General features: G+C 70.5%; 51 protein-coding genes and 2 pseudogenes (1 of these 53 cut by a window edge). 20 read left to right on the top strand and 33 right to left on the bottom strand.

Annotation, left to right across the window (positions count from 1 at the left end):
- From ACIOHC_RS33420 to ACIOHC_RS33340, 17 genes are all read right to left on the bottom strand, one after another.
- A protein-coding gene (locus ACIOHC_RS33420) for a lytic murein transglycosylase (protein ID WP_351072754.1) crosses the window boundary here: on the bottom strand, positions 1-78 show its 5' end (the start). It extends 1149 nt beyond the left edge of the window; 78 of the gene's 1227 nt are visible here — the first part of the coding sequence; the start codon lies at positions 76-78; the stop codon falls past the left edge of the window.
- Between the two features lie 22 nt (positions 79-100).
- Positions 101-865, bottom strand: a complete 765-nt coding sequence (locus ACIOHC_RS33415; RefSeq protein ID WP_365689818.1) for a hypothetical protein — start codon at positions 863-865, stop codon at positions 101-103.
- A gap of 38 nt (positions 866-903) precedes the next feature.
- Positions 904-1434: a nuclear transport factor 2 family protein gene (locus tag ACIOHC_RS33410; protein ID WP_365689820.1), complete on the bottom strand. Its 531-nt coding sequence runs from the start codon at positions 1432-1434 to the stop codon at positions 904-906.
- 53 nt (positions 1435-1487) lie between these two features.
- Positions 1488-2111 (bottom strand): hypothetical protein, encoded by a 624-nt coding sequence (locus ACIOHC_RS33405; protein ID WP_401845292.1) that lies wholly within the window; start codon positions 2109-2111, stop codon positions 1488-1490.
- Between the two features lie 35 nt (positions 2112-2146).
- The gene (locus ACIOHC_RS33400) at positions 2147-2668 is read right to left on the bottom strand and encodes a hypothetical protein (RefSeq protein WP_351072759.1); all 522 of its coding nucleotides are present in this window, start codon (positions 2666-2668) and stop codon (positions 2147-2149) included.
- Positions 2665-3927 carry an MlaD family protein gene (locus tag ACIOHC_RS33395; protein ID WP_351072760.1) on the bottom strand — a complete coding sequence of 421 codons (1263 nt, stop codon included), beginning with the start codon at positions 3925-3927 and terminating at the stop codon, positions 2665-2667. Before ACIOHC_RS33395 ends, ACIOHC_RS33400 begins: the two co-directional genes overlap by 4 nt.
- Positions 3927-5072, bottom strand: coding sequence for an MCE family protein (locus ACIOHC_RS33390; RefSeq protein ID WP_401845230.1), 1146 nt, complete (start codon positions 5070-5072; stop codon positions 3927-3929). Before ACIOHC_RS33390 ends, ACIOHC_RS33395 begins: the two co-directional genes overlap by 1 nt.
- Positions 5069-6187 carry an MCE family protein gene (locus ACIOHC_RS33385; protein WP_351072763.1) on the bottom strand — a complete coding sequence of 373 codons (1119 nt, stop codon included), beginning with the start codon at positions 6185-6187 and terminating at the stop codon, positions 5069-5071. The genes ACIOHC_RS33390 and ACIOHC_RS33385 overlap by 4 nt, the downstream gene beginning before the upstream one ends.
- Before the next feature lies 1 nt (position 6188).
- Entirely contained in the window at positions 6189-7208 is a 1020-nt protein-coding gene (locus ACIOHC_RS33380; RefSeq protein WP_351072765.1) for an MCE family protein, read from the bottom strand.
- Complete coding sequence (locus ACIOHC_RS33375) at positions 7205-8236, bottom strand: MCE family protein (RefSeq protein ID WP_351072767.1); 1032 nt, start codon at positions 8234-8236, stop codon at positions 7205-7207. The genes ACIOHC_RS33380 and ACIOHC_RS33375 overlap by 4 nt, the downstream gene beginning before the upstream one ends.
- Positions 8233-9546: an MCE family protein gene (locus tag ACIOHC_RS33370; protein ID WP_401845226.1), complete on the bottom strand. Its 1314-nt coding sequence runs from the start codon at positions 9544-9546 to the stop codon at positions 8233-8235. Before ACIOHC_RS33370 ends, ACIOHC_RS33375 begins: the two co-directional genes overlap by 4 nt.
- On the bottom strand, positions 9546-10349 hold the full coding sequence (locus tag ACIOHC_RS33365; protein WP_351072771.1) for an ABC transporter permease: 804 nt from the start codon (positions 10347-10349) through the stop codon (positions 9546-9548). The genes ACIOHC_RS33370 and ACIOHC_RS33365 overlap by 1 nt, the downstream gene beginning before the upstream one ends.
- Before the next feature lie 3 nt (positions 10350-10352).
- Positions 10353-11213, bottom strand: a complete 861-nt coding sequence (locus tag ACIOHC_RS33360) for an MlaE family ABC transporter permease (RefSeq protein WP_401845223.1) — start codon at positions 11211-11213, stop codon at positions 10353-10355.
- On the bottom strand, positions 11210-12205 hold the full coding sequence (locus ACIOHC_RS33355) for an ATP-binding cassette domain-containing protein (protein ID WP_365689826.1): 996 nt from the start codon (positions 12203-12205) through the stop codon (positions 11210-11212). Before ACIOHC_RS33355 ends, ACIOHC_RS33360 begins: the two co-directional genes overlap by 4 nt.
- Before the next feature lie 712 nt (positions 12206-12917).
- Positions 12918-14399 (bottom strand): DUF6801 domain-containing protein, encoded by a 1482-nt coding sequence (locus tag ACIOHC_RS33350; RefSeq protein ID WP_365689827.1) that lies wholly within the window; start codon positions 14397-14399, stop codon positions 12918-12920.
- 333 nt (positions 14400-14732) lie between these two features.
- Positions 14733-15401 carry a hypothetical protein gene (locus ACIOHC_RS33345; protein WP_365689829.1) on the bottom strand — a complete coding sequence of 223 codons (669 nt, stop codon included), beginning with the start codon at positions 15399-15401 and terminating at the stop codon, positions 14733-14735.
- A 512-nt stretch (positions 15402-15913) separates the two neighbouring features.
- Positions 15914-16846 carry a hypothetical protein gene (locus tag ACIOHC_RS33340; protein ID WP_351072781.1) on the bottom strand — a complete coding sequence of 311 codons (933 nt, stop codon included), beginning with the start codon at positions 16844-16846 and terminating at the stop codon, positions 15914-15916.
- Positions 16847-17709: 863 nt separating this feature from the next.
- On the opposite strand from ACIOHC_RS33340, the gene ACIOHC_RS33335 reads away from it, so the two are divergent.
- The 3 genes and pseudogenes from ACIOHC_RS33335 to ACIOHC_RS33325 form a co-directional block, all read left to right on the top strand.
- Positions 17710-18924 carry a helix-turn-helix domain-containing protein gene (locus ACIOHC_RS33335; RefSeq protein ID WP_351072783.1) on the top strand — a complete coding sequence of 405 codons (1215 nt, stop codon included), beginning with the start codon at positions 17710-17712 and terminating at the stop codon, positions 18922-18924.
- Positions 18925-19140: 216 nt separating this feature from the next.
- A complete protein-coding gene (locus tag ACIOHC_RS33330; RefSeq protein ID WP_351072785.1) occupies positions 19141-19404 on the top strand; it encodes a hypothetical protein in 264 nt (87 codons plus the stop codon).
- 4 nt (positions 19405-19408) lie between these two features.
- A pseudogene (locus tag ACIOHC_RS33325) lies at positions 19409-19581 on the top strand (acyl-CoA dehydrogenase family protein); the annotation flags it as partial.
- 27 nt (positions 19582-19608) lie between these two features.
- Here ACIOHC_RS33325 and ACIOHC_RS33320 read toward each other — a convergent pair.
- On the bottom strand, positions 19609-20862 hold the full coding sequence (locus tag ACIOHC_RS33320) for a cytochrome P450 (RefSeq protein ID WP_351072787.1): 1254 nt from the start codon (positions 20860-20862) through the stop codon (positions 19609-19611).
- Positions 20863-20941: 79 nt separating this feature from the next.
- On the opposite strand from ACIOHC_RS33320, the gene ACIOHC_RS33315 reads away from it, so the two are divergent.
- Both ACIOHC_RS33315 and ACIOHC_RS33310 read left to right on the top strand, forming a co-directional pair.
- Entirely contained in the window at positions 20942-21769 is an 828-nt protein-coding gene (locus ACIOHC_RS33315; RefSeq protein ID WP_351072789.1) for a hypothetical protein, read from the top strand.
- Positions 21770-21827: 58 nt separating this feature from the next.
- Positions 21828-23903, top strand: a complete 2076-nt coding sequence (locus ACIOHC_RS33310; RefSeq protein WP_401845217.1) for an MDR family MFS transporter — start codon at positions 21828-21830, stop codon at positions 23901-23903.
- 24 nt (positions 23904-23927) lie between these two features.
- Here the strand turns inward: ACIOHC_RS33310 and ACIOHC_RS33305 are convergent, their stop codons facing one another.
- Positions 23928-24383 carry a YchJ family metal-binding protein gene (locus ACIOHC_RS33305; protein ID WP_365689838.1) on the bottom strand — a complete coding sequence of 152 codons (456 nt, stop codon included), beginning with the start codon at positions 24381-24383 and terminating at the stop codon, positions 23928-23930.
- Positions 24384-24412: 29 nt separating this feature from the next.
- Positions 24413-24637: a helix-turn-helix domain-containing protein gene (locus tag ACIOHC_RS33300; protein ID WP_351072843.1), complete on the bottom strand. Its 225-nt coding sequence runs from the start codon at positions 24635-24637 to the stop codon at positions 24413-24415.
- Positions 24638-24831: 194 nt separating this feature from the next.
- On the opposite strand from ACIOHC_RS33300, the pseudogene ACIOHC_RS33295 reads away from it, so the two are divergent.
- Positions 24832-24995, top strand: a pseudogene (locus tag ACIOHC_RS33295) (cupin); the annotation flags it as partial.
- 29 nt (positions 24996-25024) lie between these two features.
- Here the strand turns inward: ACIOHC_RS33295 and ACIOHC_RS33290 are convergent.
- The 3 genes from ACIOHC_RS33290 to ACIOHC_RS33280 all read right to left on the bottom strand — a co-directional run bounded on the left by ACIOHC_RS33290 (position 25025) and on the right by ACIOHC_RS33280 (position 27024).
- Entirely contained in the window at positions 25025-25834 is an 810-nt protein-coding gene (locus tag ACIOHC_RS33290; RefSeq protein WP_351072794.1) for an SAM-dependent methyltransferase, read from the bottom strand.
- A 93-nt stretch (positions 25835-25927) separates the two neighbouring features.
- On the bottom strand, positions 25928-26164 hold the full coding sequence (locus ACIOHC_RS33285; protein ID WP_351072796.1) for a DUF397 domain-containing protein: 237 nt from the start codon (positions 26162-26164) through the stop codon (positions 25928-25930).
- Positions 26164-27024 carry a helix-turn-helix transcriptional regulator gene (locus tag ACIOHC_RS33280; RefSeq protein ID WP_351072798.1) on the bottom strand — a complete coding sequence of 287 codons (861 nt, stop codon included), beginning with the start codon at positions 27022-27024 and terminating at the stop codon, positions 26164-26166. The genes ACIOHC_RS33285 and ACIOHC_RS33280 overlap by 1 nt, the downstream gene beginning before the upstream one ends.
- Before the next feature lie 207 nt (positions 27025-27231).
- On the opposite strand from ACIOHC_RS33280, the gene ACIOHC_RS33275 reads away from it, so the two are divergent.
- From ACIOHC_RS33275 to ACIOHC_RS33245, 7 genes are all read left to right on the top strand, one after another.
- Complete coding sequence (locus ACIOHC_RS33275) at positions 27232-27690, top strand: ATP-binding protein (RefSeq protein ID WP_351072800.1); 459 nt, start codon at positions 27232-27234, stop codon at positions 27688-27690.
- Positions 27684-28124, top strand: a complete 441-nt coding sequence (locus ACIOHC_RS33270; RefSeq protein WP_351072801.1) for a hypothetical protein — start codon at positions 27684-27686, stop codon at positions 28122-28124. Before ACIOHC_RS33275 ends, ACIOHC_RS33270 begins: the two co-directional genes overlap by 7 nt.
- 433 nt (positions 28125-28557) lie before the next feature.
- On the top strand, positions 28558-32187 hold the full coding sequence (locus ACIOHC_RS33265; protein ID WP_401845213.1) for a DUF4132 domain-containing protein: 3630 nt from the start codon (positions 28558-28560) through the stop codon (positions 32185-32187).
- Positions 32184-33320, top strand: coding sequence for an AAA family ATPase (locus tag ACIOHC_RS33260; protein ID WP_351072805.1), 1137 nt, complete (start codon positions 32184-32186; stop codon positions 33318-33320). The genes ACIOHC_RS33265 and ACIOHC_RS33260 overlap by 4 nt, the downstream gene beginning before the upstream one ends.
- Positions 33320-35668, top strand: a complete 2349-nt coding sequence (locus ACIOHC_RS33255) for a DUF5682 family protein (protein ID WP_401845210.1) — start codon at positions 33320-33322, stop codon at positions 35666-35668. Before ACIOHC_RS33260 ends, ACIOHC_RS33255 begins: the two co-directional genes overlap by 1 nt.
- Entirely contained in the window at positions 35665-36870 is a 1206-nt protein-coding gene (locus ACIOHC_RS33250; RefSeq protein ID WP_351072809.1) for a VWA domain-containing protein, read from the top strand. Before ACIOHC_RS33255 ends, ACIOHC_RS33250 begins: the two co-directional genes overlap by 4 nt.
- Entirely contained in the window at positions 36867-38891 is a 2025-nt protein-coding gene (locus tag ACIOHC_RS33245; RefSeq protein ID WP_351072811.1) for a hypothetical protein, read from the top strand. The genes ACIOHC_RS33250 and ACIOHC_RS33245 overlap by 4 nt, the downstream gene beginning before the upstream one ends.
- Here ACIOHC_RS33245 and ACIOHC_RS33240 read toward each other — a convergent pair.
- The 6 genes from ACIOHC_RS33240 to ACIOHC_RS33215 all read right to left on the bottom strand — a co-directional run bounded on the left by ACIOHC_RS33240 (position 38873) and on the right by ACIOHC_RS33215 (position 44988).
- On the bottom strand, positions 38873-40219 hold the full coding sequence (locus ACIOHC_RS33240) for a 6-phospho-beta-glucosidase (protein ID WP_351072813.1): 1347 nt from the start codon (positions 40217-40219) through the stop codon (positions 38873-38875). The two genes, ACIOHC_RS33245 and ACIOHC_RS33240, sit on opposite strands and share 19 nt — an antisense overlap.
- 155 nt (positions 40220-40374) lie before the next feature.
- The gene (locus tag ACIOHC_RS33235; protein ID WP_351085925.1) at positions 40375-41940 is read right to left on the bottom strand and encodes a cytochrome P450; all 1566 of its coding nucleotides are present in this window, start codon (positions 41938-41940) and stop codon (positions 40375-40377) included.
- A 61-nt stretch (positions 41941-42001) separates the two neighbouring features.
- On the bottom strand, positions 42002-42616 hold the full coding sequence (locus tag ACIOHC_RS33230) for an ATP/GTP-binding protein (protein ID WP_351085927.1): 615 nt from the start codon (positions 42614-42616) through the stop codon (positions 42002-42004).
- Positions 42597-42968, bottom strand: a complete 372-nt coding sequence (locus ACIOHC_RS33225) for a DUF742 domain-containing protein (RefSeq protein WP_351085929.1) — start codon at positions 42966-42968, stop codon at positions 42597-42599. The genes ACIOHC_RS33230 and ACIOHC_RS33225 overlap by 20 nt, the downstream gene beginning before the upstream one ends.
- The gene (locus tag ACIOHC_RS33220) at positions 42965-43372 is read right to left on the bottom strand and encodes a roadblock/LC7 domain-containing protein (protein WP_351085931.1); all 408 of its coding nucleotides are present in this window, start codon (positions 43370-43372) and stop codon (positions 42965-42967) included. Before ACIOHC_RS33220 ends, ACIOHC_RS33225 begins: the two co-directional genes overlap by 4 nt.
- Entirely contained in the window at positions 43369-44988 is a 1620-nt protein-coding gene (locus tag ACIOHC_RS33215; protein ID WP_351085933.1) for an ATP-binding protein, read from the bottom strand. Before ACIOHC_RS33215 ends, ACIOHC_RS33220 begins: the two co-directional genes overlap by 4 nt.
- Before the next feature lie 648 nt (positions 44989-45636).
- Between ACIOHC_RS33215 and ACIOHC_RS33210 the strand changes: the two genes are divergently transcribed.
- Positions 45637-46401, top strand: a complete 765-nt coding sequence (locus ACIOHC_RS33210) for an IclR family transcriptional regulator (RefSeq protein ID WP_401845204.1) — start codon at positions 45637-45639, stop codon at positions 46399-46401.
- Between the two features lie 13 nt (positions 46402-46414).
- Here the strand turns inward: ACIOHC_RS33210 and ACIOHC_RS33205 are convergent, their stop codons facing one another.
- From ACIOHC_RS33205 to ACIOHC_RS33195, 3 genes are all read right to left on the bottom strand, one after another.
- Positions 46415-47170, bottom strand: a complete 756-nt coding sequence (locus ACIOHC_RS33205; RefSeq protein ID WP_351085937.1) for a DUF4344 domain-containing metallopeptidase — start codon at positions 47168-47170, stop codon at positions 46415-46417.
- A gap of 408 nt (positions 47171-47578) precedes the next feature.
- On the bottom strand, positions 47579-48085 hold the full coding sequence (locus ACIOHC_RS33200; protein ID WP_351085938.1) for a MarR family transcriptional regulator: 507 nt from the start codon (positions 48083-48085) through the stop codon (positions 47579-47581).
- Positions 48082-49788, bottom strand: coding sequence for an FUSC family protein (locus tag ACIOHC_RS33195; RefSeq protein WP_401845199.1), 1707 nt, complete (start codon positions 49786-49788; stop codon positions 48082-48084). Before ACIOHC_RS33195 ends, ACIOHC_RS33200 begins: the two co-directional genes overlap by 4 nt.
- A gap of 173 nt (positions 49789-49961) precedes the next feature.
- Here ACIOHC_RS33195 and ACIOHC_RS33190 point away from each other — a divergent pair, with 173 nt between their 5' ends.
- On the top strand, positions 49962-50729 hold the full coding sequence (locus ACIOHC_RS33190; protein WP_351085940.1) for a VOC family protein: 768 nt from the start codon (positions 49962-49964) through the stop codon (positions 50727-50729).
- A gap of 117 nt (positions 50730-50846) precedes the next feature.
- On the top strand, positions 50847-52235 hold the full coding sequence (pcaB, locus tag ACIOHC_RS33185; RefSeq protein ID WP_401845197.1) for a 3-carboxy-cis,cis-muconate cycloisomerase: 1389 nt from the start codon (positions 50847-50849) through the stop codon (positions 52233-52235).
- A 161-nt stretch (positions 52236-52396) separates the two neighbouring features.
- Here the strand turns inward: pcaB and ACIOHC_RS33180 are convergent, their stop codons facing one another.
- Positions 52397-53005 (bottom strand): GNAT family N-acetyltransferase, encoded by a 609-nt coding sequence (locus ACIOHC_RS33180; protein WP_351085943.1) that lies wholly within the window; start codon positions 53003-53005, stop codon positions 52397-52399.
- Between the two features lie 144 nt (positions 53006-53149).
- Between ACIOHC_RS33180 and ACIOHC_RS33175 the strand changes: the two genes are divergently transcribed.
- The 4 genes from ACIOHC_RS33175 (at position 53150) to ACIOHC_RS33160 (ending at position 56402) form a co-directional block, all read left to right on the top strand.
- Positions 53150-53578: a hypothetical protein gene (locus ACIOHC_RS33175; protein WP_351085944.1), complete on the top strand. Its 429-nt coding sequence runs from the start codon at positions 53150-53152 to the stop codon at positions 53576-53578.
- 84 nt (positions 53579-53662) lie between these two features.
- Complete coding sequence (locus ACIOHC_RS33170; protein ID WP_401845194.1) at positions 53663-54313, top strand: DUF3105 domain-containing protein; 651 nt, start codon at positions 53663-53665, stop codon at positions 54311-54313.
- On the top strand, positions 54310-54954 hold the full coding sequence (locus tag ACIOHC_RS33165; RefSeq protein ID WP_401845192.1) for a DUF305 domain-containing protein: 645 nt from the start codon (positions 54310-54312) through the stop codon (positions 54952-54954). The genes ACIOHC_RS33170 and ACIOHC_RS33165 overlap by 4 nt, the downstream gene beginning before the upstream one ends.
- Positions 54955-55154: 200 nt before the next feature.
- A complete protein-coding gene (locus ACIOHC_RS33160; protein WP_365689856.1) occupies positions 55155-56402 on the top strand; it encodes an ROK family protein in 1248 nt (415 codons plus the stop codon).
- Positions 56403-56740: the final 338 nt, after the last annotated feature.

The following is a 56740-nucleotide window of genomic DNA, read 5'->3' as shown; positions in this document are numbered from 1 at the left end:
CGCGGTGAGCGCGGCCATCGCGGCGACGGCGGCCGCGGTGCCGCCGAGTCCGCGGCGCATGGTGCCGATGAACCTCATGCGTGCTCCCCTCTCCCCCGGGTCACTGGGTGAACGTGTCGATGGCGGAGATCCGCCAGGTGTCACCGCGGCGAACGGCGTCCACGGCGAACATGGCGGCCGCGTAGGTCGTCTCGTCCGACTTGCCGGTACGGGTGTTGCTCTGGTCGGCGAAGATCAGCAGCCGGGCCCGGTCGCCGTCGAGGAGTTCCACACCGCTGTCCGTGACGGTCGTGGTCAGCACGAGCTTCTGCTTCTGCCCCTCGGCCCGTACCTGGGCGAGCATCTCCGCGTGCTGCCGGACCGCCTTGCCGACGAGATGACTCCGCACCGCGCGCTCGGACTTGCCGGGTGCGGCGTAGTTGTACGAGAACACCGCGCCGACGGCCTCGGAGATCTGCCCCTTCACCTCACTGGTGCGGCCGATGTCGGTGAGGGCCGTGTTCCGGCGGGCCGGGTCGTCGCGCAGGTCGGCGGCCGAGCCGAACGCCCAGGCCGCGAAGGCGCCGAGCAGCACGGTGAGTACGCAGAGGACGGCGGGCAGCCGGACACGCAGGCGGGATGTCCGCGCGCCTCGCGGTTCCAGCTCCTTCTCCTTCTCCTTCTCCTTCTCCTTCTCCGGTGCACCGGTGTCGTCCGTGGCCGCGCCGTCGGTGGGCGTCCGCTCCGCGGCCGGGGTCTTCCCGGGCGCCTCGGACGAGGGGTCCGGTGCCGTGGGCTCGCGCGGTGGGGCGGTGGCGCCGGCGCGTTCCGCGGCGACGGTGGCCAGTCGGCGCTGACGGTTGACGAGGTGACGGGTCGTCGACATGTCCGGGGTCCTCTCGGTGGCGGGGTGGGGTCGGTGGCTCAGCCGGCCGTGTTGCCGACGGGCGCCTGGCCGAGGGCGCTGAGCTTCCACCCCTCGGAGGTACGGGTGAGCTGCCCCAGCATCCGGCTCTCCTTCACCGCGGGCTTGCCCTTCGGCGCGGTCACGGTGACCCGGAGCGCCACCATGACCCCGGCCTTGCCGGCCCGGTCGTCGAGTTCCGTCACCGCCCCGGACAGGACCTGGGCCGTGCTGACGGTCTTCGCCTGCTCGATCTGCTTCACGAACGCGTCCCGCCCGTCGACGAGTTGCTTGTGCAGATCACCGGTGGTGGAGTCCTCCCAGCTGTCGAGGCCCTTCGCCAACTTCCGGTGGTCGAGCGTGTTCATGTTCTGCACGGCCTGCTCGCCCGCGGCCAGTGCGTCGTCGCGGGCCTGCGCGTACGCCGCCGATTCGTCGTGCGCGGCCTCGTACCGGGCCACGGCGCCCCAGCCGGCCGCGCCGGCCGCCGCGACGGTCAGCACGATCGCCACCGCCACCAGCGGGTTGCTCGTCATCCGTACCCGTGCCATTGCTGTCTCTCCCCTGCCGGCCGATCCGTACCGATTCGCGCGTGTGGGCTCTGCTATCTGGAGGTGATCTCGACGACGGTCCAGTGGCCGTCCCTCAACCGGGCCGTGACGGAGAGCTGTGCCGCCGCCGTGGTGGCCGGCTTGCCCTCGCGTTCGTAGACCTGGTCGAGGAAGACGAGCAGATGGGCGCTGTCGCCCGTCAGCCGGGTCACTCCGGCGCGTACGACATGGGTGGTGAGCGTCAGCTTCTGGTCGGCGGCCTGCTTCTCGACCTGGCCGAACAGGGCCGCGTACTGCTGGAGCGCCTTGCCCGCCAGAAGTTGCTTCGCCGACTCCTTGGTGACGGCGGTGGCCTGCGGGCTGTAGGAGAAGACCTTGCCGAGCGCGTTGCTGACGTCGCCGGCGACCCGGGTGGTCGCCCCGCTGTCGGTCAGCGCGCGGTTCGAGGTGGCCGGAGTGTCCCTCCACTGCCTGCCCTTGGCGAAGAGTGTGCCTCCGGCCGCGAGGAGCACGACGATCAGTGCCGCGGCCACGACGCGCGGCCAACGGCCGCCCGTCCCGGGCGTGTCCGTGCCGTCCTGGTCCGAGGCACCTTCGAGTCCGTCGGATCCGTCGGATCCGTCGACGGACTCGGCCTCATCGACCTCGTCGACGTCCTCGGAGTTCCGCGCCTCCATGTCCGTGCTCACGACCGCCGTCCCTCCGCGCCGTTTCATGCGCCGCCCCCGACCGGTATGGCGGTGAGCGCCTTGACCTTCCAGCCGCCCGGGGTCCGTTCGAGCGTGGCCCCGAAGCGTTTGCGCTCGGTGCCGCCCCTGCCGGTCCGCGGGGTGACCTCGACGTCGACGGTGGCGATCAGCTCCGCCGTGCCGGTCCGCTCGTCGAGCGCGGTGAGCGCCGCGTCGGTGACCTTGCCGCGTGCGGTGGCACCGGACTTCGTCAGTTCGCCCGCGTCCTTCGCGCGGGTGCGCCTCAACCGGTCGTGCAGCGGCCCGGTCGAGGAGTCCAGCCAGGTGCCGAGGCCCGCCTCGACGCTCTTGGCACTCCTGCCGTCCAGGCTGTTCAGCCGGGCGAGGTGGTGCTTTCCGTCGGTCAGCGCGGCATCGCGCGCCTTCGCGTACGCCAGGTCATCGTCACCGCGCGCGTCGGCGTAGGACCAGCCGCCGAGTGCGCAGATCAGCGCGGCGGCGACCAGTGCCGCCCAGACGCTCAGGCTCTTCGTACGGGACGTCATGCGCCGCCTCCCGCTCCGAGTCCGAGCAGACCGGCCATGCCGTCGTCGGTCGTCGAGGTGTTCCCGGCGACGCCGAGCGCTCCGGGCAGCCGGTCCGCCGAGCCGTGCCCGAGGAGCATCGAGCCGGGCTCGGCGGGCGCGGGCACGGCGCCGCCCTTCGGCGCATTGGCGCTGCCTCGGACGTTGATCCCGGTACCGGGCGACGAGGTGCAGCGGGCCTTGCTGTTGAACGGTGGGCCGGCCGAGGTGTCGAGGCCGCTCCGGTAGAGCGTGGAGCCGTATCCGGCGGTGCAGGGCAGCGGTTCGAAGAAGGTGACCGACATGCCGAACCGGGCGCCGTTCCCGTCCACCGCGCTCGATCCCGCCGCTGCCACCGCGGGCAGTTTCACCAGGAGTTCCTCCAGTCCGCGCTGCCGGGTGACGGCGACCTCGGAGGTGGTGAGGAGATTGGCGACGACGACGCCGAAGCTCGGGTCCAGGTCCCGCAGCAGTCCACTGATCTGCCCGGTGGCGTCGGGGGCGACCGCGATCAGCCTGCGCAGGTCGTTGTCCGATCCCTTGAGTTCGGCGGCCAGTTGCTCGGCGCCCGACGCGAAGCCCTTGAGTGCCTCGCCCTGTTCGGCCTGGGTGCGCAGCACGGTCTCGCCGTCGGCCATCAGCCGGGTGTTGACGGGCAGCGCGTCGTCGGCCGCCTGCACGAAGTCGCTCCCGGTGTCCAGCAGCACCTGGAGGTCGTCGCCGCGCCCCTCGAACGCGGTGCCGAACTCGTCGACGACGGTGCGCAGGGATTTCAGATCGACGGAGCCCGCCAGGTCGTTGACGCTGGTGAGGACGTTGGTGACGGGGGCCGGGACGGTGGTGTCGGCCTGGTCGATCACCGAGCCGTTCGCGAGGTACGGGCCCCCGGTGCGGGTGGGCCGCAGATCCACGTACTGCTCGCCGACCGCGGAGAGGTTGGCGACGACGGCCTTGAGGCTGTCCGGGATGGGCGGAGCGTCGTTCTCGATGCGCAGTTCGGCCTCGACCCCGTCGTCGGTGAGCTCGATCGGCCCGACCCGGCCCACCGACACGCCTCGGTAGGTGACGTTGGAGTGGGTGTACAGCCCACCGGTCCGCGGGAGTTGCACCGTGACGGTGTAGTAGCCGCGCATGCCGATGTAGCGGCCGAGGTCGGCGTAGCGCACCCCGAGATAGCCGAGGACGAGCACCGCGATGATCAGGAAGGCGATGTTCTTCGACCGGATGGCGAGGGTGATCATCAGCTGGTCCCCTTCGTGCCCGACGGGGCGACCGAGGGCAGCGGCAGCGGCAGCGCCGAGCCTGATTTCGCGTTCGTGGGTGCCGGGGCGGCGTCCGGGTCCAGTGCGGGGATGACCTGGGTGCCGGGCATGGCCGTCACATCCAGGTAGACATTGAGGTAGTCGCCCTTCACGCCGCGCAGCACCTCGTCCGTGAACGGGTAGGTGAGCAGCACCTGGAGGGAGTCCGGCAGGTCCCTGCCGGAGTCGGCGAGCGCCTTGAGACTGGGGGCGATGGCCTTGAGGTCGGCGATCATGTCGGCCTTGCTCTTGTTGATCGTGTCGACGGCGACGGTCGAGAGGGTGTCGAGCGAGCGCAGCATGGTGAGGAGCGAACCGCGCTGCTTCTCCAGGACCTTCAGGCCGGGGCTGAGCCCGGTGAGGACCGTGCCGACGTCCTGTTTGCGGGTGGCGAGGGTGGCGGCCAGCCGGTTGACGCCGTCGAGTGCGTCGGTGATGTCCTGCTTGTGACCGTCCAGGTTCGTGACGAGTGTGTCGACCCGGTTCAGCATGGAGCGGACCTGGGGTTCCTGTCCGGCGAGTGCCTTGTTGAGTTCGGTGGTGATGGTCTTGAGCTGGTTGATGCCACCGCCGTTGAGGAGCATCGAAAGGGCGCCGAAGACCTCTTCGACCTCGGGGTTGCGGTTGGTCCGGGTCAGCGGGATCCGGTCTCCGTCGGCGAGCCGGCCGCGGGCGGTGCCGGTCGCTGGCGGCAAGAGCTGGATGTACTTCTCGCCGAGGAGGCTGGACTGTTCGAGGTGGGCGTAGGCGTTCCCGGGCAGTTCGACCTTGCCGTTGACCCGCATGGTGACCTTGGCGTTCCAGCTGTCCGAGCCCAGCGAGATCTTGGTGACGCGGCCGACGGCGACGTCATTGACCTTGACCGAGGACTGCGGGGAGAGGCTGAGCACATCAGCGAATTCCGCGGTGATCTCGTAGGGATGGTCACCGAGGTCGGCGCCACCGGGCAGCGGCAGCTGGTCGATGCCGGTGAACGCCGGCAGGCCGGCGCCGGTGACGACCAGGGCGACGAGGCCGACCCCCACGGCCAGCACCGCGACGACGCCGGTCGTGCGGGGTCCGGGTCTGCGCAGGGCCGGGCTCATCGGTTCTCCCCCTTCTTGTCCGTGGTGGTCTTGGCCGGGGTTCCGTAGACGGTGCCGACGGTCGGAAGCGGCAGGGCGGGCAGCGCCTTCTGCCGTGTGGCGTCCACCGGTGCGAGGCCCGCGAGTCCGGTGGCCGGGCCCTCGGTGAGCGGTCCGCCCATGGAGAGCTCATTGAGGTTCGTGCGGCCGTTGAGGGTGCGGTTCACCGGGTCGTAGGCGTCGACGACGTTGGCCGCGGCGAGAGGCAGCGTGTCCATCGACTCGGCGAGTGAGGCGCGCTGGTCCACCAGGGTCTGGGTGAGCGGCACCAGGGCGTCCACGTTCGCCTTCAGGGCGCCGCGGTTCTTCTGGATGAAGGTCTTGACCTGGCCCAGGGCGGTGCCCAGCTCCTTCAGGGCGGCGCCGAGGTTCTCCTTGTCGTCGGCGAGGAATCCGGTGACCGAGTTGAGCTGCTGTTCGGCGGCGCGCACATTGCCGTCGTTTTCCTTCAGCATGGTGGTGAAGGTCTGCAGGTAGGACAGCGTGTCGAAGAGGTTTCCGCTACTCCGGTCGAGGGTCTTGGTCGCCTTGCCGAACTGCTCGATGGAGTTCCCGATGGCCTTTCCGTTGCCGTCGAGGTTCTTGGCACCGGTGTCCAGGAGTCCGGAGAGCGCTCCGTCGGCGTTGGCTCCCTCGGGGCCGAGGGCCTTGGACAGCTTCGTGATGGAGTCGTACAGCTGGTCGACCTCCACCGGCGTGGCGTTGTTCGCGGCGGGGAGCACGGCGTGGTCCGCGATCAGCGGTCCCCCGTCGTACGCGGGAGCGAGCTGGACGTAGCGGTCGGCGACGAGGCTGGGGGCGACGACCACGGCGTGAGCGCCCTTGGGGACCTTGACGCCCTTGTCGACCCGCAGGGTGACCCTGACCTCTTCGCCGCGCGGCGTGACCGACTCGACCCTGCCGACCTTGACGCCGAGGATCCGCAGGTCCGATCCGGCGTACACACCGGTGGCCTGGTCGAAGTAGGCGGTGATGGTCGTCGTTCCTTCGTCGTCCATGGCCCTCACCCCGGTGGTGGCCGCGACGGCCACCACGACGAGTCCGGCGCCGATGCCGACGATGCGCGTCATTCTCATCTCATCGGCCGCCTTGCTGCTTGGGTGGCTTGCATTCGGGTCCTGCGGGTGTGCCGGCGGGCAGGTAGTTCTTCGGGACGACCCCGCAGACGTAGTTGTCGAACCACCGTCCGCTGCCGAGGGTGTTGCCGACGAGGCGGTTGTACGAACCGGCGAGCGACAGCACCTTGTCGAGACTCTTGCGGTTCTTCACCAGCACCGCCGTGACCCGGCCGAGCGAGGCCAGGGTGGGACCCAACTGCTTGTTGTTGTCCTCGACGAGGCCGGTGAGCTGGGTTCCCAGCTTCCGGGTGCCGGTGAGCAGCAGATGGATGGAGTCGCGGCGCGCCTGGATCTCGCCGAGCAGCAGATTGCCGTCCTCCAGCAGGGTTTCGAAGCTGCTCTTCTTGTCGGCGAGCGTCTTGGTGAGCTGCTTGCTGCCCTTGAGGAGAGTGGCGAGCTGGGCGTCCCGTTCGGAGACCGTCTTCGACAGGGCGGACAGCCCGTCGGCGGCGCTCTTCACGTCCGGCGGAGAGTCCTTGAAGGTGGCGGAGATCGTCTCGAAGCTCTTGGCGAGCTGCTGGGTGTCGATCTCCCCGATGGTCTCGCCGAGTCCGTTGAACGCCTGGGTGACGTCGTACGGGGAGGTGGTGCGGCTCGCCGTGATGCGCTCGTGCGGGTCCTGCGGGGCGTCGCCCAGCGGGTCGACGGCGAGGTACTTCTCGCCCAGCAGCGTCTTGATGGCGATCCCCACGGTCGAGGAGTTGCCGATCCAGACGTCCTTCACCCTGAAGCCGACCTTCACCTTGGCGCCGTCGAGCGAGACTCCGGTGACCTCGCCGACCTTCACCCCGGCGACCCGTACCTCGTCGCCCTCGCTGAGTCCGGCGGACTCGGTGAAGTCGGCGTGGTAGGTGGTTCCGCCGCCGATGAAGGGCAGCGAGTCGGCGCGGTAGGCGGCCAGGCCGACGAGGGCGAGGACGATCAGTCCGACGACGGCCACGGCGACGGGGTTGCGTTCCCGTAGGGGTTTGATCCTCATGCCCGGCACCTCGGTTTCGTGACCACGATGCCGGTGGGCGGGGCGCTGCCGTCCGAGGTCGTCACACCGCTGACCCTGGCCTCGCAGAGGTAGAGGTTGAGCCACGAGCCGTACGAGGCGAGGCGGCCGATCGCTTCCATCTTGGCCGGGGTCTTTTGCAGGAAGTTCTCGATCTGCGGTGTTCCCTTGTCCAACTGGTCGGACAATCGGCCGAGTTGCTTGATGTCGTCCTTGAGCGGCTTGCGGCCGTCGTCGAGGAGGTCCGCGGTGACGGTGGTGAGCGCCCCCATCGCGGTCACCGCCTGACCGAGCGGTTTGCGGTCTCCGGAGAATCCGGTGACGAGTTTCCGCAGGGTGACGACGAGGTCGTCGAAGCCTGCCTCGCGGTCGTTGACGGTCTTCAGGACCGTGTTGAGGTTCTTGATCACCTCGCCGATCACCTTGTCCTTGGCGGCGACCGTTCCGGTCAGCGAGCCGACGTGCTGGAGGATGCTGTCGACGGTGCCGCCCTCGCCCTGGAGCACCTGGACGATGGAGCCCGCGAGCTGGTTGACGTCCGGCGGGGAGAGTCCTTCGAAGAGCGGCTGGAAGCCGTTGAAGAGCTGGGTGAGATCGAGCGCCGGGGTCGTGCGGGAGAGCGGAATGGTCGCTCCGGCCGCGAAGCTGCGGCCGACCGGTCCCGCGCCCTGGTCGAGGTCGATGTAGCGCTGACCGACCATGTTGAGGTACTTGATCGAGGCGGTCACCGAGGCGGGGAGCCTGCGTCCCTTGCGGACGGCGAAGCCGACCTCGGCCAGCCGCTTGTCGGCCACCTCGATGGACTCGACCTGCCCGACCTTGACCCCGGCGATCCGCACGCTGTCACCGACGATCAGCCCGGTGACGTCCGTGAACCTGGCCTTGTACGTGGTGGTGTCGCCGACCCCCGTGTTGGCGATGGACAGCGCCAGGACGGTGGTGGCCAGAACGGTCACCAGAATGAAGACGATCGATTTCGCGAGCGGCCTGGCGAGAGAGCGGCGCTTCACTTGAGCTTCACCTCCGCACCGCGGAAGGCCGGACCGATGAGCACACTGCTCCAGTCGGGCAGGGTCTGCGGCTGGACTTTCAGTGAGGGAGCGACCAGTTCGTTGACGAGTCGGCTCTCCTGCGGGGAGTTGGGCATGCCGAGGGCGGTGCCCCGGTCCGAGGGTGTGGTGACGGCGGGTTCGCCGCCGGGCCGGCCGGCGGCCGGTTCGACCGCCCCGGCCGTACGGGCGTCGGCGGTCGGAACGGCCCGGCCCACGTACGGCACGGAGTAGCAGTGCGGTCCGCCGGTCGCGTCGTAGACCGGGGTGTCCCGGCCGGGCACGTACTTGCCCCTGGACTTCACACTCTTGACGGTGACGTGGAGTCCGGGCCGGTCGGTGCCCTTGCCGAGCGCCTTGTCCATGGCCGGGACGAAGCCGGCCATGGTCCGCAGGGTGCAGGGGAATTCGTCGGAGTACCGCGCGAGCAGTTCCAGTGTCGGCCTGCTCGTGGCGGAGAGCCGGATCAGGTTGTCCTTGTTCTCCCGCAGGAAGGAGGTGAGGTCCTGCGCGGAGGCGGTGGTGGCCCCGTACAGGTCGGCCAGCTCCGCTTGCTGTTCGGCGATCGTGCCGCTGGTGGTGGTGAAGTCGGTGAGTGCGTCGAGAACGTCGGGCGCGGCGTCCCCGTACACCTTGCTCACCTTGACGAGTTCCTTGATGTCGGCGTTGAGCGTGGGGAGTTGGGGGTTGAACCTGGCCAGGTGGGCGTCGAGGGTGCTCAGTGTGTCGCCGAGCTTCTCGCCACGCCCTTCGAGCGCCTGGGAGACCGCGCCCAGGGTGGCGGCGAGCTTCTCCGGCTTCACCGCGGTCAGCAGCGGCAGGACGTTGTCCAGGACCTCCTCCAGCTCGATGGCGTTGCTGGAACGGTCCTGCGGGATGACGGCCCCCGCCCGCAGGGTCTGCGCGGACGGCACCGCGGGCGGTACGAGGGCCACGAACCGTTCCCCGAAGAGCGTGGTGGGCAGCATCTGGGCGGTCACGTCGGCCGGGATGCGGTCCAGCTTGTCGGGTTCGATGGCGAGGGTGAGCCGGGCCCCGTCCCCGTCGGCCGAGATGGTCCGGACCTGTCCGACGACGACGCCGCGGAGCTTCACCTCCGCGTTGTCGTGCATCTCGTTGCCGACGCTCCCGGTGCGTACGGTCACGGTGGCGTCATGGGTGAAGTCCTTCCTGTACACCGAGACCGACACCCACACGAGCACGGCGGGTACGAGGAGGAAGGCGAGTCCGGCGAGTCTGCGACGGACGGTCTGCGTGCGGTGAGCGTTCATCAGCCGGCCACCTTCACCGTCGTCGTGGCGCCCCAGATGGCGAGGGAGAGGAAGAAGTCGGTGAGGCTGATCAGCACGATGGCGTTGCGCACCGACCGGCCGACCGCCACGCCCACCCCGGCGGGCCCGCCCGTGGCGTGGAAGCCGTAGTAGCAATGGGCGAGGATCACCATCACGCTGAATATCAGCACCTTGAGCACCGAGAGCAGCACATCGTCCGGGGAGAGGAAGAGATTGAAGTAGTGGTCGTAGGTGCCCGCGGACTGCCCGTTGAACAGGACGGTGACGTAACGGGACGCGAGGTACGAGGAGAGCAGCCCGATCGCGTACAGCGGGATGATCGCGACGACGCCGGCGATGATCCGGGTGGTGACGAGATAGGGCATGGACCGCACGCCCATCGCCTCCAGTGCGTCGACCTCCTCGTTGATCCGCATCGCGCCGAGCTGGGCGGTGAAACCGGCGCCGACCGTCGCAGAAAGCGCGAGTCCGGCCACGAGGGGGGCGATCTCGCGGGTGTTGAAGTAGGCGGAGATGAAGCCCGTGAAGGCCGAGGTGCCGATCTGGTTGAGGGCCGCGTACCCCTGGAGGCCGACGACCGTGCCGGTGGCGAGGGTCATCGCGATCATCACGCCGATGGTTCCACCGACGACGCCGAGACCGCCGCTACCGAAGGCCACCTCGGCCAGCAGCCGCTGGACCTCGCGCAGATAGCGGCGCAACGTCCGTGGGATCCAGACCAATGCCCTTACGTAGAACGTGAGTTGCTCGCCCGAGCGATCGAGCCAGCTGAGCATCGACATCGGTCAGCTCCCCTTCGCGGGGACGATCTGGAGGTAGATCGCCGTGAGAACCATGTTCACGAAGAACAGCAGCATGAAGGTGATGACGACGGACTGGTTGACCGCGTCACCGACACCCTTGGGGCCGCCGCGCGGGTTGAGCCCGCGATAGGCGGCGACGATGCCCGCGATGAAGCCGAAGATCAGCGCCTTGACCTCGCTGATGTAAAGGTCGGGGAGCTGGGCGAGCGCGGAGAAGCTGGCGAGATAGGCCCCGGGGGTGCCGTGCTGCAGCATCACGTTGAAGAAGTAGCCGCCGAGCGTCCCGACGACGGAGACCAGGCCGTTGAGCAGGACGGCCACCAGCATCGTGGCCAGGACGCGCGGGACGACGAGCCGCTGGACGGGCGAGACGCCCATGACCTCCATCGCGTCGAGTTCCTCGCGGATCTTCCGCGAACCGAGGTCCGCGCAGATGGCCGATCCCGCCGCACCGGAGATCAGCAGTGCCACGATGATCGGGCTGGCCTGCTGGATGACGGCGAGGACGCTGGCGCCGCCGGTGAACGACTGGGCGCCGAGCTGCTGGGTCAGCGAGCCGACCTGGAGGGCGATGACCGCGCCGAACGGGATGGAGACGAGCGCGGCGGGCAGGATGGTGACGCTGGCGACGAACCAGAACTGTTCGATGAGCTCCCGCACCTGGAAGGGCCTGCGGAAGATCTCCCGGCTCACGGTCCCGGCGAGGGAGAACAGCTTCCCGGTCTCGCGCAGCGGCGCGAGCAGCCGAGCCGGAGACCGCTGCTCCGGTGTCCTCGGCCCGGCCGCGCCGGCCGTGTCGGCCCCGGGCGGCTCGGGGGGTCTCACCGGCATGGGCGCCGTCATGGGCGTCCACCGCCCGCGGCCGGGGCGTAGCTGTTCATGATGGCCGTGCGAGCGGCCTCGGGCAGCTGGCCCATCATCGACAGGACCCGTTCCCGGCGGCGCAGGGCGGCCTGCCGCACGGGCATGCCGGGCGACGGCTCCAACTGCGGCACGACGGTGCGCGGGCCGTTGGCGGAACTGATGCCGACGCCGTAGCCGTTCACCTCTTCGGCGGCGAGCGTCGCGGCGTCCTTCTCCTCGGCCATCCCGATGGGGCCCTCGCGGCGTCCTGCGAGGAACTGGGAGACGACCGGCACATCGCTGGTGAGCAGCACCTCGCGCGGCCCGAAGGTGACGAGATTGCGGCAGAAGAGCATGCCCATGTTGTCCGGGACGGTGGCCGCGATGTCGAGATTGTGGGTGACGATGAGCATCGTCGCGTCGATCTGCGCATTGAGATCGATGAGCAGCTGGGAGATATACGCGGTGCGGACCGGGTCCAGCCCGGAGTCCGGTTCGTCGCAGAGAATGATCTGCGGGTCCAGGACGAGCGCTCGGGCCAGCCCGGCGCGTTTGCGCATACCGCCGGATATCTCGCCGGGGAGTTTTTCCTCGGCACCGAGCAGACCGACTATGTCGATCCGTTCCATGACGATCCGGCGGATTTCCGATTCCTTCTTGCGGGTGTGCTCGCGCAGCGGGAAGGCGATGTTGTCGAAGAGCGACATCGAGCCGAAGAGGGCGCCGTCCTGGAACATGAGCCCGAAGAGTTTCCGGGTCTCCATGATGTCGCGCTCGGGGCTGTTCACCATGTCCACGCCGTTGATGAGGACGCGCCCCTGCTCGGGCTTCAGCAGACCGATGATGGATTTCAGGAACACGGTCTTTCCGGTGCCGGAAGGACCGAGCATGACGCTCACCTCACCGGCGGGCAGTGTGAGGGTGACGTCCTGCCAGATGTTCTGCTTGCCGAAGGACTTCGTGAGGCCCTCGACGACTACTTCGATTCCCATCGGCCCTCCTTCGAAGTTGTTGTGAACGAAGTCATCTGTCAGCGCTCTCCGGCTCTGAGAAATCCCATGGCGGCTCGTCACCCATGCACCAGGAGGCGCACGGTATGTCCGTCGAAACCGCCAGGACAAGCCGTTGAACAGCCGAATCCGACGAACGATGTGCTGGATGTGGATCACTTGTCACTCTTTGACAAAGCCGCCACCCGACCTTGTCGAAAACTGCGCAAGCACTCCTGTGCGCGCACCGGGGTCCGGACCGCGATCCCGACGAGGGGCGCACCACCCCGGAACCGAGGGTTCGGGCGACGGGCCGCCCGGTGGGAATTGCGGGCCGCAAAAGGGCGCGACCAGGACTCCAGGTGCATCGAACAACCAGGTGCGGACGCGTTTCCGACCTGCTCAGGTGGGACGCTACGGCTCAGTAACCTGAATTCGCAATACTGGACACTGAACTTTCTTCACGTCGGCCGTACGACCCCGATTCCTTGTTTCCAGGTGAGTAATGGCCGCGATAAACCTGTCGGAAAGTGAGAAATTCCGCCGATGGTGGAGCAGCGACAGGGTCCCGGCCGCCCCGGCCGTAGACCGGCCCTCGGCATGGCCGGTGCCCCCCTCGGCCACGGGGGCGCGGATGCCACAAGCACATTGGGCTCCCCCGGTCCCGTGGGACCGGAAGAGCCCATGCGTCGACGTCAAATGCCTCAGGTGCCGCTCACCGTTCGGGGGTGGGGATCTTCGGCGGGCAGTCGGGGCCGTCCGGGTTCGTCGCCACACACAGCGCGGCCTGCGTCATCTTCGTGTAGTTGTCGGCCGCCTTCCCCGCGCTGGAGATCGCGGAGGTGAAGACCGCGTCCAGGTTCTCGTCCACCCCGCAGCCCTTGAACGGCGGTATGTGCGCGTAGCCGGACAGGGTTCCGCCGTACGCGACGAGGTAGCCGGAGCGCGGATAGCTCTGGCCCCATGCCTTGAGGACCTGTTCGAAGGGCTCGGCCGTCCGGCAGTTGTCGCCCACGTCCAGCGGGACGCCGTTCACCTTGACGTCGTGTATCCGCATGGAGAGCTGTGTGGTGACCGTCGTGCTCTCCGGATACTCGGGCGTGTTGGTGACCGTGTGCGTCTGCACGACGGCCGGCGGGCCCACCTGTTCCAGTTCCACGACGGCCGTGGTGGGCATGAACCCGTACGTCAGAAAGGTGGATCTGGCCGGCGGCAGCTGTCGCCGGCCCTGGTACTCGAATTCCGCCTCGGACGTCACATCGACCGTGGAGGCGCACGAGTCGTTGATGTAGACCTTGTTCAGCGTCACCTTCATGTGCGCGGGCCCCAGGGCCACGGCACCGTCCATCTTGGCGGCGTTGGCGTAGCCCGCCACATAGGTGTCCGCCGTCGTCATCACCCATTCGGGCGGGATCACGATGGGACAGCTGCCGCCCGGGTCGTCCTCGCCGTCCAGCGTCCTGTCGGTGAGGGCCTTGATCTTCTTGCGGGTGTCCGAGGAGAACCCGGCTCCCGGCCTGGTGTCCGTCGTGTCCGGCTTCGGGGTGCTCACCGCGGGCTCCGGCGTGGATCCGGAGCGGGAGCCCTCGACGAGCACGGTCGCCAGCGTGGTGTCCTGGTCCGGTGCGGGCTCGCACACGACCTGGAGACTCGGCGGCGTCGTCGGGGAGTTGTCGGCCTTGCGGGGAGTGAGCGCCAGGGCGAGACCGGCAGGCGCGAGGGTGGCCTTCCCCGGGGCGCCGAATGTCGCCGTGGGCACGTCGCCGGTCGCGGTCAGCTCCAGTCCGCCCTCGGCGGGGATCGGCACCGGCGGCGCGTCGAGATTCGCCCAGGCGGCATCGGCCGACCGGTCACCGCTGCGGTGCCGCACGGTGAGCCGCGCGTCGGCCGACAGACTCGTCGCCTCCTGGCCGGTGAATTGTTCGAGGGCCGCCTGCGGCAGTTTCACCACGACCGAGACATGGTCCGGCCGAACCGCTTCACCCGTTCCCACCGACGCAGGCAGCGAGGCCGACACAGTGACATCGACTCCCGCAGCGCCCGAGGGGAATTCGCATTCGTAGGCGAGCGCGATCTCGGAATTCTGGTCGGCCGCCATCGATTCAGCGCCCGGAATGAATGCGGTGGCGACGACGAGTGCCCCACCCACGGCAAAGTGGAGCGGTCGCCGTGCTGAGACGCGTGCGTCGACGGTCATGCGCATGAGTCCTTCCAGCATGCGTGGACATGAAAGCCACATGGTTGCGGATGTGGGTCCACTGGTGGGTAGCGGGCCTTCGAACAGCCGAAATCGGTCCCTACCGATGGGTACGCTACGCACACCGGTCGCGGCTGGGAAGAGTCGGGTTTCGATTCGAGCGACAGCAGGGGATTCTTGTCATTCGATGACAAGGCGGCGGCGTGGAATTATCGCCTCCTGCGCGAAAGGACACCGGGGCCGGGGCCGGATGTCATGCGTCGCACAGGTGCCCAGTCACATTCCTTGTGACTGGGCACCCGTACACGTTCCTCCGGTCCCACCGGGAGATCGTCAGCCGACGATGACCGGCGAGGGCGTGCCGGCGGCCGTGCTCTTGATCGTGTACAGACCCGCGAAGCTCGCCGTGGTACCGACGATTCCGCAGCCGCCGCCGACCTTGTTGGCGATGGTCAGCGTGAGGCCGCCGCCCGAGGTGTCGAGGGTGCCGTTGGAGCCGCCCGCGCTGGGGTTGTTGTACTTCGCGGCGACACTGCCGGTGACGTCGAAGGTGCAGGGTCCGAGGACGCTGCTGCCGCTCACCGTCGCGCTGATCGCCTTGATCTGACCGGTGGTCTGGCCGGTCAAGTTGGTCCCGGCGCCCGCCGCGTAGGTGTTGCCCCAGATCTCCCACGGGGGCGTGACCTTGGTGGTGACGGTCCAGGTGGAACTGAACGGCCCGGTGCAGGGCGAGTTGAACGAGATGGACGTGATGTTTGCCAGCTTCGCCGGGCTGCCGCTGACCGGGGACGTCGGGGTGTTCCCCGCCGCGGTGGATGTGGCGCACTGGATCTTGTTGCCGTTGTTGTCCGTCAGCACCGTGACACCGGCGGTCCCGTTGAAGCCGCCGGTCGGCGTGATGGTCCACGGGGCGGTCGGACCGGCGAACGCCGACGGGGTGGCGAGGGCCACCGCGGCGGCCGCGGCACCGACTGCGGCCAGGATTCTCGTCTTCTTGCGCATGGAACTTCTCCCTTTTCCTGTCCCGTTGGGGAATGAGTTGGACTCGGACGAAACGACCGTCACGATCCAACAGCGGATTTCTTTCGGGGAAGTACTCCCGCCGACGTACGGGGCGGGTTGCAACTGGACCCGCGATGCTGTCGAGCGCGGAATTCACGCGATGCGATCGGGGTGTGGTGCTGATCGTTGTGGCGTAGGGGCGACCACCGGACGGTACGCTACTCCATCGATTCGGAATCGAGAAGAGCCCGCGCTTCCATTCATCTGTTCTCTTGTGTTCTCTTAATTCTGCGGCGCCCGGCAATACTCGAAGGGTTAATTCAAACGCACAAGTTCGTAGTCCGGGCGCAGGGCGGCGGATTCCGTATCCGGAGGGTGCAGGGGTGGGCGTACGGACGCCCACCCGTCGTCGTCCCGTTCAGGACAATCGCCCCGGCCGCCCGTCGCCCCGCCCAGGTGTGCCACCGCGGGGCGGCCGCCAGGGCGACCGGAAACCGGCAGCGCGCCCTCTCCTACCGGACGGCGGAGTGCCAGTACTGCGAGAAGGCCTTGCCCTCGTTCGGGGCCAGGCCCGCAGGATCGTAGGGGCTCGCGAAGTACGTGGAGGCCTGGTCCAGGACCACGTTGTTCTTGCCCGAGGCCGAGGGAAGGCTGGTCTTCAGGTTGACCGCCCAGTCCAACAGGCCGGCGCCGCAGCCGCTGGCTCCCGGGACCGCGTAGGTGGAGTCCCCCTGATCGGCACCGCCGAAGGTGTAGCGCCCCATCTCGCCCGAGTCACTGGGCGTCCCGTTGCCGTCGAACTGCTGCAGCGAGAGAGAGGGAGCGGTGTTGTTCTGCGGCTTCAGCACGATCGGGTCCGAAGTGGTTCCGATGTAGCACTTGTCGCCGAGGAACGGGTTCCGCAGATGGATGCGGACAGGAATCGACAGGATCGGCTGACCGGCGCCGAAGCTCGCCGCCATGTTGAAGTCCCTCGGGGCACCCGCCGGTTCGATCGTCGCGGTCACCTTGTTGAGGGTGCTGTTGGTGATCTGGTTGCAGATTCCCGAGACGACCGGGATACCGCTCGGGCACATGAGACCGAGCAGACCGCCCGGGAGGTCCGCGGAGTCGGCCACGAGCGCCCCCTCCGGAGGGGCGATCAGCGATGTGGTGCCGTCGCTGTGCTGGATCACTCCGAGCTGGAGGTCGGTGTTGCCGGTCGGCACCTGCGTATTGCCCAGCTTGATCGAGCCGCCGGCCGAATGCGAGGAGATGCAGGTCGCGATGTTCGTCACGCCGTCGGCCGCCAGCATGGCAGGTGCGTCCACCGGGCACCGGTTGAACGGCGCCCAGTGCCCGTTCAATTGAGTGGCCGCGGTGGCCGTTCCGGTGGACAGCACGGCGACGAACGCGGTACAGGCTGAGAGCAGCCCCACGCGCGCTCCGGTCGAAGCGATTCTCATGTCGTCCCCTCTTGACTGCCGCCCCTGGGCGGCGTCGTACATGGAGTTGGCCGGTTTCAACGCAGGCGGCATCGGCGCCAAGAGTGACTGCATGCGTTGTGTGCGGACTTTCTGGGGCACGGCCACGTCGGATGAACGCCGACGGCCCGGTTTCAGTAGTACGTACGTCGCGGGTGGATCCGGAGCCCGGAGACCGAGCAGCCATTTTCCGGCGAATTGCATGTCTTAATTGGCTGAGCCGTGATGTTACTTGCGGGAAACACGGCGACACAATCCTGCCGGTTAAGATCTTTTGCGATAACCGATTTTTGATCCAGAAATGAGCAGACGGAGCCTGAGGGCTTGTCAACGGATGCGCATTTACAGGCGCGACGGATGGGCTCGCGGGGTGCGGGACCTCTTCCGCAGGAAGGAGACCCGGCCGGCGGCGGGCTCCCGGACGTGATGAACGCGCCACTCCGCTCGGCGAGACATCTGCCGGTCCGGCCCACCCGCGGCCTGCACACAGGCACGACCGCCTCCAGGAGGCCGCCCCGCGGGGGTCTGCCCACAGCAGGACGCCGTCGACCGCCCCGCTCCTGCCACCCACCGCACCGCTTCACCGACGCCGGTCTTTTTGTCGTCGAGAAACAAGCGGCCGAAATACGTTGTCCGGAAGTGAGCATTGCTGCCCCACCTGCACGGAAGCACCACAGCGCGGCCGAGATGCGTGCCCCTTGCACTCCGATCTTGTACAAGTAGTGGGCACAGCAGCTGACTTGGTCTATCTTCATCGCGAACTTGGTACGCACCTGCCGGTTGATGGGAGCGCTTTCCCCCCACCGCCTCACCCCCACCGGGCGCCGGAGAGCAAGGGGACAGTCATGCCAGAACGTGTACAGCCGTCGGACACCGGAGACCCACTGGGCCCGCTCCCCCAGGAATTCGCCGCAATCATGCGGCCCGAACTGCCGAGCCTGATCAAAGAAATCGGCGTCGAGGTCACCCGGGCCTATCCGGAATACGCGCGCCTGCTCGACGGCCCGAACGGCCAGGCCATTCGTGTCGGCGTGGAACAGAGCCTCGCGTCGTTCGTCGATCTGGTCGCCGAGCCGTCCACCTCCACCACCCTTCGCGACGACATGTGCCGTCGTTTCGGACGGTTCGAGGCGTATGAGGGCCGAAGCATGGAGACGCTGCAGGGGGCCTATCGGCTCGGCGCCCGGGTGGCGTTGCGCCGGGCCAAGAAGGTCGGCCGGAGCTACAGCTTCTCCCCGACTCTGATGCTCAGTTTCGCCGACGCGCTGTTCGCCTACATCGACGAACTGGAGTCGCTCTCCCGCGAGGGCTTCCTGGAAGTGCAGTCGCAGTCCGGCGAGCAGAGCGAGGCCATGCGCCGCCGTCTGCTGCATCTGGTCCTCGCCGGGCGGCCGGTGCCCCGGACCGCCATCGCCGAGCTCTGCGAGCAGACCGGCTGGACGCTGCCGGAACAGGTGACCCTGGTCGCCGCCCGAGCCCCGGCCGGGCTCGACCGGGCCGGCCTGGACCGCGACGTCCTGGTCGACCTCAGTGCTCCGCAGCCCCACTTACTCGTCCCGGGGCCGCTCGACGAGGCGCGAAGACAGATGCTTGAGCGCGCCCTCCTCGGCACCCGGGTCGCCATCGGACTGACCGTCCCCACAGCCCTCGCCTCGGACTCGGTCCGCTGGGCCCGCCGGGTCCTCGAACTCGTCGACGCCGGGATCATCGCGGACGCGCCGCTCGTCCTGTGCGAGGACCACCTCATCACGCTGTGGCTCCTCTCCGACACGGCCCTCCTCGATCAACTCGCCCGGCGCGAACTTGCTCCGATCGCGGGGATCAGCGCCAACCGGCGCGAGCGGCTGATCGAAACGCTCCGCGTCTGGCTCGAAACCAGGGGGACCGCGGCCCACATGGGCGAGCTGCTCGATGTGCATCCTCAGACCGTCCGGTACCGGATGCGCAATCTGGAGACCATCTTCGGTGCACAACTGGTCGATCCGGAAAGCCGGTTCTCGACCGAGGCCGTACTACGGGCACTCCAGCTGCGCGAGCGCGGCACCGACGTGTCCCTCTAGCGCCTCTCGTTCGGATCACGCAGCACGTACGTCACGATGAGTCAACTTACTAACGAGTAAGGGGAAATACCCGGTCACTCTCAAACGGTTGCCACACGGAGACGTTCTCAACGAGAAACCCGGAACTGCGTCCCGTACACATGGAGGAGTCGGCCGCCCACCCGGCGGCCGCACCGAGAACCACCTCCTGGCCAACCATCCGAGAGGGCACCCCTCATGACCGCCTCACACCTCCTCGTCCCCGTGCCGATCCCGGACCGGGTCGCCGCGCTGATCGGGTCCTGCATCCCGCCGCACATCCTGCAGGCGGAGTTCGACGCCGCATGCGCCGCGCGCGAGGTGCGCAGGTTCCGGGGCCCACGGCTCTGCGCCGAGGACCAGGCCGACCGCGAGCAGGCACTCTCCGAGCTGGCACGCGCGAACAAGATCCTGGCCGCCCACCACCCGCGGCTGCCGGTGCGCCCCGGCAGTTCCTGGTGACGCCCTGGCCGTCGCGGTGACGGAGAAGACTGTCCAGATCCTCGGAGGCGCCGGATACGGCCGGGAGCATCCGGTGGAGCGGATGTACCGCGACGCCGAGATCCACCCGACCTTCGAGGGGACGAGCGAGATCCGGCGCCTGGTGATCGCGCTGTCTCCGGGCGCCACATCCGCTGAACCGCTTCCGGCCGGTCGCTCGCGCGGTCAGCCGGGGACCGGGGCGAACCGTACCGGCAGCGATCGCGGGCCCCGGGTGAAGACGCCCTGCTCGAAGGAGGTGAAACCGTCCGCGAGCCGCAGCTCCCCCAGTGCGTCGAGCAGCTGGTTCACGCCCGTCTCCACCTCTGCCCGAGCCAGCAGCGCGCCCACGCAGAAGTGCCGGCCGAGCGCGAACGCCAGGTGGTCGGCCGCCGCCGAGAACGCGGTGGTGCCGGTCAGATCGGAGCGGAAGATGTCGAAGCGGTCGGGCTCCCTGTAGCGGGACTCGTCGCGGTTGGCGGAACCGATCAGACAGGTGACGGTGGCTCCGGCGGGCACCGTGCCGCCGCTGAGCTCCACCTCGGTCGCCGTCCGGCGCATGATCATATGGACCGGCGGGCTGTGGCGCAGCGTCTCGGCGAAGGCCCTCTCGATGAGGGAGCGGTCCTCCCGTACCGCGGCGAGCTGTTCGGGGTGGGCGAGCAGATTGGCGAAGAGGGAGGCGATGGCCTTGTCGGTGGTCTCGCCGCCCGCCGCGAGCAGCAGACTGCAGAACGCCTTGATGTCCTCGTCGCTCATCCGCACCCCGTCGACCTCGGCGGCGCAGAGTGCGGAGAGCAGATCGTCGCCGGGCGTGTTCCGGCGCTGCCGGATGATCGGGATCATGTACTCGGCGAATTCCCGGCGGGTCCGCTGACCGGCCGCCGCCACCTCCGGGTCGCCCGCGAGATTGCCGAGGAAGGCGATGACGGTGGTGTACCAGCCGTGGAAGCGGTCGTGGTCCGCCCTGTCCAGGCCGAGCATGTCGGCGACGACGAGGACCGGCAAGCGGGTGGCGAACGCGTCGACGAGGTCGGCCTCGCCGGTGTGCCGGAAGGCGTCGATCAGCTCGCGCGCGTTGCGCTCGATGACCGGCAGCACCTTCTCCTGAAGGTACGCGCCCCGGAAGGCAGGGGCGACCAGGGCCCGGCGCACGGCGTGCTCACGGCCGCTGAGCTGGAGGATCGTCCGGCCGTGGACCGGTTCGATCTGCCAGTCGTAGTTCTCGGTGGTGAACTCGCCGGCCCTGTCCTTGAAGATCCGTTCCACGTCCTCGTACCGGGAGACGAGGTAGCTGTTCGTGGCCTCGTGCCGGATCAGCGGGGCGCTCTCGCGCATGATCCGGTAGGCCCCGTAGGGATCGGCGGCGAAGGCGGGAGAGAGAATGTCCGGAACTGGCGACGCTTGCGATGCGGTCGACTCGTACGGGGCTGACGTCATGGCGCTCCAGGGTCGTTGACGGGCAACGCCGTCAAGGTTATTGATCCGCCGTCCGCAGACACACCCCTGGGGGAACACCATGTCCGAGGGCCCGCGCCCGTCCCTGCTCTTCGTCACCGACCTCTCCTACGAGGCTCGTGGCCGCCGCTACTGCGACGAGGACATCCACCTGTCGTCGCGGCTGCGGGAGGAGTTCGATGTCGCGCTGTGTCATCCCCGGGACGCCGCCGCGTTGCTCGACGGCTTCGACATGGTCGTCATACGCAACAGCGGTCCGGTGCTGCACTACCAGGAGGCGTACGACGCGTTCCGCGCGCGGGCGCTGGAGCTGGGCGTACCCGTCTACAACCCGCTGCACGGTCGCGGGGACATGGCCGGCAAGCAGTATCTGGTCGATCTGAGCCGGGCGGGACATCCGGTGATCCCTACGGTGGACAGGGCGGCTGATCTGGGGCTGCTGCCTGCGGCCCCGGAATACGTGGTCAAGCCGAAGCTGGGAGCGGATTCGGTCGGTCTGCGGTTCGTACCGCAGGCCGCACTGCCGGAGAGCGACGACGGCCTGATGCTCGTCCAGCCGCGGATCGACTTCCGGTACGAGGTGTCGTTCTACTTCGTCGACCGGGACTTCCAGTACGCGCTGTACGCGCCGCGTCCGGAGCAGCGGTGGGTGCTGGAGCCGTACGCGCCGAGTGCGGCGGATCTGGAATTCGCGGGCTCGTTCGTGGAGTGGAACAGTCTCGACCACGGCATCCAGCGGGTCGACGCCTGCCGGACCGCGCGGGGTGAGCTGCTGCTCGTCGAGTTGGAAGACCTCAATCCGTATCTCTCGCTGGACCGGGTGGCGGAGCCGGTACGGGAGGCTTTCGTGACCCGGCTGAAGACGTCCCTGCGGGATCTGTCGGCCTGACGACACGTCCGGCCGTCCCCCACATGCGGCGGACGGGGCCCGGTGTGAGGGTGCAAGCGTGACCACTGCCAGCGAGACAGCCCCCGCCGCGCAGAGTGCCGCCGCGCCGTCCGTACTCGATCCGCGCCGCCGGAACATCGTCTTCGCGACGATCGTGCTGGGGCTTCTGCTGGCCGCTCTGGACCAGACGATCGTCGGCACCGCACTGCCGACGATCGTCTCGGATCTGGGCGGCGCCGCCCACATGTCCTGGGTCGTCACGGCCTATCTGCTCGCCGAGACGGTGGCAACGGTCCTGGTGGGCAAGTTCGGCGATCTGTTCGGCCGGAAGATCATCTTTCAGCTGTCCGCGATCATCTTCATCACCGGCTCCTTCCTGTGCGGCCTCGCGACGAATATGACGTTGCTGATCGTCTGGCGAGGGCTGCAGGGCATCGGCGCCGGCGGGCTGATGGTCACCTCGATGGCACTGATCGCCGATGTGATCCCGTTGCGCGAGCGGGGCAAGTACCAGGGTGCGCTGGGTGCCGTCTTCGGGGTGTCGACGGTGATCGGGCCGCTGCTCGGCGGGCTCTTCACCGATCATCTCAGCTGGCGCTGGGCGTTCTACGTCAATGTGCCGATCGCGATCGTCGTGGTCATCGCCGCCGCCCGCACGATTCCGTCGGTGAGGGCCGTGGGGCGGCCCGTGATCGACTATCTGGGCATCGCCCTGGTCACGGTCGGCGCGAGCGCACTGATCCTGGCGACCAGCTGGGGCGGCAACGAGTACGCGTGGGGCTCGCCCGTCATCATCGCTCTCTTCGCGGGCGGCGTCGTGGCGCTGGCGCTCTTCTGCCTGGTGGAGTTCCGGGCGAAGGAACCGATGCTGCCGATGCGGCTGTTCCGCAATCCGGTGTTCACCGTCTGCTCGATCCTGAGCTTCGTCGTGGGATTCGCGATGCTCGGCGCGATGACCTTCCTGCCGACGTATCTGCAGTACGTGGACGGCGACTCGGCGACCCTGTCGGGGGTACGGACGCTGCCGATGGTCGTCGGGCTGCTCGTCGCCTCGGTCTTCAGCGGCAACGTGGTCTCCAAAACGGGCCGGTACCGGATCTTCCCCATCGTGGGCTCGCTGGTCATGGCGGTCGGGCTGTATCTGCTCTCCCGTATGGGCCCGGACAGCGGGGTCTGGCTGGAATCGCTCTACATGCTGGTGCTCGGCGTCGGTATCGGGCTGTCCATGCAGGTGCTGACCATCGCCGTGCAGAACACGGTCGACTACTCGGACCTGGGTACGGCGACGTCGGGCGTGACGTTCTTCCGTACGCTCGGCAGTTCCTTCGGCACCGCGGTCTTCGGCACGATCTACGCCAACGCGCTGAAACCGAATCTGACCGACGGCATCGCCGCGGCGGCTCGGGCGGGCGGCGACCCCGCGGTGCTGGCGAAGGCCGCGCAGAGCCCGCAGGGGCTGCACAGACTGCCCGCCGCGCAGTCCGCGCCGCTGGCCCAGGCGTATGCCGACACGCTGCACACCGTGTTCCTGTGGACGGTGCCGGTCGCGGTCCTGGGGCTCGTCGTGGCGCTCTTCCTGAAGGAGGTGAAGCTGCGGGACACCGCGCGGGTCGGCTCGACGGACATGGGCGAGGGCTTCGCCCAGCCCAGCGCGGGCGACTCGGCCCGGCTCCTGGAATTCTCCGTGGCCAAGATCCTGCGCGGCGCGGGTCCGGACACGGCGCGGCGGATCGTCGCGGAGTCGGACACCCGGCTGGACATGGCGGGGGCCTGGGCGGTGATGCAGGTCGAGCTGTTCACCCGGATGGTCGGTCACGCGGGACTCGGCCTGATCGCGACCCGGCACCGGGTACCGCCGGAGGTGCTGGTCCCGGTCTTCGACCGGATGATCGAGGAGGGCTACCTCACCGGCGACGGCCGCCTGTTCACGCATACGGCCGCCGGGAGCCGGGAGGCCGCGGCGATCGGTGTCGCGTGGGCGCGGTGGCTCAACGAACGCCTGGACGAACACGGGTCACGCCCCGACGACCGGCAACTGCGGGCCGCGGTGGACGTGATCGCCAAACGGCTGCTGGCGGAGGATCTGACGCAGGAGCTCTCGCCGGAGAAGCCCCGGGTCGGGGCCGCTCTCTGAAGAACCCGTCCCCGGCCCACCGGTTCAGTCGACGAAGTCCGCCGTCGAGTACACCCAGGCGCCCCCGGAACGCACGAAGCGGCTCTTCTCGTGGAGGGAGTCCGGCCGCCCGCGGTCCGTGTAGTGCGCGCGGAAGGTGACCGTACCGGTCGTGTGGAACGGGCTGCCGTCCGTCGTCTCCAGGATCTCCAGGCGCACCCATCGCATCCCGGGGTCGAAGTCGACGGCCGGCGGCCGGGTGTCCGGGTGCCAGGTGCGCAGCAGGTACGCCTCGTCCCGGACGACGAACGCGGCGTACCGGGAGCGCATGAGTGCCTCGCAGGTCGGTGCGACGGCGGTCCCGGCGTGCAGGCGACCGCAGCAGTCCCCGTACACGGCTGGCAGGCCGCAGGGGCACGGCGAGTCCGCGGGGAACGCGGACTTCCGTGCGCCGGCGGTGGTGGGCGTGGGCCGTCCCGGTCGTCCGGTGCGTCGTGACATGCCTCCATTGTCACCCGGGGACCGGAGGCTCAGCGGGTCGGGGTGGAGCGGCGACGGTACCCGCCGGGAGTCAGTCCGGTACGGCGGCGGAGCCGGGTCCGCGGGTTCGTCGTCGTGCCCGGCCCGCCGGCACGGGCGACCACGTCGAGGCGCTCCTCGCCGTGCTCCATCATCCGGCAGGCGAGGGTGATCCGGCGTTCGGTCAGCCGGCCGCGCGGGGTCGTGCCGAGTCGGGCGCGGAATCGGCCGTGCAGGGTTGCCGGGCTGACGGCGGCACGGGCCGGCGAGGCCGTTGACGGTGAGTCCGGTGCCGAGGTGCTCCTCGGCCCAGGCCAGGAGCGGGCCGAGCGAGGTGTCGGGGACGTCGGGCAGGGGGTGCTCGACGAACTGGCGTCGGCCGCCGTCGCGGTGGGCGGCGAAGACGGCGGCTCACGGCGCCCGCGATCCCGGCGCCGTGTTCGTCGTGCCGCGCGGGACGTGGCACAGGCCTTCCGCCTCCGGCGATGCCTCGGTGCTGCTCTTCGAGCCCTCCGGTACACCGACGATGGGCGACCGGCACGACGAGGTCCCCGAGCACGTGGACGCGACGAGGGACACGCGCTGGGAAGCTGAACGCGCCGCTGGACCGACGGGGCGGACGGTCAGGGCTTGCGGGCGACGCCCGCGTAGCCCGGGATCGGCTCGTCACCCGGCACCTCGATGACCTCGCCGAGCTCCGGGTGCCAGTCCGCGGAGAGCGCGACACCCGGCTCGACGAGTTCGAGTCCGTCGAAGAATGTGGTGACTTCGGCGTGGGAACGCAGCCGCAGCGTCATCCCGCGCGCCTTGTACATGGCGGATGCCTGCGCCGCGCCCTCGGGATCGAAGTCCCCGGTGGTGTGCGAGAGCACCAGATAGCTGCCGGAGGGGAGCCGTTCGACCAGTCGGTCGACGAGTTCGGCGGCGCCGTCCTCGTCACCCAGGAAGTGCAGCAGGGCCAGCAGCGACAGCGCGATCGGCTTGTCGAAGTCGAGGACCGTGCCGGCCTCTTCCAGGATGACCTCGGGTTTGCGGGCGTCGGCCTGGATGTACTCCGTGGCGCCCTGGGGGGTGGAGCGCAGCAGGGCCGCGGCGTGCGCGAGAACGATCGGGTCGTTGTCGCAGTAGACGACGCGTGATTCGGGGGCGGTCCGCTGGGCGATCTGATGGAGGTTCGGCTCGGTGGGTATACCGGTGCCGATGTCGAGGAACTGGCGGACCCCGTTCTCGGCCAGCCACCGGGTGGCCCGGTGCATGAAGGCCCGGTTGACCCGGGCCATGTCGCGCCCCCTGGCATCGACGGCCAGCAACTGCCGGGCCATCTGTTCGTCGACCGGGTAGTTGTCCTTGCCGCCGAGGAACCAGTCGTACATCCGGGCGGGATGCGGCTTGCTGGTGTCGATCTCGACGGTTCGGGGATCCTGCCCGGTCATAGCACGCTCCATGGGTCCATAGGTCGGCGAACAACAACAGTGTGGGACGGGGGCGGGCTCCGGAAGGGCGGATCCGGCGAGAAGGCCGTGGAATCAGGTGAGGAGGAAATCCGCCTGGCCCGACTTGGCGCCCTGGATGAAGGCGGCGATCTCACCGTGGGAATAGATCAGGGCGGGGCCGTCGGGATCCGCGGACTGGCGCACGGCGACTCTCCCGTCGGACAGCTTCATGGCTTCGACGCAATTGCCTCCGTTTCCGCCGCTCCACGGCTTGTACCAGCCCTCGGAGCCGAGTTCGGCGGCCGGCATGCCGTTGTATATGGGGTCCATCACAGCTCCTTGCGGAAGTCCCGGAGGATTTCCTTCGTGCGTTGTGCAGTTGCGGCCTGAGCCGCCATGCGGTCCATGACTTCGAGGTAGGAGGCCACCTCGGGGCGCGCGTCGAAGTAGACGGCACCGGTCAGGTACTCGCTGTAAACCATGTCGGGAAGTTCGGGGACGCCGAAACGGAAGAGGACGAAGGGGCCGTAGGTTCCCGGGTGGTGTCCGGTCGAGAATTCCGCGACCTGCAGCGTCACATGCGGCATCTCGGTCGCTTCCAGCAGCCGGTCGATCTGCCCCCGCATGGCCTCGACGCTGCCGACCGGGCGGCGCAGCACCGTCTCGTCCATCACCACCCAGAGCTTCGGGGCGTCCGGCCGGGAGAGCAGCGACTGGCGCTGCATCCGCAGCGCCACATGGCGCTCTATGTCCTCGGGCCTGGTCTGGCCCACGGCTCCGGTGCGCATCACCGAGCGCGCGTAGTCCTCGGTCTGCAGCAGACCGGGGACGAAATGCGGCTCGTACATGCGCAGGAGGCTGGCGGCGCCCTCCAGACTGACGTACATGCTGAACCAGTCGGGCAGCACATCGTGGTAGCGCTGCCACCAGCCCGGCTTGTTCGCCTCCTCGGCGAGCTCCACGAACGCGTCGGCCTCGTCGTCGGCGATCCCGTACGCCTTCAGCAACAGCTGGACATAGGGAATCTTGAGAGCGACCTCGGCGGTCTCCATCCTGCGTATCGTCGCAGGTGCGACCCGCAACACCTTCGCAGACTGGTCACGGCTCAGGCCGACCCGCTCCCGCAGATCCTGCAGGCGCTTGCCGAGAACGACCTGACCCACGGTCGGGGCGGACCGCGGTTCGCTCACTTCAGACCTCCCGATGCGCTGTTTGCCAGCAGTGTGCCATGCGCGGGGCTCCCAAGACACAGTCACTCTGAAATTTTCAGAGTGCCCCTTGCCAAGTGTTCTCGACAGGGGGAGAGTTGGTGAGTGAACCAGTTCACTTAGTCACGACCGTGCTCGTTCGCGTGAGATCGCGGATTGTGACGCAGCCCCCACTGTGAGGAATCGGTTGTGGCACCTGGCAGTGCGCTTATCCCCCGGCACATGGATCTCAGCCCCGGGACGGAAGCGCTCCGGTACTGCTTCGCGCTGCCGGCGCACCCCGAATCGGTGGCCGGTGCACGGCGACTGACACGAGCCCGGCTCGACGAGTGGCGGCTGGACGAGGACACGCACGAGGCGGCCATCCTGATCGTCTCGGAACTGGTCACCAACGCAGTGGTGCACACCATGAGCGCTCGCGTCGTGTGCGAGCTGCACTGCCTCGACAGAAGGCTGCGCATAGCGGTGCAGGACCAGGGACACCAGCCCGGCGGACCGCGGCTCTGCCGCACCTCGGACGACGAGCACGGACGCGGCCTGCTGCTCGTCGACGCGATGAGCAGTTCCTGGGGTTCCCGCGACGCGGGCAACGGCTCGGGCCGCATCGTCTGGGCGGAACTGCCGCACGGCTCGGAGCGGTCATGCTGAAGAACGCGATGTCCCATCTGCTCGGAGCGCGCCGCTCCCGGCAGCCCCTGGGTGCCACCGACACGGGCACGGTGCGACTGCCGCTGCCGCCCGCCCTGTCGGCGAGCCTGGGCTGCGACGCGGTGGGCGTGCCCTCCCGGTACGGCTTCCGACTGATGTCTCATCTGCCACGTACCGGTTGCGTCTTCGCGGACGCCGACCGCTGGTGGTGGATCGTGCCGGCGGGTTCCGATCTCGATCTGGACTGGCCCGCGCAGGCCGCCTACGCGAAGGGGGCCTTCGTTCCTGCCGTACGGCCCCGGCTCATCCACCAGCCCGACAGCCGCACGCCGTACACTCCGCCCATCCCGCTCTTCCTGATGGTGTGCCAGGTGACCGGTGTGACGCCGTCGTGGGCACCGTCCGGCGACGCGCGCGCCGTCTCCGCTCCCTGACACGACCGGGCGAGGGGGCCGGGATTCCCTCAGGAATCACCGCTCCCTGCCCCGCTCACGACACGTCGGCGTCGACGGACGAGGTGGCGGCCGGCCGGATCATCGCCCTACTCGACGTCACCGATCCGGAATCCCTGCCTCCGGACAGTCGGCTTCTCGACCTGCCGGGCGCCTTCCTGACACCGCATCCGGCGGGCTAAGGGCTGGAACGGCTCGGGAGAGCGGCGGTGGACGAGGTGGAACGGCTGGTCCCGGGGCCGTCCCTCGCTCGTCCCCTGCCCCGGGGAATAGCTCTCGCACAGCGGCCGACCTGCTCTTTCTCTCTCCGGGCATCCTGGTCACGCTGCGTTGTCAGTGGTCCGTTCTACTGTGGCACCACTGATCGAAAAGCCCGCCGCAGCGCGGGCTGTCCGGGTGTGAAGGGGGCGGGACCGTGCGCCGTTGGGAGTACGTCGAGGGCAGTGCGTCGAAGTTCTGGGAGACCGAGGCCGAGGGCGTGGTGGTGACGGTGCGCTACGGGCGGTGCGGGAGCGACGGGCGTACGCGGACGAAGGAGTATGCGTCGGCCGAGGCCGCGTCGGCGCAGGTCCGCACATCGATCGCGGAGAAGGAGAAGAAGGGGTACCGCGAGGTGGCGGCCTCGGCTTCGGGCGCCGCAGAGGCTGTAGCGGCGGCGGGCACGGCTCCGGGAGCGGCCCCTTCGACGCCGCCCGAGGCCGAGGCCCTTGTCCTGCCCGACGAGGACACCTTCGTGCTCCCCGCCAACTGGCGGCGAACGCTCCACCCTCGGCGCGGCGGCGTGCACCGGGGGTCCGGCAGGGCGCGCCGGGAGGCGCTCGACAAGGTCGCGGACCGGATCGCCGAAGAGGCCACCTGGATCCAGGAGTTCGTGGAGGCGCCGCGCTCGGATGCCGGGCTGTCCGACCACCTGCGGTCGCATGTGGCCGGAAGTCCCTCGCCGGTGGGGGCGGCCGCTCTGGCGGCGGTCGTCGGGCTCCATCCCGTGCCCGACTCCGCGTGGGCGGACCACTGGTGCGAGCGTTACGGTCTGCCGTTCGCCGCGCGGGCCGCGGTCGAGCTGTTCTCGGTCGAAGCCAACTGGCAGCAGAGCGGCAGCCGACGGAGCGACCCCTGGCTGGAGACGCTGGCAGGGCCGCGCCACGCGTACTGGGCGAGGGATCGCCGACCGGCGATTGACCGGGTCCGCGCGCTGCTCGCCGCGGCCGACGAAGAGACGTACCTGCAGACGGTCGAAGTGCTGGCCGGATGCCGCACCGATGCCCTGCGCAAGATCATCGTCTCTTATCTGGTACCGAGTGAGACCGACTGGGTCGAGGACCTCTGCGCGGATCCCGGAGTGGGCGCGGAACGGGACCACACCCTGCTCGCCATGGTGTTCAGCTCTCTGAACTCGGCCGCCCAGATGGAGCGCTTCCCCCACCGGCCGGACTTCACCGACGGCGTCGCGTTCATCGCGACGGTCGCCGAGGGCATCGGACCGGCCATCGCCACCCCGCTGGCCGAATCCCTCGACGGCAACCACTACTACTCCGACAGGGTGAAGCTCGCCGCCAACTCCCTGGTGGAGCTTCCCACCGACGAGGCGTTCCTCGGTCTGCTGGCCCATGCGGACTCGAAGCATGTCCGTCCCGCTCTCCTCGACGCCATGCGCCGCTACCCGGTACGTGCGGTGCGGCTCCTGACCGCCGAGCTGCACGGCGCTTCGACCACGTCGTCCGCTCGGACGCTGCAACTGCTCCGCGGTCACATCGGCGCCCACCAGGACCTGGTCTCGCTCGCACTCGAAGGCCTGGACGCCGAGGTCGTGGAGGTCGTCGAGCCCCTGCTCAACCCAGAGGATCTGATCGCCGACGCGCCCGTCGACACCCTGCCCGCCGTGCTGACGACGCCGCCGTGGTCCCGGCCCCGCACCACGGTGAAGGAAGTGGTCGTGACGGGTCCTGCCGCCGTGTCCGAGCCCTCGCTGGAGTGGCTGCCCGAGGAGCGGGCCGCATGGGCGGCCACCTCCTCCTGGTACGCGGCCGCCCACGGCCGCGACGACTGGGGGAAGGACACCGCGGCCCTGCGCCACGAAGTGAGCATGGGCGATCTGCGACCGGCCCGGATCTTCGTCCACGGGCCCGAGGAGGTGGTCGCCCCGCTGCTGCCCGCCTGGGATCCGACCGACCTGTGGGACGGCCTGGACACCCTCAAGCCGGTCGTCGCACGGTTCGGCCTCGCCGCGTTGCCGCTGCTGTTGCGTGTCGTGCCCCGCCAGCCCAGCGCGCTCGCCCCGCTGCTGCTCCCGTTCGTCGACGTGCAGGTCGCCCGGCACATGGCGGACTGGTCGGTACGGCTCAAGTCCACCGCGACGACGGCTCGTTCCTGGTTCACCCGGCACGGTGTCGCGGCCGCCCCGCTCCTGGTCCCGGACGCCGTGGGCAGGAAGGGCGCCGCGCGGCGCGCCGCCGAGCAGGCACTGACGCTGATCGCCACGGTGCACGGCGACACCGTGGTGCGCGATGCCGCGCGGGTGTACGGGGCCCGGACGGAGGCCGCGGTGGAGGTGCTGCTGTCCGTGGACCCGCTGGAGCGGGGGCTGCCGGCCAGGATGCCGGTACTGCCGGGCTGGGCGGAGCCTGCCATGTTGCCCCCGATCGTGGTCCGGTCCGGCGGCGCGCTGCCGGCGCAGTCGGTGCGCCATGTCCTGACGATGCTGGCGCTGTCGAAGCCCGGCGAGGTGTACCCGGGCGTCGCCCGACTCGTGGAGACGGCCGATGCCGCCTCGCTCGCCGGTTTCGCCTGGGCCCTGTTCGAGCAGTGGCAGCTGGCCAATCTACCGGCGAAGGAATCGTGGGCGCTGCACGCGCTGGGACTGCTGGGCGACGACGGGACGGTCCGCCGGCTCACCCCCGTGATCCGGTCCTGGCCCGGTCAAGGCGCGCACCACCGGGCCGTGGAGGGACTCGATGTACTCGCGTCCATCGGCACCGATGTCGCTCTCCTGCATCTGCACGGCATCTCGCAGCGGGTGAGGTTCAAGGCGCTGAAGGCACGGGCCCAGGAGAAGATCGCCGAGGTCGCCGCGGGGCTGGGGCTGACCGGGGAGCAGCTCTCCGACCGTCTGGTTCCTGACCTCGGCCTCGACGAGGACGGTTCGACGGTCGTGGACTACGGCACCCGTTCGTTCACGGTCGGCTTCGACGAGCAGTTGCGGCCCTATGTGCTGGACGGTGACGGCAAGCGTCGCAAGGATGTGCCGCAGCCGGGCGTCCGGGACGACGCGGAGCTCGCCCCGGCCGAGCGCAGGCGATTCATGGCGCTCAAGAAGGACGTCCGGACGATCGCCTCCGACCAGGTGCGCAGGCTGGAGGCCGCGATGGTGTCCGGACGTCCCTGGACTGCCCAGGAGTTCGGGGAATTGTTCGTCGGTCATCCGCTGCTCTGGCATCTGGTGCGCCGGCTGGTGTGGCTCAGCGAGGCCGACGACGGTGTGCGCACCGCCTTCCGGGTCGCCGAGGACCGTACGTTCGCCGACGCCCAGGACGATGCCTTCGCCCTGGCCGACGACGCGACCGTGCGGCTCGCGCACCCGCTGGATCTCGGGGACGAACTGACCGTCTGGTCGGAGGTGTTCGCCGACTACGAGATCCTGCAGCCGTTCGCGCAGCTGGGGCGCGCCGTGTACGAGCTGTCCGAGGAGGAGGGCGCGGGATACCGGCTCACCCGGTTCGAGGGGCTCAAGGTACCGACCGGAAAGGTCCTCGGGCTGCAGCGGCGCGGCTGGGAGCGCGGGGCACCGCAGGACGCCGGAGTGGAACGCTGGATCTCCAAGCGGCTGGCCGACGACTGTCATCTGGTGATCGCGCTGCACGAGGGCATCGCGGTCGGGGTGGTCGACATGTTCCCCGACCAGGTCCTCGAAACGGTCTGGCTCGACGCCCGGCCCAATGATCACTGGGCCGGCCACACCCACCCGCACCGATTCACCGATCTGGACACGGTGACCGTGTCCGAGCTCCTCGCCGACCTGGAGGAACTCACCGAGGGCGTCGCCTCATGACCGTACGGAACGAAACACGTGCCGGGACGCCGGACGGCGGCCCGGCCGCGGTGCAGCGGCCACCGGCCGAGGTGCGGTACGCCGAGGAGCTGGCCGCGCTGCGGTCCGACGACCGCGATCCGCGACCGCCGGGCTGGGAGCTGAGCCTGCGCGCGGCCCGCCGTTTCATCATCGGCGACGCGGATGCGGGGATCAGCCGGAAGTTCGTCGGCAACCCCTCGCTGGTGGACCGGGCGCTGGTGACACTGGCGACGAGCCGCGGGCTGATGCTGGTCGGGGAGCCGGGCACCGCCAAGTCGCTGCTCTCCGAACTGATCGCGGCCGCCGTCAGCGGCGACTCGACGCTGACGGTGCAGGGCGGCGCGGCCACCACCGAGGACCAGATCAAGTACGGCTGGAACTACGCGCTGCTGGTCGCCGAAGGGCCCTCCACCCGGTCGCTGGTCCCGGCGCCGATGCTGCGTGGCATGGCCGAGGGCAGGCTCGTACGGTTCGAGGAGATCACCCGCTGCCCGCTGGAGGTGCAGGACTCGCTGCTGTCGCTGCTCTCCGAACGGGTGGTGGCCATCCCCGAGCTCGCCGGACCGGACGGCATGGTCTTCGCACGGCAGGGCTTCAACGTCATCGCCACGGCCAACACCCGCGACCGGGGAGTCAACGAGATGAGCGCGGCGCTCAAGCGGCGGTTCAATTTCGAGACGGTGTTCCCGATCCCCGACCTGGACACCGAACTGGCGCTCGTCGAGGCGGAGGTGACGACCCTGCTGCGCCGATCGGGGGTGGAACCGCCGCCGGACCGGGATGTGCTGGAGGTCCTGGTCGGTACGTTCCGGGAGCTCCGCGCGGGGGCCGGTGAGAAGGGCGGGCCAGGTGGCGGCTCGGGCGTTCCTTCGGCGGTGATGAGCACCGCGGAGGCGGTCTCGGTCGCCCATGCCGTGGGCGTGCGCGGCTGGTTCCTGCGCGGCGAGCCGGGCAGTGCCGCCGATGTCGTGGCCTGTCTGGCCGGGACGGCGGCGAAGGACAGCCCGGAGGACCTGGCCCGGCTGCGCCGCTATCTGGAGCAGCAGGTGCCGCGTCGTCGGGGTCCGGCATGGCAGGCCCTGTACGACGCACGCCATCTGCTGGCCGACTGATGACGGCGGTGTTCCTGGGGGTGCGTCACCACTCCCCCGCCTGCGCACGGCTCGTCGAGCGGACCGTCGAGGAGCTTCGGCCGGCCCACGTACTGATCGAGGGTCCGGCCGAGATGAACGGACGGCTGGACGAGCTGCTGCTCGGCCACGAACTGCCGGTCGCGGTGTTCAGTCACTACCGCGACGGAGAACGGGCCGCGACCTCCTGGGCGCCGCTCTGCGACTACTCGCCGGAGTGGGTCGCCCTGCGGGCGGGGCGTGCTGCCGGTGCCGAGGTCCGCTTCATCGATCTGCCCGCCTGGCATCCGGCATTCGCCGAGCGCACCAACCGCTATGCCGACGCGGAGGTCCGCTACGCGGAGGCGACGGAACGGCTGTGCCGGCATTTCTCGGTGGATTCCTCCGACGCGCTCTGGGACCGGCTGTTCGAGGTCGAGCCCGACAACGGTCTCGCGGAACGGCTCGACGCCTACTTCGCTCTGGTGCGCGGCGACGCGGAGGCCGACGCGGGCGACCGGGCGCGCGAGACGTACATGGCGGCGTGGGTGCGGACGGCGGTCGCCGCGGCCGGGGACCGGCCGGTGCTGGTGGTGACCGGCGGTTTCCACCAGCCCGCGCTCCGTGCGCTCACCGCGTCCGGTGGCGAGGCCGACGACGGCTGGGGGCGGGATGCCGACGGGTGGCCGGAGGTGCCCGCCCCACCGGTCGGGGCCCTGGCGGGGAGTTTTCTCGTGCCGTACTCCTTCCGACAGCTGGACGCCTTTGCCGGCTACCAGTCGGGGATGCCGTCGCCGGGCTACTACCAGGAGGTGTGGGAAGCGGGCCCCGAGGCCGCGGCGGGCGGTCTGCTGCGCACGGTCGTCGAACGGCTGCGGGCGCGTGGGTTCCCGGTGTCCACCGCCGACCTGATCGCCGCGCGAAGCCTGGCGCAGGGACTCACGGCGCTGCGCGGCCACTCGCGTCCCGCCAGGATCGATGTGCTGGACGGTCTCGCGGGCGCGCTGATCACGGACGACCTGGACCACCCGCTCCCGTGGACGGGTCGGGGCGTACTGCCGGGCGGAGCCCATCCCGCCGTGGTCGAGATGGTGGCCGCCTGCAGCGGCGACCGTACCGGGCGCCTCGCCCCCGGCACCCCCGCGCCGCCGTTGGTTCACGACGTGGCGGCTCAGCTCGCCGGGCAGGCGCTGGACGGTGGTCCCGGGACCTCGTACCGCCTCGAACTCACCGATGTCGCGGAGCTGGAGCGCAGCCGGGTGCTGCACCGGCTGCGGGTGTCGGGGGTTCCCGGTCACGTGAGGACGTCGGGACCCCGGCACGGAATCGATCCGGTCTTCACCGAACGATGGGAGTCGCAGTCCGCCCCGGGGCGCGAGGCGGCACTGATGGAGGCGGGGGCGTACGGCGCGACCCTGGCGCAGGCCGCGGCGGCCGCGCTCGCCGAGCGGACCCGGGACGCGACCGCCGGGGCCGATGGCCTGGCGCGGGCGCTGTTCGACGCCGTGCTGTGCGGGATGGACGGGTACTCCGAGCAGCTCCTCGGAGAACTCGCTTCCCGGGTGGGCGGGTTGAAGAACGTCGGCGCACTCGGGGAGATCCTCTCCACAGCCCTGGGGCTGTGGCGGCACGACCGGGTGTTCGGGGTGGCGCACGGCCCGCTGCTCGCCGCGGTGATCGGCGGGACAACGACGCGACTGCTGTGGCTTCTGGAGGGGACACGCGGTGGGCGGGGCGTGGACTTCCCTCGTCTGCGGGCCGTGGCCGCGGCGCGGGACGCGGTGCTCCACGCGCCTCGGGTGCTCTCCGTCCCGCCGGAGACGGTGTGCGCGATCGCATGGCGGATCAGCGGCGACCCGGAGGCGCCGATCGATCTGCGCGGGGCCGCGTTCGGACTGCACCGGGCCCTGACGCGCGACCAGGGCACCTCCGGGGATCCGGCGGAGGCGGTGCGTCCGGTGGCGAAGGCCGGCGCGGATGCGCTCGGCGACTGGCTGGCCGGGCTGTTCGCGCTCGCCCGCGACGAGGTGACGGGCACCGTGGGAGACGGGCACGGGCACGGGCACGGTGGCGCGGAGTCGCTGATCGATGTGCTGGACAGGCTGGTGTGTGCGCTGCCCGACGATGCGTTCCTGTCGGGTCTGCCCGCGCTGCGTCAGGCCTTCGCGTTCTTCCCGCCGCGCGAGCGCGAGCGGATCGCCGGTCGGCTGTTGGAACGGCGCGGGGTGCGCGGCTCCTCGCGTTCCCTGCTGCGGACCGCCGCGGACCCGCTGCTGATCGCCCGTGCCCGTGATCTGGAGGAGTCCGTGTCGCGGCTGCTGGCCCGTTATGACCTGGGAGCAACCCCATGACCCTGCCCGAACACGTACCCGGTCCGGCGCACGCGCCCGGGAAGGTCCGCGACACCGGGCCCGAAGCCGCTCCCGACGAGGGGCTGGAGCGCTGGCGGCTGGTCCTCGGCTCCGCCGCCGAACGGCACACCGGACCGCTGGGGCCGGGCAACGCGGGCCGGGACGCCGCACTCGACTGGCTCTACGGTCGCGACCCCGACCTCGCCCGACGCGGCGTGCGCCGCTCCGGTACCGCCCCGCGCAACGGTGGTGACGGTCCGTCCCCCGTGACCGCGGTCGACTGGCTCGACGACGTCCACCGGCTCTTCCCGAAGGAGACCGTCGAGCGCCTGGAGCGGGACGCCGTCGAGCGGTACGGCATCCAGGAGATCGTGACCGACCCCGCCGTACTGGAACGGGTCGAGCCCAGCCCGACACTGCTGCGGGCCGTGCTGCGTACCAAGCACCTGATGAACCCGCAGGTGCTGCGGCTGGCCCGGCGCATCGTCGACTCGGTGGTGAGACAACTCCTGGCCAGGCTCCGGCCGGAGATCCGCCGTGCCTTCCACGGCACCCGCTCCCGCAGGCCCAGCCGGGTGGCGGTGGCGAGGGACTTCGACTTCCGGCAGACCGTACGGGCCAACCTCGCCCATTACCAGCCGGCCGAACGACGTCTTCTCATCGAGCGCGCCCACTTCCACTCCCGTACGCAGCGCCATGTGACGCAGTGGCAGCTGATCCTGCTGGTCGACCAGTCGGGTTCGATGGCCGGATCGGTCATCCACTCCGCGGTGACCGCCGCGTGTCTGTGGGACCTGCCCGGTCTCAAGACGCACCTGATCGCCTTCGACACCCAGGTGGTGGACCTGACCTCCGAGGTGACCGACCCGGTCGAGCTGCTGATGCGGGTGCAACTGGGCGGCGGCACCGACATCGCGCGGGCCGTGGAGTACGGCGCGGGCCTGGTGGAGAATCCGCGGCGCACCATCGTCGCGCTGGTCACCGACTTCTACGAGGGCGGTGACCCCTATCGGCTGCTGCGCACGGTGCGGGCGCTGGTGGAGCAGGGCAGCACCGTGCTGGGGCTGGCCGCGCTCGACGAGGACGCCAACCCCGACTACGACCGTCAGCTGGCCGGGCGGCTCGCCACGGCCGGGGCGCACATCGGGGCGATGACACCGGGTCACCTCGCCGAGTTCGTCGCCGAGAGGCTGGGCCGATGACCGGGACGCCGGGCGGCGTCACACGCCCCGACCTGCTCGCCCTGACCCCGGACACGCTCGCGGCACTGGCCAACCGGGGACTGGTCAAGCGAGCCACGAAGGAATTGGACACGGGCACGGTGCCCGCTCTCACCACGGACCCGGACGCCACGGTGCGGGCCCGCTTCGACGACGGCACCACCACCTCGCTGTCGCCCGGAACCGGCCTGGACGACGGCGACTGCAGTTGTGCCGCACCGGGCGTGTGCCGCCATCTCATCGCCCTGGTGCTGGCCTATCAGCGCGGCGACGGGGTCGCGTCGGCCGGTGCCGCTCCCTTCACCGACTGGTCCCCGGGCGCCACCGACGACGTGGCCCTCGCGGAAGCCGTGGGTGCGCGTCCGCTCGCGTCGGCCCGCCGTACCTTCGAGCGGGGTTACGCCGCCCTGGTGCACCGCCCGTCCCCGGAGCACCCCGAACCCCGGGTCGAACTCCCCACCTGCACAGTGCGCTTCCCGGTCCCCGACGAAATCGCGTACGCGCTGACGGACGCGGCCGCCACGCTGCGCGGCGAGGCGGTGGCGCTCGCTGTCTGGGCGTTCCGCGCCGCCGACGCGGCGGGCGGCGACGGGCGCTCCGTCCCCGTCCAGGTCGGCGGGCGCACCACGACACGGCCGACGGCCGGACCCGCACTCGACGCGGCCGTCGAGCTGGCGGACGAACTGCTGGCGGAGGGCGTGGCCCATGTCGGCCCCGTCCTCGGCGGGTCCCTGGCACGGGCCGGTGCCGGGCTGGCCGCCGCGTCGATGCACTGGCCGGCGGGCACGATCGCGGAGTTGACGGACCAGCTCACGGCGTACGCCGACCGCAACGCCCACTACCGCCCGGAGCTGGTCGCCACCCTGCTCACCGAAGTGCATGCCCGGCGGCGGGCCGCCGCGCTCCCCGGCGTGCTGGGCACCCGCGAGGCCGGCGACACCCCGTTGCGCCGGGTCCGGCTCGTCTCGCTCGGCTGCCGCGTGCACGGCACGCCGCAGTCCCTCGTCTCCGAGGTGTATTTCGCCCATCCCGGCGCGGGCACCGTCCTCGTCCTCCGCAAGGCCTGGACGGCGGCCGAGGGCCAGGAACTGAGCGGCCACCGGTTGTCCACGCGACGCGTGCTCGCCACACCGCTGGGTTCACTGGCCGCCGGCAGCCTGGTCAGCGAGAGCGTACGGCGCACGGCGAGCCGTGCGCTGACGATCTCCCGCGGCCGGCTCGGCACGACGACCATCACCCCCGTCGGTGCCGCCTGGGCAGAGCTGCCGGAACCCTTGCTCGTGCGGGACCTGTCCGCGCTGACCGCGGACTGGGAAGGAAGGCCGCCCCGATTGATCCGCCCGCGGATCGAGGCGGAGTCGGTCCATGTCGTCGCACTGTCGACGGTGGAGAGCGTCGGTTACGACCCCGCCGAGCAGCGCCTCGAAGCCGTCGTGCGCGACGCCTCGGGGACCCCCGCGCTGGTGACGTCGCGGTACCGGCCGGAGTGCCCAGGCGCGTTGGACGCCCTGGCCGACGCGCTGGAGGGCGGCGCCACACATGTCAGTGGCGCGGTGCACCGCTTCGGCGGGGGGATCGGGATAGACCCGGTGGCGGTGCGCACCCCGTCCGGAGTGGTCGTGCCCGATCTCGCCGCCGGTGACGGTTCGGCGGCCCTGACAGTGGCGGTGCGCCGCCCGCCCGATCCGCTGTCCGCGGCGCTGGACGAGGCGATGTCCGCCATGTCGGCCGTGCCGCACTCCGGGCTGCGCCATCTGACGGCCCCTGCCCGCTCCCGTATCGACGAGGCGGCGACGGCACTCTCGCGCTCCGGTCTGACCCGTGCGGCAACGTTGTTGCGCGTCTTCCTCGACACCCTGGACGGCGAAGCCGCGCTGGACGGGGAAGGCCTCGCCGCCCCTTCCGGCGCCTGGCTCGACGCCCAGCTCCACCTCCTGGTCAGCAGCGAAGTGCGGTCCTCCCGGCCCGACTTCACGAACGGCCCTCAGGCCCGGTTCAGATAGGCGAGGCCGGGATGCACCTTCAGGTACCCGTCGAGGAGACGTCCGGCCACCGTCACGGAGTCGACCAGTGGGTGGAGCGCGAAGGCCTTCACGGCGGTGGCGCGCGAGCCGCTTTCCGCCGCGTCCAGCACCGCGCGTTCGACGGCCTTGACCGCGGTGACCAGTCCGACGGCATGGTACGGAAGGGGGTCGACGGCGACGGGTCGGGCGCCGTTGGCGTCGACCAGGCACGGCACCTCGATGACGGCGTCCGTGTCGAGCACGGAAAGCGTCGTGCGGTTACGGACGTTGAGGATGAGCGAGGTCCGTTCGTTCCGGGCCACGGCCCGCATGAGGGCGAGCGCCACCTTCTCGTAGCCACCGGATTCCAGATCGCTCTCGTCGCGCTCGCCGACCCCGGCGACCTCCCGGTTCTCCGACATGTAGGTGGCTTCGCGTTCGGCGCGGGTGCGGTCCCAGGACTGCAGGGCGGGCGCGGCCGGGTCCTTCATCCGGGTGTAGAAACCCTCCTGCTGCTCGCGGAGGAAGGCACCGCGGGTCTGCTCGGCCTCCTGGTAGGCGCGTACGGCTTCCCGGTTGAAGTAGTAGTAGTGCAGGTACTCGTTGGGGATGGCGCCCAGCGACCGCAGCCAGTCGGCTCCGAAGAGCCGGCCTTCCTCGAAGGAGCCGAGCAGGGCCGGGTCCGCCAGCAGGCGCGGGAGTTCGTCCCGGCCGTCGACGTGCAGTGCGCGGACCCAGCCCAGGTGGTTGAGGCCCACGTAGTCGATCCGGGCCCGGTCGGGGTCGGCGCCCAGCACTCCGGCGATACGGCGGCCGAGGCCCACGGGGGAGTCGCAGATGCCGATGACCCGGTCGCCCAGGTGGCGGGACATGGCCTCGGTGACCAGGCCGGCCGGGTTGGTGAAGTTGATGACCCAGGCCCGCGGGGCGAGCCGGGCGATGCGCTGTGCGAGGTCGACGGCGACGGGTACGGTGCGCAGCCCGTACGCGATGCCGCCCGCCCCGACCGTCTCCTGGCCGAGCACACCTTCGTCGAGGGCGACCCGTTCGTCGGCGGCCCGGCCTCCGAGACCTCCGACGCGGATCGCCGAGAAGACGAAGTCGGCGCCGCGCAGTGCCTCGTCGAGCTCGGTGGTGGCGGTGACGGCGGGGGCGTCCGGCACGTTCTCGGCCTGTTCGCCCAGCACCCGGGCGACGGCGGTGAGCCGGTCCGCGTCGGTGTCGTAGAGGGTGACCGCGGACACGCGGCCCTCGGCGTGATCGGCGAGCAGTGCTCCGTACACGAGGGGAACCCGGAATCCGCCGCCGCCCAGAATTGTCAGCTTCACGCTTCCGCATGGTACGGGGACGGGCCGGGACGGGTCCGAGCGACTCCGCACGGCCGGTCCCGTCGGCGTCCGGCCGGCCCGGTGGCCGTGGGCCGTCCGGCCACGGCCGACGGGCCGCCGACCAGTCCCGTATTCACGCCGACGGGCGAGTCGGGTCAGTCGCCGCTCCACCAGCGCGAGACGGCACGCCACAGCCTCGCGGGCGCGGCTCTGCCGCGCTGCTGCGGGATCCGGCCGACGGCGGACGGCTCGGCGGGCGTTCCCCGGGGCTCCTCGGTGGCCGTCGCCATGGACATCGCGCCGGCCGCGCCGGGGGCCGGGGCCGGACCGGGCGCGCGTCCGGGCGTGGGGGCGGTGTGCCGGACCGTCGACTGCACATCCCGGTCCTGGCGCTGCGGGTTCGGCCTCCCCATGGACGGCGGTTCCTTGTCGTCCTGCGGCAGGCGCGCCGCGAAGTCCGCCGGGAGCTGCACCAGATGCCGGCTCATGATGTTTCCGATCCAGCTCAGTTCGCTCTCGTCGACGGCGAGTTCGAGGTCGGGCAGCCGCATCAGCAGGGCATCGACGCCGACGTCCGCGATGGCGCGTCCGATGTCCTGCCCGGGGCATTCATGGGGGCCGCCGCTGAAGGCGAGGTGGGCCCGGTTGCCCGCCATGTCGGCGCCCAGGTCGGGCCGTACGACCGGATCGCTGTTGGCCGGCGCGATGCCCACGATCAGGGCGTCACCCGCCTTGATCTGCTTGCCGCCCAGTTCCGTGTCACCGACCGCCCAGCGGCCGAAGACCGCGGTGAACGGCGGCTCGTCCCACAGCGTCTGCTCGACCGCCTCCGGAACCGTCATGTGGCCGCCGCTGAGCCTGGCCCGGAAGCGGGGGTCGGTGAGCACCATGCGCAGGACGTTGGCGATCAGGTTGGCGGTCGACTCGTAGGCGGCGATGAGGAGCAGCCTCAGATGCTCACTGACCTCCTGGTCGTTCAACGCCGCGGGATGCTCGACGAGCCAGGTGGCGAAGTCGTCCGCCGGTTCGCGGCGGCGGCGGCGGACGAGCCGGGTCAGCGCTTCGAGGACATAGGCGTTGCTCGCGACGGCCGTCGCCGTGCCCCGGGTCATGTCGCGGGCGGCCTGGACCATCCGGTCGTTGTACTCCTCCGGCATGCCGAGGATCGCGCACATCACCATCATCGGCAGCCGCTCGGCGAACTGGCTGACCAGGTCGACGCGGCCTTCCTGGCAGAAGTCGTTGACGAGCCGGTTGCTGTAGCGGTTGACGTGGCGGCGCACCCCACGGGTGTCGATGCGGGCCATGCTGTCGGTGACCGCGCCGCGCTGGCGTTCATGGGTGGCACCGTCGGCGAAGACACAGATCGGCTGCCAGGTGAAGATCGGTGCCAGGGGGTGGTCGGGGGCGACGGTGCCGTCCTGGAGGGCCGACCACCGCCGGGAGTCGCGGGAGAACTGCGAGGGGGTACGGGTCATGTGCAGGTTCTCGCTGTGCCCGAGGACCAGCCAGGCGGGTACGTCGCCATGCAGCAGTACAGGGGCCACGGTGCCGTGCTCGGCACGCAGTTTGTCGTACAGCCCGTGGGGGTCGCGCTCGGCCTCCGGGCCGTAGAGGCGGCGCGCGCCGCCGGGGCCGGTACCGAGACCGTGGGCCGGGCACTCGGGGGGCGGAACCGGCCCCTGGGCCGCTCCGGACTCGTAGGGGAATGGGGTTGTCACGATCGCTCCAGGATGAGGATTCCAAGGACCAGACGGATGGGACGCGCGGGGGGTACTGCGGTCAGGCGAGCGGCAGGGCCAGACTGTGCAGATAGCGCATCAGGGTCATCAGTACGTCGCGGCTGGAGGCGCGCAGCCGGGCGTCGCAGTCGATCATCGGAACCTCTTCGGGAAGGTCCAGGGCGCTGCGGAGCGCCTCGACAGGGTGTTTCGGTGCGTCGGGAAAGGTGTTGACGGCGACGACGAACGGCACGCCGCGCTCCTCCAGCCGCCCGATGACGTCGAAGCTGACTTCGAGGCGGCGGGTGTCGATGAGGACCACCGCGCCGAGGGCACCTTCGAACAGGCCGTTCCACAGGAACCAGAACCGCTCCTGGCCAGGGGTGCCGAACAGGTAGAGGATCAGTTCCTCACTGACGGAGATCCGGCCGAAGTCCATGGCGACGGTGGTGGCGGTCTTGCTCTCCACCCCGAAGTTGTCGTCCACGCCGACGCCGGCCTGGGTCATGGTCTCTTCGGTGGTCAGCGGCCGGATCTCGCTGACGGATCCGACCATGGTCGTCTTGCCGACCCCGAAGCCACCGACGATCACGACCTTCACCGCGGCGGTCGCCGTGGTGGGCAGGACGTCCTCGCGCCGGGGGCCGGTGATCGTGTCAGAGTTTCTGAAGTCCATGCATCACCGCTTCGAGAAGGGACCTGTCCGGAAGAGTGGCGCGGGCGACGGGCGCGCGCGATTCGATGAGTTCGGTCGCGAGGAGTTCCGTGAGGAGCGACGTCACCACGCTGAAGGGCAGACCCAGGTACGCCGAGATCTCGGCGACGGATAACGGCGCCTGGCAGAGCCTCAGGATCACTGCCTGCTCGGGCTGGACCGTGGGCGACGGCTGGGCCTTCGCGACGACCATGGTCACCAGGTCGAGCGGCGCCCGCTCGCTGCCGTCGGGATCGCCGGTGATCACGTACAGCCGTTCCGGATCGTTCAGCGCCGGATCGGCTTCTCGGCGTTCTCGTCGGGGAGAATTCATCCGGTCTGCCCGTCGTGGCGGGGCGGACTCGTCAGATGGGCGCCGATCCTGACGACCATGTCCCGCATCCGTGACCCGACGAGCCCCGCGTCGACCGTCTCACCGGCCAGGACCGCGAGGTACGCGCCGGTTCCGGCGGCCATCAAGTAGAAGAACCCGCCGGTGACTTCGATGACGACCAGCCGCATGAGGCCGTCGCTGTACGGGATCTCGGAGGCGACGGCGGCGGCCAGGCTCTGCAGTCCGGCACAGGCCGCCGCGAGGCGGTCGGCGACATCGGGGTCGCCGCCGTGCCGGGCGATGCGCAGACCGTCGGCGGAAAGCACCACGATCTGATGGATGTCCGGCACGTCGTCGGCCAGTTCCTTGAGCATCCAGTCCATGTTTCCCCGCTGCTGGATCACTTCAGGTCTCCCTTGTCCCACGCGTCATCAGAGTCTTCGTCGGTCTTCGGCTCCTGCGGCACCCCGTTGACGGCGTTGGTGAAGGCCTCCAGCCAGAGACCCGGGGGCTGCTCCTTTCCGCCGTCGTGCCCCTGGCCGTGGTCGGCGGGGTGACCGTTGGCATAGCCGTTGCGCGGTCCCGCGGCGGGGGCGGCGGGCTGTGCGGGAAGGTTGTGCGATCCCAGGGGCGCGCGGCCGCGGCTGCGGCGTTGCGGGAGCCCGCCCGCGGTCCACTCGGTCACCACGGGGACGTCGTCCTCCATGGCTGCGGAGGGGAGTACCGGCCGGGTGACGGGTGCGACCGGTCCGGTGGCGGGGCGCTCGGCCACGGGGCGGGGCTTGCGGCGTGCGGGCACGACGTGCTTCATCGCCTCCTGGTCGATGTCGCTGGTGGGCCTCGACGTGGCGCCGATGCCGTGGGCGATGCCGGGAGCGGGTCCGGTGGTGATCATGGCGCGGGGCACGATGAGTACGGCACGGACGCCGCCGTACGCGGACTGCCGCAGCGAGACCTGGAGGTCGTACATCCGCGAGAGCCGTCCGACGACGGCCATGCCCAGACGCGGGGACTCGCCGAGGTCGTTCATGCTGGAGCCGGCCTGGGCCCTGGCCAGCATGTTCTCCGCCCGTGCGCGAGCCTCCTCGCTGAGCGAGACGCCGCCGTCCTCGATCTCGATGGCGATGCCGGTCTGCACCTCGACGGCGGTGACGTGCACCCGGGTCTGCGGCGGGGAGTAGCGCGTGGCGTTGTCGAGGAGTTCGGCGCAGGCGTGGATGAGCGGTTCGACGGCCGTGCCGATGATGGCGACCTTGGCGATCGAGTGCAGATCGACCCGTGGGTACTCCAGGATCCGCGACATGGCGCCGCGCAGGACGCTGAACAGCGGTACGGGCTTCGGCCACTGGCGACTGGGCCGGGCGCCGCCGAGTACCGCGATGGAGTCGGCGAGCCGGCCGATCAGCGCGGTGCCGTGGTCGATGCGGAGCAGGTCGTCGAAGACGTCGGGGTTGCGCCCGTGGTGCTCCTCCATCTCCCGCAGTTCGCTCGCCTGTCGGTGGACGATCGCCTGGACGCGCCGGGCGACGTTGACGAAGGCGCGTTGCGCGGAGTCACGCATCGCCTCTTCGTTGTCGATGATGTTCAGCACGGTGTAGACGAGGGTGCGCTGGGCGTCCGGCAGGTCGCGGTACATCTCGTCCGCGTCCACCACGTCCCGGAGCACCTCTTCGGGCGAATTGCCGACGCGCAGCCGGTGGATGGCGGCAGGCAGGAGCTCCTTGCTGATCCGCACGGTCTCGTCGTCGTGCGTGGCGATGCGCCGTTCCAGGTCGGCGAAGCGCCGCTCGTACACCGTGCGCTGGGTACGCAGGTGGCGTGCCCTGCGGGCGAGTTGAACGGTGAGTGCGACGACCACGACGGTGGTGAGGGCGCCGCACCAGACGACTGGTATCCGCGCGGCCGGGGAGACCAGTGCCACCGCGGCTGCGGTCGCTCCGCCCGTCAGCAGCACGGGCAGCAACATGGCGCGAACGACGGGGATTCCTCGTTCGATCGGCGGTGATTCAACACGAACCATCTAGAACCTCTGGCGGTTGATTCGGGAGATATACGCGCGTACGAGACACTCGGGAACAAGCGCTCGAATTCATATCAACTCGACTGCGCTGCGCGTGAGCTTAGTCAGATCGAATCAGTGCTTCGGCACATTCACCCAACCCCCTGCGCGAGCGATCCCACGGATATACACTCACGAGTTTTTGCACGCACCGCCTCCAAGCGTGCGCAAAGAGTAACGATCAAGGGGAATGAGCGACCGGGACCCTCTCACGTACCGCAGAGAGGTACACGATCACAGCCACCGAGAAGGGCACGCTTCGCCCCCGCTCGCTCGGAGAGGGCCGTGATCCAAGCAGGATCTGACAGTTCAACTCCAAGCGATACGTGTTCCATCCAGCAGAATGTCCCTCAGAATGGAACATGCGCACATGCGATCGAAGCGGATCGAAAGACGCACATTCATGACTGAAGGGTGGGTGTACGGCGTGGTCGCGTCGGTGACGCGGCACGGCTCATCGCCCCTGGTGCCACTGCGGACCCACGCATCGGGGCCGCCCACGGCGTCTTCGGCAGCCGCACGCGGTCCTGACCGTCACCCCGGATCATGTCCGGGTACGTCCCGTCGCGGGGCGCACCGGAAGCGCGGAAGACGAGGAACGGACACTCCATGGGGCCGACACGGGACTACACCATCGAATCGCTGGACACCGGGCTCCGGATGATGCAGCTGTTCCTCACCCATGACGCGCTGACGGTCTCCCGGGCCGCCGAGCTTCTCTCCGTCGGCCGGTCCACCGCCCACCGGGTGCTCAGCACCCTGGAGGGGCGCGGCTTCGCGACCCGGGACTCCACCGGCCGCGGCTATGCGGCCGGTCCCGAGCTGGTCCGGCTCGGCCGCCCGGCGGGTTTCGGCACGGCCGTCCGCGAACGGCTCGGGGCCGTACTGGACGACGCGGTGCGCCGAACCGGCGAGACCGTGCAGAGTGCGGCACTGGTCGGTGACCGGATCATCATCACCGACGGCCGGGAATCGCCTCATCCGGTGCGGGTCGCGCTGGAGACGTGTCGCACGTACCCCGTCCACGCCACCTCGGGCGGCAAGCTGCTGCTCTCCCGCATGACGGCGGAACAGGTCCACGCCCTCTGCCCGCAGGAGGAGCTGTCGGCGCTCACGCCGAAGACCCTCACCGAACGGTCCGCCCTGCTCGCGGAGCTCGACGTGATCCGTGCGCGCGGATACGCGCTCAGCCGAGGGGAGTCGGTCCCGGGCATGAACACCGTCGCCGTCCCGCTGGCCGGAGCGAGCTGGCGGGACCGGCTCACCTTGATGGCATCCTCACCCGCCGACCGCGGCGACGACGCCGAACTCGTCCGCCGCGCCGATGAACTGCGCCGCTCCGCCGCACTGCTGGACGCGGTCCGAGATCAGTGACCCTTCGGTCGGTTCAGCCCTCCCGCAGGTGCGGTGCGAGTGCTGTCATCCACGAGGCGCGTACGGCCTTCCACTCCTCGGCGCACCCCTTCGCGCGCTCGGCGGGCAGGACGTCCGGGCCCACCAAATCCTGGTGGCGGCCGGCAGCGGCGCCATAGACGTAGCAGCGGTGGTTGACCGCACGCCGACCGTCCGAGGAGTGTTCGTCCGGCCCGTCGTCGACATTCTCGTTCGTGACCTCGGACACGTGCCAGGCCTCGGCGGCCGCGAGCAACTGCTCTTCGCCGACGGCGCCCTTGCGCAGCAGCATCAGGGCGGCGAACTGGTCGGCGAAATCCTCTTCCCGGCCGTGCACGCGCAGTTCGAGGACGTCCACGAGGGCGTGCGCCGTCTCGTGGAACAGCGTCTCCAGCATGACGGCCGCCACGTCGTCGTCCGCCCGCCGGGGTCCGGCCCGCCCGAAAAGCTCCCGCGTTTCGGAGACTTCGTCGTAGCAGACCTCCACGTGGGTCGGCTCGGGGTCGTAGGAGGACCCTTCGCCGTCACACGAGACCACGCCGACGGAAATCGGCCGGTCCACCTCGACCAGAGCGGCGACCGCCGACGCGGCCTCCTCCACCACCTTCCGCCTACGCAGGAACGCGGCGTCGTCCCGGTCGGAGCCCGCCGGCTTCTCATACCGGATCACGATGCCCGAGCCATCCGCAGCGGTACGGGAGACATCCGGCTTCTGGCAGCCGGACGCGCCGGCGACCGCTGCCAGCACCATTCCCCCGAGGCACCCGCCGAACCGGCCCACCGACCGCATCACCCCCACCCGCTTCCCCGCATATCGCCGTCGCCACCATCCTGCCCCGGCGTTGGGGACCACCGGAACAGTCGCTGTCGACCCGTCTCCGATTTCGGTGTCAACTGTCTCCGCCCTCCCGGATATCGGTCCTGGTCGGCGTCGGAAGACCGCTCATACAGGCGGAATTCCATGATTACGGGGCGGCGGCCAGGGCGGCGAAGGCGAGCGGGGTGATCATCCCGGTCCCGGCGCCGATCAGGACGGCGGCCGACACCGGTTCGGCGACACCGGGCAGGACGGCGACGGTCGGGCCGCACGCGGTCCGGGCAGGTCCCGCGGACAGGCCGGGCCGCGCCCGGACCGTCCCGCCGGGGCCCCGGTCCCGGTTCAGTGCCGGGCGCCGCCGATACGGCCCTCCAGCTGCACCAGCAACTCGCTGAGCTGAGCACTGAGTCGCGTGCGGGACTGCTCGTCGAGACCGGACAGCACCGCGCGTTCGTACGCCAGCTGCCTCGGCAGCAGCCGGTCGACCAGCTCACGCCCCTCCTCGGTCAGGCGGACATGGGCGACACGACGGTCGCGGTCGTCGCTGCGGCGGTCGACCAGACCGCGTTCCTGAAGGACCCGCAGGCGCTTGGTGACGGCGGCACCGGAGGAGAAGGTCTCCCTGGCCAGCTCGCCCGGGGTGAGCTCGCGGTCGGTGCGGCGCACGGCACCGAGCAGGTCGAACTCGGCGCGGGTCAGGCCGGCGGCTCGCAGGGGTGCGTCCTCCGCCTGCTGGAGCAGGGCCGCGCAGCGGTTGATGCGGCCGATGAGTTCCATCGGGCCGGTGTCCAGCTCCGGGTTGACGGCCTGCCACTGCCGTACCACCGAGGCGACGATGTCGTCGGTCACACCGCTCCGTTCTCCTGGGCGGAGGCGATCAGCCCCTGCCGTTTCGCTGTCGCCGCGAGCGTACGGTGTCCGGCCTGCTCGGCCGCGAGGACCTGCTCCTGGGGCAGGGCGCGCTGCCACCATTCGCCCGCCGCGGTGTCATCGGCCTCGCGCAGCTCGACGAGCGATCCCGTCAGCCTGCGACGCGCGGCGTCGAGGGCGGCGGGTGTGGGCCGCGGCGCGGCGAGCGCGTGTACGGCGTGGGCGCGGGCCCGGTCGGTGGCGTCCAGGGCCTTTTCGAGGCGCCCGGCGGCCCGCCGGTTGGTGACCAGCATCGCGGCGAGCATGCCCACCCCGGCGCCGATGAGGGTGTCCAGGACGCGGTCACCGATGAGTTCACCGGCCGGATGGGTGCCGCCGAACTCCAGGACCAGCAGGGCCATCGGGGTGACCGCGATGGAGCCGAGCCAGTAGTTGCGGGTGATCAGGGCCTCGGCCGCGAAACCGAAGAAGAGACAGAAGCCGATCAGGGCCAGTGGCCCCGTACGGCTGACCGGAAGGACCGCGGCGAAGACGAGGACGCCGATCAGATTGCCCAGGGTGCGCTGGAGAGCCCGGTTCCAGGACAGGGTCACATTGGCCTGGTAGAGGGAGGCCGCGGTGACGATCGCCCAGTAGGGGCGGCCGACGCCGACCGCCTGGGAGGCGTATCCGGCCAGGGCGCAGCCGATGAGAGCACGGGCGCCGATGGGCAGGAGCGGGGAGCCGGGGGCGAGGCCGCGCAGGAGTGCGCCGCGGCCGTCGCGACGGCTCACCGTGCGCCGGGCGGCCCGTTCGGCGTCGATGCCGAACAGCTCGTCGGACGTGCCCGGGGCGGGCGGCGGGGTGGGTACGGGGCCGCGGGCACGGGCCTGCCGGGCCCAGGCACGGAGCCGTTCGGGCTCGGCGGCACAGGCGGCCGAAGAGGTACCGGGGGCGCCCCCGGCGAGGACGGCTTCGGCGTGGACGACGAGGCGTTCGAGCGCCGCCCGTGCGGGGGTGGGGCGCCCGGCGGCGAGCAGGGTCTGCCAGGCCGCGTGCACGGCGGCGACCGCGGCGTGCCGGGTGCGGTGACCGGGGGCGTCGGCGTAGGCCGCGGCCGCGTCGAGCGCGCGGGCCGTCGCCCGGCGCTCGGGGCCCTCCCTGCGGATCACCGCGGGACCGACCGTGACCAGCCAGGAGATCACGCCCGCTGCCAGCGTCAGCGCGAGATGGCCGGGCACCTGACCGAGGTGCTGCGGGGCGAAGAGCGCGGCCGAGGTGACGAACGTGAAGATCACCGGTCCGGGCGGGCCGATGCGGGTGGCGTCGCACAGCGTCTTCTGTCCTGCGGCGAGCAGGGCGCCCACCGCGATCAGAACGGCGGTCGAGCCGGTGAGCGAGGCCGCGACCAGGGATATCGCCATGCCGATGACCATGGAGACGACGACTCCGGCGACAGCTCGGGCCCGGCGCGCGTAGGGCAGATTGTGGCCGTACAGCGCGCAGAGCGAACCGGCCATCGTGTACATCACGAGGTCCAGCCGGTCCAGGGCGAACAGCACGAGATCCGGTATCGCGGTGGCGACGACGACGCTCAGTGCCGGCTTGAACCACATGTCCGACGGCCGGGCCAGGCGCAGGGACGCTGCCAGCGGGAGTCTGCGGACGGAGGGCTGCCTGGACAGGATGGTTGTATCGCTCACTCAAATACTTTAGCAGGTATTACACCTGTAAAACACTTCCTCTTCACCCACACCCTCGTCGCGGCACGGATGGCCGCCCCGGCCACGAGGACATAGCGTGCGACTGCACGAGGACGCACCGACCGATGGACGGACATGTGCCCACGTGCCCCCGCGTCCACGGAGGAAACCGAATGAAGCTCACCAAACCGGTGCCCAGCGGTCCCTGCTGGATCGAGCTGAGCACCCTCGACATTCCGGCCGCCAAATCGTTCTACGCGGCGCTCTTCGGCTGGCGCTCCGAGACCGATCCGCGAGAGGAGGCGGGCGGCTACACCATGGCGCGCCTCGGCGACGCCCGCGTGGCCGCGCTCAGTCCGATCTACCAGCCGGACCGGCCGCCCGCCTGGACGGTCTCGTTCGCCAGCACGGACACGGACGCGACGGTCGAGAAGGTGAAGTCGGCAGGCGGCTCGCTCCTGGTCGGGCCGATGGACGTCTTCGACCAGGGCAGGTTCGCGGTGGTCGCGGATCCCTCGGGTGCGGTGTTCTCGCTGTGGCAGGGGCGCGCCTTCGCCGGTGCGGAGCGGCTGAACGAACCGGGCGCGCTCGGCTGGGTCGAACTCGTCACCCGCGAGGCCGACCCCGCGCTCGCTTTCTATCCCGCGGTCTTCGGGTGGACGGTGAACGCCGCGTCGGAGAGCTACACGCAGTGGGGCGTGGCGGGCGAGGACTTCGGCGGCATGCTGATCATGGACGAGAAGTTCCCGCCGGACGCGCCGCCGAACTGGCTGCCGTACTTCGCCGTGACGGACGTGGACGCGACGGCGGCCACCGCGCAGGGGGCGGGGGGCGAACTGCTGATGCCGCCGACGAGCATTCCGGACGGGCCGCGTATCGCGGTGGTACGTGATCCGCAGGGCGCGGTGTTCGGCATCCACCGGGCGGCCGACGGGGGCTAGTGCTGTGACCGGCACCAGTGCCGCTCGTCCGGAGCAACCGATCGCGACACCCGCGTGCCCAGCGTTTCGACAGCCGCCCGCAGGGGGACGGCGAACGGTCTTCCTGGAGTTCAGCTGATGTACGAGAGCGATGCCGGACTGCTCGCCCCCGGGCGGGCAGGCTCCCCCGCCGAGACGGCCGGCGGCGACAGCGCCTTTCTGCAGGCGATGCTCGACGCCGAAGCCGCGCTGACCCGTGCCCAGTCGGACTGCGGCCTCGCCCCCGCCGGGGCCGGGCGGGCGGTGACCGCGTCGGCCGATGCGCGCCGATTCGACGTACGGGACCTGGCGCTGCGCGCACGCGCGAGCGGCAATCCGGTCACCCCGTTGGTCTCCGACCTGGTCGCCCTCGTGGAACCGGACGCCCGGCCCTATGTCCACCGGGGCGCCACCAGCCAGGACATCCTCGACACCGCCGCCATGCTGGTCGCCGCGCGGACCCTGGCCCCGGTGCTCGACGACCTGGTGCGGGCCGCGGACGCGGTGGCACGGCTCGCCGTCGCGCATCGCAGCACCCCGATGGCCGGCCGCACACTCACCCAGCACGCCGTGCCGATCACCTTCGGGCTGAAGGCAGCGGGCTGGCGGGCGCTCATCCTCGACGCACGGGACCGGCTGTCGGCCGTGCGGGAGTCGCTGCCCGTACAACTCGGCGGCGCGGCGGGGACGCTGGCCGCCTTCAACGCCTTGGCCCCGGTCGACGAGGCCGGCGCGGCCGACGACTCCGTCGCCGGCGCCGACGACGACCGCCGTGGGCTGGCCGTGCTCCAGGCGTTCGCGAACGAACTGGGTCTGGCCGAACCTCTGTTGCCGTGGCTCAGTCTGCGTACCCCGGTCGCCGACCTGGCGGGTGCGCTGGCCTTCACCGCGGGCGCGCTCGGCAAACTGGCGGCCGATGTGCTCATTCTGTCCCGCACCGAGATCGGCGAGGTCACCGAGGGCCAGGGCGGCGATTCGTCCACCATGCCGCAGAAGGCCAACCCGGTGCGCGCCACGCTGATCGCGGCGGCGGCCCGTCGCGCCCCCGGCCTGGCGGCGACGCTGTACGGCTCGCTCGCCGCCGGGGACGAGCGGCCGGCCGGGGCGTGGCACGCCGAGTGGGAGCCGCTGCGTGAACTGCTGCGGCTCGTCGGCGGAGCCGCGCGCGATGCCGCCGAACTCACCGAGGGACTGCGCGTCGTCCCGTACGCCATGCGGGAGAACCTCCAGCTCACGGACGGGCTGATCGTCTCGGAACGGCTCGCCGCCGTGTTCGCCGGGCGGATCGGTCGCAAGCGCGCCAAGGAGGTCCTGGTGAACGCGGCCGCTCGGGCCCGTGCGGAGACCACGGATCTGGCCGACGTTCTCGCCGATGTGCTCGACGAGGAGCCTGAACTCTCCGGCCTCGATCTGTCCGAGCTGACCGAGCCCGCCCGGTACACCGGCTGTGCGGGCCCCCTCACCGACCGTGCGCTGGACCGCGGATGACCTCACGCGCGGCCCGTGACGAGGTGGCGCCGCGCCTCCGCCGCACGGGGTCCGGGCCGCTCGGGGACGGATGCGGAACGGGTTCGTTCGTCGGGCATCACCGGCCCCGACGGGTGGAGAAAGGCGCGGGCGGAGGTGGGGGCGGCCGAGCGCGACCGGGGTCAGCCCGGGGCGCCGTCCCCGCGGATCCGGGCATGGACGTGCATGTCGTGCCAGCCGTCGGCGTGCAGGTGTCCCCGGCGCCGGGTGCCTTCCAGGGCGAAGCCCGCTTTGGCCGCGACCCGGCAGGACGCCTCGTTCAGCACGGAGTGGTGGAGTTCGAGGCGCTCGAACCCGATCTCGTCGAAGGACCAGCGTGTCAGCGTCGAGAGGGCCCGGGGCGCGATGCCGCGTCCCCGGGCCGCCGGCAGCATCCAGTAGGCGCATTCGGCCTGACCGATGGCCGGTGTCAGCGAACGGAGCGAGATCCGGCCGAGCAACTCCTCGGCACCGTCGGCCGTGTCCCCGGGGCGGACGACGGCCCAATGGGCCCCGGTCTCGCAGTACCAGGCGTTGCGCCACTGATCGATCCAGTCGCGTGCCTCGTCCTCGGTATCCGCGCGGCGCAGATGCCAGCGCTGGATGGCCGGGTCGGCGAAGGCGGCGAGAACGGCCGGCGCGTCCCCGTACCGCCACGGTCGCAGGAGCAGGTCCTCGGCGACGGGGAGAGCGGGTTGCACGGAGTCCGCGAGGCGCCCGGGAGGAATATGGGGCGGCACCAGGTACGGCATGGGCGCATCATCGCACGGTGCGGGGAGCCGCCCCGCCCTTGGCCGCGGCGTGCGAGTGCCGTCCGCCGACCGGGGTGGCGCACTCCCCCATCCGGAACCCTCCCACCCCTCATTGAAACTTCACACACCACGTACGATGGCGGGATGAACAGGCCGAGCGAAGGGACGCGCCGACGACGGCAGGGCGCCCACGCGTCGGCCGTTCTCGGCTGGCTGTTCATACTGCTCGCCATGGTCTCGTGCTGCTCGATGGAGACCCTGGGCTCGACGGCCCACGGGGTCGGCACACACACCGCGGCCGACGCCCGGGGCATGACACCGATCCATCCGGTGACCGTTCAGGCCGTGATCGCCCATGCCCCGGACGACCGGGGCACGGGCAGTACCTGCCACGGGACCTCCGAGCACACGACACCGGTCGTACTGCCCGGCCAGAGCGCACCCGTGGCCCTTCCCCGTATGACCGCCACCGCCCCCGTCGCCCCGCTCACCGGCGCCGCCGCGATCCGCGGTCCGTCCAACGACGCCGTACGGGAAGTCGACCATCTCCGTCTGCAGGTTCAACGGATCTAGAGGCAGGGCCCGTTCCTCGGGACTCCGAGGACGTACTCCCGCATGCCCTCGACTCCGTCGATCACGTCGAACCGAAGGACTTCCATGGCTACCGCCAAGAAGCAGAACACCCCTGCCGCCGCGCGCCGCGCCAAGCTGGAGGAGGCCCGCCGCAAGGAGCGGGCCCGCGAGCGGCGCAGCCGCGTCATCGTCCTCACCGCCTCCGTCGCCGTGGTGGCCGCACTGGTCGCAGGCGGCGGCTATCTCATGTCCGCCGCCGACAAGAAGGACAAGGCCGACGCCGAGGCCAAGTCCTCGCCCGTGAGTGGCGAGCGGACCTGGGCCAAGCTCTCGCAGAACCATGTCGGGAAGAAGGTCGACTACCCGATGAACCCGCCGGTCGGCGGCGATCACAATCCGGTGTGGATGAACTGCGACGCCGATGTCTACACCAAGGCGATACCGAAGGAGAACGCCGTCCACTCCCTTGAGCACGGCGCGGTCTGGGTCACGTACACGAGCGGGGCGAAGCCTGCCGACATCGAGAAGTTCGGTGAGCGGGTCGGGACGACGCCCTACTCGCTGATGAGCCCGGTCGAGGACCAGGCCGCCCCGCTGATGCTCAGCGCGTGGGGCAAGCAGGTGACGGTGACGAGTGCCGCCGACCCACGCGTGGCGCAGTTCTTCACCAAGTACGTGCAGGGGCCGCAGACCCCCGAGCCGGGCGCGGCCTGCACCGGCGGAGTCGCCCGGTGACGTCGGCGACCCGCTCCTCGCGCCCGATGGCGGCGGCGGGCGGGGTGGTGCTGCTACTGGCCCTGGGCCTGGTCGCGCTGATGCTCGTACGGCCGTCCTCGTCCGCGGGCTCCGCCTCACCGGCGTCCGCCCCCTCGGACACGTCGGTCGACGTGGGGTTCGCCCGCGACATGTCGATCCACCATCAGCAGGCGGTCGAGATGTCGTTCATCGTGCGGGACCGTACGTCCGACGTGGCGGTGCGCCGGCTCGCGTACGACATCATCAACACGCAGGCCAATCAGCGCGGCATGATGCTCGGCTGGCTGGAGATGTGGGGCCGGGCGAAGTCGTCCGGCGCTCCTCCCATGAAGTGGATGGGGCACACCTTCACGCCCAGGGGTGACGGTTCACTGATGCCGGGCATGGCGACCGACACCGAGCTCGACGCATTGCGGACGGCGAAGGGCAAGGCCGCCGAGGTGCTGTATCTGAAGCTGATGACCACCCATCACCGCGCCGGTGCGGAGATGGCACAGGCGGCGGCCGATGCGGCCGGCACCGACGAGATCAGGAATCTGGCCGCGGGCATGGTCCGGGGCCAGCAGTCGGAGATCGGGCTGATGGCGGACATGCTCAAGGAACGTGGTTCGACGGCCTGAGCATCCGACGTTCCGACGACCCGTGCGGCCATGTGCGCTCTCGGGGTCGGCAGCGGCCCGTTCGCGGTGGCTTCCGCCACCGCGGGCGGGCCGTCCCCGGTCAGGGGGCGCGGCGGGCGGCCGCCGGGACCGGAGGGCTCTGGAGGCGCACCGGCTCACCGGACGGATCGCACGCCCCATCGCATAGGCTCCGACCCAATATGAAGAGCAACCTCACTCCGCTGGGGCCCAAGGCCGACAAGGACACCGTGCGTCGGAGCAATCTCAGCCTGGTGCTGCGGGCCGTCCGCGACGAGGACGAGGGCGAGGCGACCAGGGCCGGGGTCGCCGCGCGAGTGGGGCTGACCCGGGCCGCGGTGTCCTCGCTCGTCGAGCAACTCCTCGACATCGGGCTCCTCACCGAGTCCGGCAAGACCTTCAGTGGACAGGCGGGGCGCCCCGGGACCGCGCTCAAGGTGGCGCGCACGGGGCCCGCCGGGCTCGGCGTGGAGGTCAACATCGACTACGTGTCGGTGTGTGTCGTCGATCTGGCGGGCACCGGCCGGGTACGGCTCACCGAGCACCTGGACAACCGCGGCGCGCCCCCCGCTGAGGTGCTGGCGCGGGCGGCCGGAATCGCCGCGCGCACCCTGGAGTCGGCACGCGAACAGGAACTGTTCCCGGTCGGAGTGGTCCTCGCGCTGCCCGGTCTGGTCTCCGGCGGTACGGTGCGCCAGGCACCCAACCTGGGCTGGAACCGGGTTCCGGCCGAGGAGCTCTTCGCCGCGTCGCTCGCCGCCGAACGCCCCGGTCACCGGGCGCTGCCGGTGGGTTCGGAGAACGAGGCGAATCTGGCGGCGCTGGCCGAGCTCTGGTTCGGCGGGCTCGACGCCGTCCGCAGCTTCCTCTATCTGACGGGCGAGATCGGTGTCGGTGGCGCACTGGTCATCGACGGTGAACTCCTGCGCGGGGCACATGGATTCGCCGGGGAGATCGGGCATGTGGTGGTGGACGCGGCGGGTCCGGAGTGCCGGTGCGGCTCGCGCGGCTGCCTGGAACAGTACGCGGGGCAGGCGGCGCTCCTGCGGGCCGCCGGGATCGCGGAGTCCGGCAAGGGGGACGGCGTCGCCGAGCTGGAGCGACGCGCCCGCGCCGGGGACGAGCGGGCGGTGGCCGCTGTCGCGGGGGCCGGCCGGATGCTGGGGCGGGTGCTGTCCGGGGCGGTGAATCTGCTCGACCCGGACGCGGTGGTGCTCGGCGGTGTCTACCGGAACCTGATGCCGTGGCTGTCACCGCCCGCCGACGAGGAGCTGACCGGCCGTGTCGTGTCGGGGCTCTGGTCTCCCGGGAGCGGCCGGCTGCGCGCCTCGTCCGTCGCGGGCGACGCGGCGCGGGGGGCTGCGGCGCTGGTGATGACGGGGGTACTGGCCGACCCGGTGGCGCACGCGAGGAGCCGGGAACCCGGCTGATACGCCTTCGACCGCAGGCGCTCGGCGCGTACGGCCGGCCACCGAGCGGACGGGCGACCGGCCGGTCCGGCCCGGTGGGCGCCGAGCGGTCGACCTCCCGGGCCGCCCGAGTCTCGATGGGATGGGCCGGGCACCTGGCCGATCCGCCTCCCCTTCCCCGATCCGCGGCCGGGCCGGACGACCGGTCCGACCGGTCCGACCGCCCCTGCGTCCCGGCCGGACGTGCCCTGGGGGGGGTGGGGCGGGGTGCCGGCCCCCCCCCCCCAGGGCCCCCCGGACAGCCGGGGGGCGCAGGCGGCCCCCGGCCCGAGGGGCCGCGCCCCGCGGGCCCCGGGCCC

This window comes from Streptomyces sp. NPDC088252 (genome assembly GCF_044740965.1).
Lineage (GTDB): Bacteria > Actinomycetota > Actinomycetes > Streptomycetales > Streptomycetaceae > Streptomyces.
Note: the sequence above shows the minus strand (reverse complement) of the source record. Positions and strands in the feature narration are given on the sequence as shown.

Coding starts and splice junctions, on each gene's coding strand:
- ACIOHC_RS33400 (WP_351072759.1), bottom strand. CDS start 2,668: ATGACGTCCCGTACGAAGAGCCTGAGCGTCTGGGCGGCACTGGTCGCC.
- ACIOHC_RS33230 (WP_351085927.1), bottom strand. CDS start 42,616: ATGGACTTCAGAAACTCTGACACGATCACCGGCCCCCGGCGCGAGGAC.
- ACIOHC_RS33255 (WP_401845210.1), top strand. CDS start 33,320: ATGACGGCGGTGTTCCTGGGGGTGCGTCACCACTCCCCCGCCTGCGCA.
- ACIOHC_RS33180 (WP_351085943.1), bottom strand. CDS start 53,005: ATGCCGTACCTGGTGCCGCCCCATATTCCTCCCGGGCGCCTCGCGGAC.
- ACIOHC_RS33370 (WP_401845226.1), bottom strand. CDS start 9,546: ATGAACGCTCACCGCACGCAGACCGTCCGTCGCAGACTCGCCGGACTC.
- ACIOHC_RS33285 (WP_351072796.1), bottom strand. CDS start 26,164: ATGGACCCCATATACAACGGCATGCCGGCCGCCGAACTCGGCTCCGAG.
- ACIOHC_RS33170 (WP_401845194.1), top strand. CDS start 53,663: ATGGCTACCGCCAAGAAGCAGAACACCCCTGCCGCCGCGCGCCGCGCC.
- ACIOHC_RS33395 (WP_351072760.1), bottom strand. CDS start 3,927: ATGATCACCCTCGCCATCCGGTCGAAGAACATCGCCTTCCTGATCATC.
- ACIOHC_RS33415 (WP_365689818.1), bottom strand. CDS start 865: ATGTCGACGACCCGTCACCTCGTCAACCGTCAGCGCCGACTGGCCACC.
- ACIOHC_RS33380 (WP_351072765.1), bottom strand. CDS start 7,208: ATGAGGATCAAACCCCTACGGGAACGCAACCCCGTCGCCGTGGCCGTC.
- ACIOHC_RS33210 (WP_401845204.1), top strand. CDS start 45,637: ATGGGGCCGACACGGGACTACACCATCGAATCGCTGGACACCGGGCTC.
- ACIOHC_RS33315 (WP_351072789.1), top strand. CDS start 20,942: ATGTCCGAGGGCCCGCGCCCGTCCCTGCTCTTCGTCACCGACCTCTCC.
- ACIOHC_RS33340 (WP_351072781.1), bottom strand. CDS start 16,846: ATGAGAATCGCTTCGACCGGAGCGCGCGTGGGGCTGCTCTCAGCCTGT.
- ACIOHC_RS33385 (WP_351072763.1), bottom strand. CDS start 6,187: ATGAGAATGACGCGCATCGTCGGCATCGGCGCCGGACTCGTCGTGGTG.
- ACIOHC_RS33320 (WP_351072787.1), bottom strand. CDS start 20,862: ATGACGTCAGCCCCGTACGAGTCGACCGCATCGCAAGCGTCGCCAGTT.
- ACIOHC_RS33245 (WP_351072811.1), top strand. CDS start 36,867: ATGACCGGGACGCCGGGCGGCGTCACACGCCCCGACCTGCTCGCCCTG.
- ACIOHC_RS33410 (WP_365689820.1), bottom strand. CDS start 1,434: ATGGCACGGGTACGGATGACGAGCAACCCGCTGGTGGCGGTGGCGATC.
- ACIOHC_RS33225 (WP_351085929.1), bottom strand. CDS start 42,968: ATGAATTCTCCCCGACGAGAACGCCGAGAAGCCGATCCGGCGCTGAAC.
- ACIOHC_RS33175 (WP_351085944.1), top strand. CDS start 53,150: ATGAACAGGCCGAGCGAAGGGACGCGCCGACGACGGCAGGGCGCCCAC.
- ACIOHC_RS33330 (WP_351072785.1), top strand. CDS start 19,141: ATGACCGCCTCACACCTCCTCGTCCCCGTGCCGATCCCGGACCGGGTC.
- ACIOHC_RS33215 (WP_351085933.1), bottom strand. CDS start 44,988: ATGGTTCGTGTTGAATCACCGCCGATCGAACGAGGAATCCCCGTCGTT.
- ACIOHC_RS33390 (WP_401845230.1), bottom strand. CDS start 5,072: ATGAGCCCGGCCCTGCGCAGACCCGGACCCCGCACGACCGGCGTCGTC.
- ACIOHC_RS33290 (WP_351072794.1), bottom strand. CDS start 25,834: ATGACCGGGCAGGATCCCCGAACCGTCGAGATCGACACCAGCAAGCCG.
- ACIOHC_RS33360 (WP_401845223.1), bottom strand. CDS start 11,213: ATGACGGCGCCCATGCCGGTGAGACCCCCCGAGCCGCCCGGGGCCGAC.
- ACIOHC_RS33335 (WP_351072783.1), top strand. CDS start 17,710: ATGCCAGAACGTGTACAGCCGTCGGACACCGGAGACCCACTGGGCCCG.
- ACIOHC_RS33260 (WP_351072805.1), top strand. CDS start 32,184: ATGACCGTACGGAACGAAACACGTGCCGGGACGCCGGACGGCGGCCCG.
- ACIOHC_RS33205 (WP_351085937.1), bottom strand. CDS start 47,170: ATGGTGCTGGCAGCGGTCGCCGGCGCGTCCGGCTGCCAGAAGCCGGAT.
- ACIOHC_RS33190 (WP_351085940.1), top strand. CDS start 49,962: ATGAAGCTCACCAAACCGGTGCCCAGCGGTCCCTGCTGGATCGAGCTG.
- ACIOHC_RS33250 (WP_351072809.1), top strand. CDS start 35,665: ATGACCCTGCCCGAACACGTACCCGGTCCGGCGCACGCGCCCGGGAAG.
- ACIOHC_RS33355 (WP_365689826.1), bottom strand. CDS start 12,205: ATGGGAATCGAAGTAGTCGTCGAGGGCCTCACGAAGTCCTTCGGCAAG.
- pcaB (WP_401845197.1), top strand. CDS start 50,847: ATGTACGAGAGCGATGCCGGACTGCTCGCCCCCGGGCGGGCAGGCTCC.
- ACIOHC_RS33270 (WP_351072801.1), top strand. CDS start 27,684: ATGCTGAAGAACGCGATGTCCCATCTGCTCGGAGCGCGCCGCTCCCGG.
- ACIOHC_RS33160 (WP_365689856.1), top strand. CDS start 55,155: ATGAAGAGCAACCTCACTCCGCTGGGGCCCAAGGCCGACAAGGACACC.
- ACIOHC_RS33405 (WP_401845292.1), bottom strand. CDS start 2,111: ATGGAGGCGCGGAACTCCGAGGACGTCGACGAGGTCGATGAGGCCGAG.
- ACIOHC_RS33365 (WP_351072771.1), bottom strand. CDS start 10,349: ATGTCGATGCTCAGCTGGCTCGATCGCTCGGGCGAGCAACTCACGTTC.
- ACIOHC_RS33345 (WP_365689829.1), bottom strand. CDS start 15,401: ATGCGCAAGAAGACGAGAATCCTGGCCGCAGTCGGTGCCGCGGCCGCC.
- ACIOHC_RS33305 (WP_365689838.1), bottom strand. CDS start 24,383: ATGTCACGACGCACCGGACGACCGGGACGGCCCACGCCCACCACCGCC.
- ACIOHC_RS33350 (WP_365689827.1), bottom strand. CDS start 14,399: ATGACCGTCGACGCACGCGTCTCAGCACGGCGACCGCTCCACTTTGCC.